This is a genomic window from Cupriavidus malaysiensis (genome assembly GCF_001854325.1).
Taxonomy (GTDB): Bacteria; Pseudomonadota; Gammaproteobacteria; order Burkholderiales; family Burkholderiaceae; genus Cupriavidus; species Cupriavidus malaysiensis.
This window is the reverse complement of record NZ_CP017754.1, coordinates 4008156-4063622: the sequence shown is the minus strand read 5'-3', so window position 1 is coordinate 4063622 and position 55467 is coordinate 4008156. Positions and strand designations below refer to the sequence as shown.

General features: G+C 68.5%; 52 protein-coding genes (2 of these 52 running past the window's edge). 24 read left to right on the top strand and 28 right to left on the bottom strand.

Annotation, left to right across the window (positions count from 1 at the left end):
- The 5 genes from BKK80_RS18390 to BKK80_RS18370 form a co-directional block, all read left to right on the top strand.
- Window positions 1–1022: the 3' portion of a sensor histidine kinase gene (locus BKK80_RS18390; RefSeq protein ID WP_071015529.1), read on the top strand. The gene continues 1042 nt to the left of window position 1, outside the view; 1022 of the gene's 2064 nt are visible here — the last part of the coding sequence; its start codon lies beyond the left edge, outside the window; the stop codon is at window positions 1020–1022.
- Between the two features lie 65 nt (window positions 1023–1087).
- Window positions 1088–2761, top strand: coding sequence for a sigma-54-dependent transcriptional regulator (locus BKK80_RS18385; RefSeq protein ID WP_071070416.1), 1674 nt, complete (start codon window positions 1088–1090; stop codon window positions 2759–2761).
- The gene (ampD, locus tag BKK80_RS18380; protein WP_071015525.1) at window positions 2754–3377 is read left to right on the top strand and encodes a 1,6-anhydro-N-acetylmuramyl-L-alanine amidase AmpD; all 624 of its coding nucleotides are present in this window, start codon (window positions 2754–2756) and stop codon (window positions 3375–3377) included. Before BKK80_RS18385 ends, ampD begins: the two co-directional genes overlap by 8 nt.
- A 452-nt stretch (window positions 3378–3829) precedes the next feature.
- Window positions 3830–6760, top strand: a complete 2931-nt coding sequence (locus tag BKK80_RS18375; RefSeq protein WP_071015523.1) for a ribonucleoside-diphosphate reductase subunit alpha — start codon at window positions 3830–3832, stop codon at window positions 6758–6760.
- A gap of 229 nt (window positions 6761–6989) precedes the next feature.
- Window positions 6990–7319: a DUF190 domain-containing protein gene (locus tag BKK80_RS18370; protein ID WP_071015521.1), complete on the top strand. Its 330-nt coding sequence runs from the start codon at window positions 6990–6992 to the stop codon at window positions 7317–7319.
- A gap of 56 nt (window positions 7320–7375) precedes the next feature.
- On the opposite strand, the gene BKK80_RS18365 is transcribed toward BKK80_RS18370, so the two are convergent.
- The gene (locus BKK80_RS18365; RefSeq protein ID WP_071015519.1) at window positions 7376–8002 is read right to left on the bottom strand and encodes a glutathione S-transferase family protein; all 627 of its coding nucleotides are present in this window, start codon (window positions 8000–8002) and stop codon (window positions 7376–7378) included.
- An 86-nt stretch (window positions 8003–8088) separates the two neighbouring features.
- Here BKK80_RS18365 and BKK80_RS18360 point away from each other — a divergent pair, with 86 nt between their 5' ends.
- Window positions 8089–8919 (top strand): AraC family transcriptional regulator, encoded by an 831-nt coding sequence (locus BKK80_RS18360; RefSeq protein ID WP_071015518.1) that lies wholly within the window; start codon window positions 8089–8091, stop codon window positions 8917–8919.
- 99 nt (window positions 8920–9018) lie between these two features.
- Here the strand turns inward: BKK80_RS18360 and BKK80_RS18355 are convergent, their stop codons facing one another.
- From BKK80_RS18355 to BKK80_RS18345, 3 genes are all read right to left on the bottom strand, one after another.
- Window positions 9019–10215: a ribonucleotide-diphosphate reductase subunit beta gene (locus tag BKK80_RS18355; protein WP_071015516.1), complete on the bottom strand. Its 1197-nt coding sequence runs from the start codon at window positions 10213–10215 to the stop codon at window positions 9019–9021.
- Window positions 10216–10683: 468 nt separating this feature from the next.
- The gene (locus BKK80_RS18350) at window positions 10684–11583 is read right to left on the bottom strand and encodes a recombination-associated protein RdgC (RefSeq protein WP_071015514.1); all 900 of its coding nucleotides are present in this window, start codon (window positions 11581–11583) and stop codon (window positions 10684–10686) included.
- A gap of 108 nt (window positions 11584–11691) precedes the next feature.
- The gene (locus BKK80_RS18345) at window positions 11692–12276 is read right to left on the bottom strand and encodes a BPSL1445 family SYLF domain-containing lipoprotein (RefSeq protein ID WP_071015512.1); all 585 of its coding nucleotides are present in this window, start codon (window positions 12274–12276) and stop codon (window positions 11692–11694) included.
- A gap of 428 nt (window positions 12277–12704) precedes the next feature.
- On the opposite strand from BKK80_RS18345, the gene BKK80_RS18340 reads away from it, so the two are divergent.
- Entirely contained in the window at window positions 12705–13112 is a 408-nt protein-coding gene (locus BKK80_RS18340; protein ID WP_071015510.1) for a hypothetical protein, read from the top strand.
- A 71-nt stretch (window positions 13113–13183) separates the two neighbouring features.
- Here the strand turns inward: BKK80_RS18340 and BKK80_RS18335 are convergent, their stop codons facing one another.
- Window positions 13184–14017 (bottom strand): aldo/keto reductase, encoded by an 834-nt coding sequence (locus BKK80_RS18335; RefSeq protein WP_071070414.1) that lies wholly within the window; start codon window positions 14015–14017, stop codon window positions 13184–13186.
- Window positions 14018–14118: 101 nt separating this feature from the next.
- Window positions 14119–14511 (bottom strand): tautomerase family protein, encoded by a 393-nt coding sequence (locus tag BKK80_RS18330; protein ID WP_071015506.1) that lies wholly within the window; start codon window positions 14509–14511, stop codon window positions 14119–14121.
- A gap of 133 nt (window positions 14512–14644) precedes the next feature.
- On the opposite strand from BKK80_RS18330, the gene BKK80_RS18325 reads away from it, so the two are divergent.
- Window positions 14645–15556, top strand: coding sequence for a LysR family transcriptional regulator (locus tag BKK80_RS18325; RefSeq protein ID WP_071070412.1), 912 nt, complete (start codon window positions 14645–14647; stop codon window positions 15554–15556).
- Window positions 15557–15614: 58 nt separating this feature from the next.
- Here the strand turns inward: BKK80_RS18325 and BKK80_RS18320 are convergent, their stop codons facing one another.
- The 4 genes from BKK80_RS18320 to BKK80_RS18305 form a co-directional block, all read right to left on the bottom strand.
- The gene (locus tag BKK80_RS18320; protein ID WP_071015502.1) at window positions 15615–16301 is read right to left on the bottom strand and encodes a Fe2+-dependent dioxygenase; all 687 of its coding nucleotides are present in this window, start codon (window positions 16299–16301) and stop codon (window positions 15615–15617) included.
- Between the two features lie 86 nt (window positions 16302–16387).
- Window positions 16388–18655: a TonB-dependent receptor gene (locus BKK80_RS18315; RefSeq protein WP_071070409.1), complete on the bottom strand. Its 2268-nt coding sequence runs from the start codon at window positions 18653–18655 to the stop codon at window positions 16388–16390.
- Between the two features lie 370 nt (window positions 18656–19025).
- Window positions 19026–20009, bottom strand: coding sequence for a Bug family tripartite tricarboxylate transporter substrate binding protein (locus tag BKK80_RS18310; RefSeq protein ID WP_071015498.1), 984 nt, complete (start codon window positions 20007–20009; stop codon window positions 19026–19028).
- 193 nt (window positions 20010–20202) lie between these two features.
- Entirely contained in the window at window positions 20203–20673 is a 471-nt protein-coding gene (locus BKK80_RS18305; protein ID WP_071070407.1) for a DUF2147 domain-containing protein, read from the bottom strand.
- Window positions 20674–20987: 314 nt separating this feature from the next.
- On the opposite strand from BKK80_RS18305, the gene BKK80_RS37475 reads away from it, so the two are divergent.
- Complete coding sequence (locus BKK80_RS37475) at window positions 20988–21293, top strand: hypothetical protein (protein ID WP_236903692.1); 306 nt, start codon at window positions 20988–20990, stop codon at window positions 21291–21293.
- Between the two features lie 1282 nt (window positions 21294–22575).
- Window positions 22576–23277, top strand: coding sequence for a histone H1-like repetitive region-containing protein (locus BKK80_RS18295; RefSeq protein WP_071070403.1), 702 nt, complete (start codon window positions 22576–22578; stop codon window positions 23275–23277).
- Window positions 23278–23561: 284 nt separating this feature from the next.
- Here BKK80_RS18295 and BKK80_RS18290 read toward each other — a convergent pair whose 3' ends face one another.
- The 10 genes from BKK80_RS18290 to BKK80_RS18245 all read right to left on the bottom strand — a co-directional run bounded on the left by BKK80_RS18290 (window position 23562) and on the right by BKK80_RS18245 (window position 32193).
- Window positions 23562–24029 carry an outer membrane lipoprotein gene (locus tag BKK80_RS18290; protein ID WP_071015493.1) on the bottom strand — a complete coding sequence of 156 codons (468 nt, stop codon included), beginning with the start codon at window positions 24027–24029 and terminating at the stop codon, window positions 23562–23564.
- A 20-nt stretch (window positions 24030–24049) separates the two neighbouring features.
- On the bottom strand, window positions 24050–24997 hold the full coding sequence (locus tag BKK80_RS18285) for a carbohydrate kinase family protein (protein ID WP_071015491.1): 948 nt from the start codon (window positions 24995–24997) through the stop codon (window positions 24050–24052).
- A 73-nt stretch (window positions 24998–25070) separates the two neighbouring features.
- On the bottom strand, window positions 25071–25571 hold the full coding sequence (tpx, locus tag BKK80_RS18280) for a thiol peroxidase (protein ID WP_071015488.1): 501 nt from the start codon (window positions 25569–25571) through the stop codon (window positions 25071–25073).
- Between the two features lie 69 nt (window positions 25572–25640).
- On the bottom strand, window positions 25641–26975 hold the full coding sequence (locus BKK80_RS18275) for a DUF3426 domain-containing protein (RefSeq protein WP_071070400.1): 1335 nt from the start codon (window positions 26973–26975) through the stop codon (window positions 25641–25643).
- A 10-nt stretch (window positions 26976–26985) separates the two neighbouring features.
- Window positions 26986–27879, bottom strand: a complete 894-nt coding sequence (prmA, locus tag BKK80_RS18270) for a 50S ribosomal protein L11 methyltransferase (RefSeq protein WP_071015483.1) — start codon at window positions 27877–27879, stop codon at window positions 26986–26988.
- Between the two features lie 191 nt (window positions 27880–28070).
- Window positions 28071–29438: an acetyl-CoA carboxylase biotin carboxylase subunit gene (accC, locus tag BKK80_RS18265; protein WP_071015481.1), complete on the bottom strand. Its 1368-nt coding sequence runs from the start codon at window positions 29436–29438 to the stop codon at window positions 28071–28073.
- 168 nt (window positions 29439–29606) lie between these two features.
- Window positions 29607–30062 carry an acetyl-CoA carboxylase biotin carboxyl carrier protein gene (gene accB, locus BKK80_RS18260; RefSeq protein WP_071015478.1) on the bottom strand — a complete coding sequence of 152 codons (456 nt, stop codon included), beginning with the start codon at window positions 30060–30062 and terminating at the stop codon, window positions 29607–29609.
- Between the two features lie 148 nt (window positions 30063–30210).
- Window positions 30211–30696: a type II 3-dehydroquinate dehydratase gene (aroQ, locus tag BKK80_RS18255; RefSeq protein ID WP_071037886.1), complete on the bottom strand. Its 486-nt coding sequence runs from the start codon at window positions 30694–30696 to the stop codon at window positions 30211–30213.
- Between the two features lie 206 nt (window positions 30697–30902).
- The gene (locus tag BKK80_RS18250; protein ID WP_071037887.1) at window positions 30903–31445 is read right to left on the bottom strand and encodes a TlpA family protein disulfide reductase; all 543 of its coding nucleotides are present in this window, start codon (window positions 31443–31445) and stop codon (window positions 30903–30905) included.
- A gap of 40 nt (window positions 31446–31485) precedes the next feature.
- Window positions 31486–32193, bottom strand: coding sequence for a UDP-N-acetylmuramate--alanine ligase (locus BKK80_RS18245; protein ID WP_071015470.1), 708 nt, complete (start codon window positions 32191–32193; stop codon window positions 31486–31488).
- 70 nt (window positions 32194–32263) lie between these two features.
- Between BKK80_RS18245 and mpl the strand changes: the two genes are divergently transcribed.
- The 8 genes from mpl to mtgA all read left to right on the top strand — a co-directional run bounded on the left by mpl (window position 32264) and on the right by mtgA (window position 40831).
- Window positions 32264–33730, top strand: coding sequence for a UDP-N-acetylmuramate:L-alanyl-gamma-D-glutamyl-meso-diaminopimelate ligase (gene mpl, locus BKK80_RS18240; protein ID WP_418235866.1), 1467 nt, complete (start codon window positions 32264–32266; stop codon window positions 33728–33730).
- A gap of 16 nt (window positions 33731–33746) precedes the next feature.
- Window positions 33747–34352: a YqiA/YcfP family alpha/beta fold hydrolase gene (locus BKK80_RS18235; protein ID WP_071070398.1), complete on the top strand. Its 606-nt coding sequence runs from the start codon at window positions 33747–33749 to the stop codon at window positions 34350–34352.
- A complete protein-coding gene (locus tag BKK80_RS18230) occupies window positions 34349–34954 on the top strand; it encodes a chorismate--pyruvate lyase family protein (RefSeq protein WP_071037891.1) in 606 nt (201 codons plus the stop codon). The genes BKK80_RS18235 and BKK80_RS18230 overlap by 4 nt, the downstream gene beginning before the upstream one ends.
- A 31-nt stretch (window positions 34955–34985) precedes the next feature.
- Window positions 34986–35726 carry a 3-oxoacyl-ACP reductase FabG gene (fabG, locus tag BKK80_RS18225; RefSeq protein ID WP_071070396.1) on the top strand — a complete coding sequence of 247 codons (741 nt, stop codon included), beginning with the start codon at window positions 34986–34988 and terminating at the stop codon, window positions 35724–35726.
- A 197-nt stretch (window positions 35727–35923) separates the two neighbouring features.
- Window positions 35924–38038, top strand: coding sequence for a ribonuclease catalytic domain-containing protein (locus BKK80_RS18220; protein WP_071070394.1), 2115 nt, complete (start codon window positions 35924–35926; stop codon window positions 38036–38038).
- A gap of 251 nt (window positions 38039–38289) precedes the next feature.
- Window positions 38290–39159, top strand: coding sequence for an energy transducer TonB (locus BKK80_RS18215; RefSeq protein WP_071070392.1), 870 nt, complete (start codon window positions 38290–38292; stop codon window positions 39157–39159).
- On the top strand, window positions 39159–40058 hold the full coding sequence (gene aroE / locus BKK80_RS18210; protein WP_071015453.1) for a shikimate dehydrogenase: 900 nt from the start codon (window positions 39159–39161) through the stop codon (window positions 40056–40058). Before BKK80_RS18215 ends, aroE begins: the two co-directional genes overlap by 1 nt.
- Window positions 40059–40129: 71 nt before the next feature.
- Entirely contained in the window at window positions 40130–40831 is a 702-nt protein-coding gene (gene mtgA / locus BKK80_RS18205) for a monofunctional biosynthetic peptidoglycan transglycosylase (RefSeq protein ID WP_071016585.1), read from the top strand.
- A gap of 21 nt (window positions 40832–40852) precedes the next feature.
- Here the strand turns inward: mtgA and corA are convergent, their stop codons facing one another.
- Together corA and BKK80_RS18195 are read right to left on the bottom strand one after the other, a co-directional pair.
- On the bottom strand, window positions 40853–41815 hold the full coding sequence (corA, locus tag BKK80_RS18200; RefSeq protein ID WP_071015451.1) for a magnesium/cobalt transporter CorA: 963 nt from the start codon (window positions 41813–41815) through the stop codon (window positions 40853–40855).
- A 439-nt stretch (window positions 41816–42254) separates the two neighbouring features.
- Complete coding sequence (locus BKK80_RS18195; protein WP_071070390.1) at window positions 42255–43139, bottom strand: DMT family transporter; 885 nt, start codon at window positions 43137–43139, stop codon at window positions 42255–42257.
- 191 nt (window positions 43140–43330) lie between these two features.
- Here BKK80_RS18195 and pyrF point away from each other — a divergent pair, with 191 nt between their 5' ends.
- Complete coding sequence (gene pyrF / locus BKK80_RS18190) at window positions 43331–44149, top strand: orotidine-5'-phosphate decarboxylase (protein WP_071070912.1); 819 nt, start codon at window positions 43331–43333, stop codon at window positions 44147–44149.
- Between the two features lie 27 nt (window positions 44150–44176).
- Here the strand turns inward: pyrF and BKK80_RS18185 are convergent, their stop codons facing one another.
- The 3 genes from BKK80_RS18185 to thiL all read right to left on the bottom strand — a co-directional run bounded on the left by BKK80_RS18185 (window position 44177) and on the right by thiL (window position 46443).
- Entirely contained in the window at window positions 44177–44674 is a 498-nt protein-coding gene (locus tag BKK80_RS18185) for a CinA family protein (protein WP_071015446.1), read from the bottom strand.
- Between the two features lie 91 nt (window positions 44675–44765).
- Window positions 44766–45332 carry a phosphatidylglycerophosphatase A family protein gene (locus tag BKK80_RS18180; protein WP_071037893.1) on the bottom strand — a complete coding sequence of 189 codons (567 nt, stop codon included), beginning with the start codon at window positions 45330–45332 and terminating at the stop codon, window positions 44766–44768.
- Between the two features lie 130 nt (window positions 45333–45462).
- Window positions 45463–46443, bottom strand: coding sequence for a thiamine-phosphate kinase (gene thiL, locus BKK80_RS18175; protein ID WP_071015441.1), 981 nt, complete (start codon window positions 46441–46443; stop codon window positions 45463–45465).
- Window positions 46444–46839: 396 nt separating this feature from the next.
- Between thiL and BKK80_RS18170 the strand changes: the two genes are divergently transcribed.
- From BKK80_RS18170 to BKK80_RS18160, 3 genes are all read left to right on the top strand, one after another.
- A complete protein-coding gene (locus BKK80_RS18170; protein WP_071015439.1) occupies window positions 46840–49164 on the top strand; it encodes an NADP-dependent malic enzyme in 2325 nt (774 codons plus the stop codon).
- 329 nt (window positions 49165–49493) lie between these two features.
- Window positions 49494–49874, top strand: a complete 381-nt coding sequence (locus BKK80_RS18165; RefSeq protein WP_071016581.1) for a guanyl-specific ribonuclease — start codon at window positions 49494–49496, stop codon at window positions 49872–49874.
- Window positions 49871–50491, top strand: coding sequence for a barstar family protein (locus BKK80_RS18160; RefSeq protein ID WP_071037894.1), 621 nt, complete (start codon window positions 49871–49873; stop codon window positions 50489–50491). The genes BKK80_RS18165 and BKK80_RS18160 overlap by 4 nt, the downstream gene beginning before the upstream one ends.
- A gap of 84 nt (window positions 50492–50575) precedes the next feature.
- On the opposite strand, the gene BKK80_RS18155 is transcribed toward BKK80_RS18160, so the two are convergent.
- Genes BKK80_RS18155 through BKK80_RS18145 form a run of 3 tightly spaced genes read right to left on the bottom strand, consistent with a single transcriptional unit; the run spans window position 50576 to window position 52371 of the window.
- Window positions 50576–51166, bottom strand: a complete 591-nt coding sequence (locus BKK80_RS18155; protein WP_071015434.1) for a YidB family protein — start codon at window positions 51164–51166, stop codon at window positions 50576–50578.
- A gap of 42 nt (window positions 51167–51208) precedes the next feature.
- Window positions 51209–51949, bottom strand: a complete 741-nt coding sequence (locus BKK80_RS18150; protein ID WP_071015431.1) for a 16S rRNA (uracil(1498)-N(3))-methyltransferase — start codon at window positions 51947–51949, stop codon at window positions 51209–51211.
- Window positions 51949–52371 carry a VOC family protein gene (locus BKK80_RS18145; protein ID WP_071016579.1) on the bottom strand — a complete coding sequence of 141 codons (423 nt, stop codon included), beginning with the start codon at window positions 52369–52371 and terminating at the stop codon, window positions 51949–51951. The genes BKK80_RS18150 and BKK80_RS18145 overlap by 1 nt, the downstream gene beginning before the upstream one ends.
- Window positions 52372–52816: 445 nt before the next feature.
- On the opposite strand from BKK80_RS18145, the gene tkt reads away from it, so the two are divergent.
- Together tkt and gap are read left to right on the top strand one after the other, a co-directional pair.
- Window positions 52817–54850 (top strand): transketolase, encoded by a 2034-nt coding sequence (tkt, locus tag BKK80_RS18140; RefSeq protein WP_083384145.1) that lies wholly within the window; start codon window positions 52817–52819, stop codon window positions 54848–54850.
- Between the two features lie 100 nt (window positions 54851–54950).
- A protein-coding gene (gene gap / locus BKK80_RS18135; RefSeq protein WP_071015427.1) for a type I glyceraldehyde-3-phosphate dehydrogenase crosses the window boundary here: on the top strand, window positions 54951–55467 show its 5' portion. It continues 482 nt past the right edge of the window; the window shows 517 of its 999 coding nt (coding positions 1–517); it begins with the start codon at window positions 54951–54953; its stop codon lies beyond the right edge, outside the window.

The following is a 55467-nucleotide window of genomic DNA, read 5'->3' as shown; positions in this document are numbered from 1 at the left end:
CGCACACCCTGGGCTCGGCATCGTCGATGCGCACGGCGGCCTGGAACGAGATGTCGCCCGAGGCGGCTGCGCGCCTGCGCCTGGCCATCGCGCAGAACGAGGCGATGTCCTGGAGTCCCGAGGACGAAGCCCTGCTGCGCAGCGAGATGCGCGACACCGTGCTGGTGCATATCGAGAGCTGGGAGCGCATCGCCGAGCAGGTCCAGCAGGAGAAGCTGGCCGCGATGGGACGGCTGGTGGCCAGCGTGGCGCATCAGATCCGCAATCCGCTGGCGGCGATCAGCCAGGCCAGCGAGCTGCTGGCGGACTCCGGACGGCGCGGCGCGCGGGCCGAGGGCGACGTCGACGCGCGCCTGCTGCGCATCATCAGCGACAACGTGCGGCGGCTCGACCAGGTGGTCTCGGACGTGCTGCAGATGTCGCGCCGCCCGCGTACCGAGCGCAGTGCCGTGGACCTGAACAAGGCGCTGCCGGAAATCGTGGCGCGCTGGCGCGCGGAGATGCGCTCGCGCTCGGCGCGCGCCGAGGCGGTGGCCGGCGCGGCGCCGCCTGCGGGCCCCGGCCATGAAGTCAATGCCAATGCCATCCGCCTGACGGTCGATGTGGCCAGGCCGGTCATCTTCGAGCCGTCGCAGCTGCAACAGGTGGTCGGCAACCTGCTCGACAACGCCTGGCGCTACTGCAGCCGCCGGCCCGGCGCGATCCGCCTGCTGGCGCATGCGCTGGACCAGCACCATGCCGAGCTGATCGTCTGGAACGATGGCAGCGAGGTCTCGCGCGAGCACCAGCGCAGCCTGTTCGAGCCCTTCTTCACCAGCAATGCCCAGGGTACCGGCCTGGGATTGTTCATGGCGCGCGAGCTGTGCGGCGCCAACGATGCCCAGGTGCGCTACGGCACCATTTCGCTGGAGGCGCTGCTCGAGCGCACGGGGATGCTGGCGCCGGCCGCGCGCGATACACTGCCGTCCAAGGCCTTCGTGCTGACCTTGCGCATCGACACGCCGGAGACCGGCGGCACCTGAGGCCGGCCGAGCCTCCCGTCCAGACCGACCACGCGACCCAGCGCCCACTCCACCGCACGCCGCCCATGCCGTTCCGACCTTCCGGCCCCGATCCCATCCTCGTCATCGACGACGAAGCCGATCTGCGCGAACTGCTCGACATCTCGATCCGCCGCATGGGCCATGACGTGGTGCTGGCCGGCTCGCTGGCCGAGGCGCGCGAAAAGCTGGCCCGCGGGCACTACAGCCTGGTGCTGACGGACATGCGGCTGGGCGACGGACTCGGCATCGAGATCGTGCGGCAGCTGTCGAGCGCGCCCGAGCGCGTGCCGGTGGCCGTGCTGACGGCCTACGGCAGCGCCGACAATGCGGTCGAGGCACTGAAGGCCGGTGCTTTCGACTACATCGCCAAGCCGGTCTCGCTGGAGCAGTTGCGCAACCTGATCCTGAACGCGCTCGGCCGGCAGCAGCGCGACGGCGCGGAGGTGTCGGCGGGCGATGCCGCCAACCGGGCCGCCGACCTGCTGCCGGGCCATTCGGCGGCCATGCAGGAGGTGCGGCGCGCGCTGGCCCGGCTGGCGCGCAGCATGGCGCCCATCGTGATCAGCGGCGAATCCGGCAGCGGCAAGGAGCGTGCCGCGCGCGCCATCCACGCCATCAGCGCGCGCGCGGCGCATCCGTTCGTGGCAGTCAACTGCGGGGCCATTCCGGAGACGCTGATGGAGTCGGAGTTCTTCGGCTACGTCAAGGGCGCCTTCACCGGGGCCGACAGCGAACGCGGCGGCTTCTTCCATGCCGCCAACGGCGGCACGCTGATGCTCGACGAGGTGGCCGACCTGCCGCTGGCGATGCAGGTCAAGCTGCTGCGTGCGCTGCAGGAGCGGCGTGTGCGCAAGATCGGCGCCAGCCGCGAGGATCTCGTCGACGTGCGGGTGGTCTGCGCCAGCCACAAGGACCTGGCCGCCATGGTGGCGGCGGGCCAGTTCCGCCAGGATCTCTACTACCGCCTCAACGTGCTGGAACTGCGCATGCCCACGCTGCGCGAGCGCGCGGAAGACGTGCCGGTGCTGGCGCGGGCCATTCTCGCCCACCTGGCCGGCCGCTACGGCGACCCGCGCGCCAAGCGGCTGTCGCCGGCGGCGCTCGAGCGGCTGTCGGCCTACCGCTTTCCCGGCAACGTGCGCGAATTGGAGAATCTGCTGGAGCGAGCCTACGCCTTCGCCGAGGGCGAGCACATCGACGTGGCCGATCTCGGGCCGCTGGAGGCAGGCACGGAGCGCCCCGGCCTGCTGGCGCCGCCCGCCGCGCCCGCGGCCTACTATGCGCCGTGGCCGGGCGGCGCGCTGTGGGCGCCGGTGGCAGCGCCCGCGCTGGCGCCCGTCGCCCTGCCCACCGGACTGCCGGCGGCACCGGAGCCGGTGCCGGTGCCGACCGCGTCCGCGTCGGTCGTGCTGGCCGACGATGCGATCGGCGCGATAGGCGCGCCCGTGGTCTTCCCGATCGACCTGCCGGCGCGGCTGGAGTCGCTGGAGCGCAGCCTGATCCTGCAGGCGCTGCAGCAGACCGGCTTCAACCGCACGGCGGCGGCGCCGCTGCTGGGCCTGAGCTTCCGCCAGCTGCGCTACCGCATCCAGCAACTCGGCATCCGCGGCGACGGGCGCGAGGAAGCGGGCGAGGCCCTCGATGCGGCGGACGGCATCGAGGGCACCGAGATATCGGGATGCACCGACCCGCTGGCCACAGGGAGGCACGATGGCTGAGCGGCGTTCCAGGTACCTGCGGCCCGCATTGCGTCCCGGCGCCGACGGCTGGGTGGCGGCGGCGCGCCGCGTGGACTCGCCGAATTTCGACGAGCGTCCCGCCGGCATGCCGGTCGGGCTGGTGGTGCTGCACAACATCAGCCTGCCGCCCGGGCAGTTCGGCAGCGGCGACATCGAGGCCTTCTTCCAGAACCGGCTCGACGCCACCCGCCATCCCTTCTTCGCCACCATCCACGACGTGCGCGTGTCGGCCCACTTCCTGGTTGCGCGCGATGGCGAGCTGATCCAGTTCGTCTCCTGCAATGCGCGCGCCTGGCATGCCGGCCTGTCCGATTTCTTCGGCCGGGAGCGTTGCAACGATTTCTCCATCGGCATCGAGATCGAGGGCTGCGACGACCTGCCGTTCACGGCCGCCCAGTACGACACGGTGGCCGCCCTGGTGCGGGAGTTGCTGGCAGCCTACCCCTCGGTGGGCGCGCTGGCCGGTCACAGCGACATCGCGCCCGGACGGAAGACCGATCCGGGCCCGCACTTCGACTGGGACCGGCTGGCCGGCGAGGCTGGCCTGGCGCCGGCGCTGCTGCCTTACCGCACGGTGAGGCCGGCTGGCAAGTGAATCCTGACGGTGCTTGTGGCTATCGGCTGCCGTCGGCCAATCGAAAAAATTTCTCTACAATATGCGCCCCCGCACCATGCGGCGCCCAAGCCTTGCGCTATGCGGCCTGGCGGCCATGCGGCAGCGCGCAAGGCCGGCACCGCTCGGCAAAAACTAAGTTGTCAAGACTGGTCAACGCGTGTCGTTTCACTATACTTAGTCCAGTTTTCTGATCCGGCCACTATATCTAGTGGTCGGGCAGCGTGCTCGCCTGGATGTGACTCAGGGGACGCAGCCGTCGCGATGCAGGCATCGCGCGGCCGGCGGCCCGGGACACCGGGCGTCCAGTCTTTCGAGTCCCCTGCAGATGTAGCAAGCCGCTTGCCGTTCCGGCCCCGTGCCGGCGGTGGGATTGTTCAGTGCGCATTTGCTGGGGACTCTGTCGTTTTCACCCCGGGAAACAGGAGTGCTTCATGCAGACGGCCCAGAACGAAATCACAGCCGGCGTGGCCAATCCCGCCGGCGCTGCAGCGCCCCAGCAGTCGACTGCCGCCGCTAACAGCGGCTACCAGGATCACAAGATCATCCGGCGCAACGGCGCCGTGGTGGCATTCGAGCCCAGCAAGATCACGGTGGCCATGACCAAGGCCTTCCTCGCCGTCAACGGCGGGCAGGGCGCCGCTTCCGCGCGCGTGCGCGAGCTGGTCGAGCAGCTGACGCAGGGCGTGGTGCGCGCGCTGCTGCGCAGCCGTCCGAACGGCGGTACCTTCCATATCGAGGATGTGCAGGACCACGTCGAGCTGGCGCTGATGCGCTCGGGCGAACACGAGGTGGCCCGTGCCTACGTGCTCTACCGCGAGAAGCGCACGCAGGAGCGCGCCCAGGCCAGCGCCCAGGCGGTGGCCCGCGTGCAGCAGGGCGGCGTGACGGTCAACGTCACCGACGGCGGCCAGAGCAGGCCGCTGGACCTGGCCGCGCTGCATGCGCTGATCGACAACGCCTGCAGCGGCCTCGGCCAGAGCGTCAGTGCCGAGCCGATCCTGCGGGAAACGCTGAAGAACCTGTATGACGGCGTGCCGATGAGCCAGGTCTACGACTCGGCCATCCTGGCCGCGCGTACCCTGATCGAGAAGGACCCGGACTACAGCCAGGTCACCGCCCGCATCCTGCTGCACACCATCCGCAAGGAAATCCTCGGCGCCGAGGTGACCCAGGCCGAGATGGCGACGCGCTACGCCGAGTACTTCCCGAAGTTCATCGCGCGCGGCATCCAGGCCGAACTGCTCGACGAGAAGCTGGCCACCTTCGACCTGGCCCGCCTGGGCGCGGCGCTCGACGCCTCGCGCGACTTCCAGTTCAACTACCTCGGCCTGCAGACGCTGTACGACCGCTACTTCCTGCACATCGATGAAGTGCGCATCGAGATGCCGCAGGCCTTCTTCATGCGCGTGGCCATGGGCCTGGCGCTGAACGAGGCCGACCGCGAGGCGCGTGCCATCGAGTTCTACCAGCTGCTGTCCTCGTTCGACTTCATGTCGTCGACGCCGACGCTGTTCAACTCGGGCACCCAGCGCTCGCAGCTGTCCTCGTGCTACCTGACCACCGTGTCGGACGACCTGGAAGGCATCTACGAGGCACTGAAGGAGAACGCGCTGCTGTCGAAGTTCGCCGGCGGCCTGGGCAACGACTGGACCAATGTGCGCGCGCTCGGCTCGCACATCAAGGGCACCAACGGCAAGTCGCAGGGCGTGGTGCCGTTCCTGAAGGTGGTCAACGACACCGCGGTGGCGGTCAACCAGGGCGGCAAGCGCAAGGGCGCGGTGTGCGCCTACCTGGAGACGTGGCACCTCGACATCGAGGAATTCCTCGAACTGCGCAAGAACACCGGCGACGACCGCCGCCGCACGCACGACATGAACACGGCGAACTGGATTCCCGACCTGTTCATGAAGCGCGTGATGGAGAACGCGGAATGGACGCTGTTCTCGCCGTCGACCTGCCCGGACCTGCACGACAAGGTCGGCAAGGCCTTCGAGCAGGCCTACCTGGGCTACGAGGCCAAGGCCGCCAGCGGCGAGCTGAAGCTGTTCAAGAAGATCCCGGCGGTGCAGCTGTGGCGCAAGATGCTGGGCATGCTGTTCGAGACCGGCCATCCGTGGATCACCTTCAAGGATCCCTGCAACATCCGCAGCCCGCAGCAGCACGTGGGCGTGGTGCACAGCTCCAACCTGTGCACCGAGATCACGCTGAACACCAATGAGAGCGAGATCGCGGTCTGCAACCTCGGCTCGGTCAACCTGGTGGCGCACCTGAAGCAGCAGGCCGACGGCAGCTACGTGCTCGACCACGCCAAGCTGCAGAAGACCATCCGCACCGCGATGCGCATGCTCGACAACGTGATCGACATCAACTACTACGCGGTGGACAAGGCGCGCAATTCCAACCTGCGCCATCGTCCGGTCGGCATGGGCATCATGGGCTTCCAGGACTGCCTGCACGTGCTGCGCTTGCCCTATGCCAGCGACGCCGCGGTGCAGTTCGCCGACACCTCGATGGAAGCGGTGTGCTACTACGCGTACCAGGCCTCGACCGAACTGGCCGAAGAGCGCGGCCGCTACAGCAGCTACGACGGCTCGCTGTGGGATCGCGGCATCCTGCCGCAGGACTCGCTCAAGCTGCTGGGCGAGGAGCGCGGCGGCTACCTCGACGTGGACCTGTCCTCGACCATGGACTGGGACAGCCTGCGCGCGCGCATCAAGCAGCACGGCATGCGCAACTCGAACTGCATCGCGATCGCGCCGACGGCCACCATCTCGAACATCATCGGCGTGTCGGCCTGTATCGAGCCGACCTTCCAGAACCTGTACGTCAAGTCGAACCTGTCGGGCGAGTTCACCGTGGTCAACGACTACCTGGTGCGCGACCTGAAGGCACGCGGCCTGTGGGACGAGGTGATGGTCGCCGACCTGAAGTACTTCGACGGCTCGCTGGCCCGCATCGACCGCATCCCGCAGGACCTGCGCGATATCTATGCGACGGCCTTCGAGGTGGAGCCGAGCTGGCTGGTGGAAGCGGCCAGCCGTCGCCAGAAGTGGATCGACCAGGCCCAGTCGCTGAACATCTACATGGCTGGCGCATCGGGCAAGAAGCTGGACGACACCTACAAGCATGCCTGGCTGCGCGGCCTGAAGACCACCTACTACCTGCGCACCATGGCGGCCACCCACGTGGAGAAGTCCACGGTGACGCGCGGCTCGCTGAACGCCGTGTCGTCGGGCAGCGACGGCGGCTCCGCGCTGGACGCCGCCGCGGCGTCGGCTCCGGCCATGCCGGAGGCCGAGGGCGCGGTATGCACGATGCGTCCGGGCGACCCCGGCTTCGAGGAATGCGAGGCTTGCCAGTAAGGCGGTAGGGCAGGGCACGGGCCCGCCGCAGCCGGACGGCTGCGGCGGTGCTCCCAGCCAGCACGGGCCGGTGCCGGGGTTTCCCGGCACCGGCCCGTTTCCATTGGTGCGCCGGGTTTCGGGTTGCCGGCGGCCCCGCCGTCGGCCGGCCGGGGGTCGCCTAGACTGGAACAGGAGCCGCGCCGGGCACGCGCCTGCGTCGTGCCGCGCGGCGGCATGGGGGCATATCGTGGAAGGCTATCAGATCACCCTGTACACGGTCGAAAGCCGGCGGCACCGCGGCAAGCAGCTTTCCCACTGGCTGATGGAGGTGATGCGCGACCTCAAGCTGCAGGGCGCGACGCACCTGGTGGCGGCCGAGGGCATCGGACACCATCACCGGCTGCACAGCTGGCACTTCGTCGAACTGACCGACCGGCCGGAGCAGATCACGTTGATCGCGACCGCGGCGGAGGCCGATGCCCTGTTCGCGCGGCTTGCCGAGGAGCCGGTGGAGATCTTCTATACGCGTTCTCCGGTGGAGTTCGGCCTCGCAGGCGGCGGGGCGCGCGCGCATTGAGCCGGGCGTCGCCGGGGTGGCAGGCGCGTCCCAGGGCTGGTACGGGGCCGCCCTGCTCAGGCTTTCGCGGCCAGCTCCGCATCCAGCGCTTGCGCCCGCTGCACGGCCGGCCGCGCCTGGAAGCGCTCCAGGTAGGCGCCAACCGCCGGCGAGCGCGGCATCAGCTTGAAAGCGCAGATCCTGCCGAGCGCGCTGCCCCACAACACGTCCGCCGCAGTGAAGCGTTCGCCGAGCAGCCAGGGACCTGGCTGCAATTGCTGTTCGATCGCGCCGACCACGGCCTCATAGCTGCCGTAGGGCGACATGCTGGCCGGGCCCGCTTCGCGCTGCATCGCGCGATCGACCATGGCCGGTTCGAAACAGGAGCCGTAGAACACCATCCAGCGCAGGTAGGCGCCGCGCAGCGGATCCCCCGGCGCGGGCGACAGGCCCCGCTCCGCGTAGAGTTCGGCGAGGTACAGGAAGATCGCGGCCTGCTCGGTGACGATGCTGTCGCCGTGGCGCAGCGCGGGCACCTTGCCCATCGGGTTGAGCGCCAGGTAGGCCGGTTCGCGTTGCTGCATGGCCTTCAGGTCGAGTACCTGCAGCGTGTGCTCGGCCTGGAGTTCCTCGATCAGGATGCGCGCGCCGGCCGAGCGGCTGTTAGGGGCGTGGAACAGCGTAATATGACGATTCGTAGACATCGCGGACTCCGCAGGAACGAGGTGAGGGAAGAACTCCGGATTGTTTTTATAGGCGTGCGCGTCCTTCCGGTCTTGGAAAAATGCGCATGAGCACGCCGCTGCGGCCCGTGACCGAACGGCCCAAGGGCGTTGTCGCGCCAACGTCGGCCAGCCGAAAATTCCGCCTGGCGCGCTACCAGCCGCCGGCCGGCCTGGCAGCCTTTCTCGACCATGCCTGGCTGGTGGAGTGGGATCTGCGCGGCCAGCCTGCCTACACGCAGCGAACCTTGCCCTATCCCTGCGTCAATCTCGTGTTCGACGCCGGCCGCACTGCGCTCTTCGGCGTGGTGCGCGGCGCCTTCGACTACACCTTGGCTGGCCGGGGCCGCGCGCTGGGCCTGCGATTCCGTCCCGGCGCCTTCCGCGCCGTGCTGGGCCGGCCCGTGCACACCGTCACCGACCGCGTGCTGCCGTTGCCGGCGGTATTCGCCGGTCTCGATGACGAGGCGGCTGCCGGCTTCGAGCGCGCGGTGCTCGAAGCCGGAGACGATGCCGCCATGGTCGCTGCCGCGGCGGACTTCCTGCAGCCCCGCCTGCCGCCGCCGGATGCGCGCGTGGAGAGCCTGCAGGCCATCCTGGCGCAGGCCGCCGGGGATGGGCTGCTGACCCGGGTGGAAGCGCTGGCGGAGCGGGCCGGCATGAGCGTGCGGGCCCTGCAGCAGTGCTTTGCCGACTATCTGGGCGTGAGCCCGAAGTGGGTGGTCCGGCGCTACCGGCTGCATGAAGCCGCCGACCGGCTGGCGGGCGGCGAAGCGGTCGACCTGGCACAACTGGCGCAGAGTCTCGGCTACTACGACCAGGCGCACTTCACGCGCGATTTTCAGCGTCTGGTGGGCCAGCCGCCGCACGCCTATCGCCGCCAGGAGGCGGGAGCCTGAACGGCGGCAGCGGCCGGTGCGGGCACAAGAAAAAAGGCGACGCCAACGGCGTCGCCTCGTTCGGGCTTCCGGTCCGGCGCGGCGCCGGACCCGTGCCGATCAGTCCCAGGACAGCGCGCCGCCGGTCTGGTACTCGATCACGCGCGTTTCGAAGAAGTTGCGCTCCTTCTTCAGGTCGATCATCTCGCTCATCCAGGGGAACGGGTTCTCCTCGTTCGGGAAGAGCGCTTCGAGGCCGATCTGCTGGCAGCGGCGGTTGCAGATGAAGCGCAGGTAGCCCTTGAACATCGGCGCGTTCAGGCCCAGCACGCCGCGCGGCATGGTGTCCTCGGCGTAGCGGTATTCCAGGTCGACGGCCTTCTTGAACAGCTCGGTGATCTCGGCCTTGAACTCGGCGGTCCACAGGTGCGGATTCTCGAGCTTGATCTGGTTGATCAGGTCGATGCCGAAGTTGCAGTGCAGCGATTCGTCGCGCAGGATGTACTGGTACTGCTCGGCGGCGCCGGTCATCTTGTTCTGGCGGCCCATCGCCAGGATCTGCGTGAAGCCCACGTAGAAGAACAGGCCTTCCATGATGCAGGCGAACACGATCAGCGACTTCAGCAGCTTCTGGTCGTTCTCGGGCGTGCCGGTCTTGAAGGACGGGTCGGTCAGCGTGTCGATGAAGGGGATCAGGAACTCGTCCTTGTCGCGGATCGACGCCACCTCGTGATAGGCGTTGAAGACCTCGGCCTCGTCCAGGCCCAGCGACTCCACGATGTACTGGTAGGCGTGGGTGTGGATGGCCTCCTCGAAGGCCTGGCGCAGCAGGTACTGGCGGCATTCCGGCGCGGTGATCTGGCGGTAGGTGCCCAGCACGATGTTGTTGGCGGCCAGCGAGTCGGCGGTGACGAAGAAGCCCAGGTTGCGCTTGATGATGCGGCGCTCGTCCTCGGTCAGGCCGTTGGGGTCCTTCCACAGCGCGATGTCGCGCGACATGTTGATTTCCTGCGGCATCCAGTGGTTGGCGCAGCCGGCCAGGTACTTTTCCCAGGCCCACTTGTACTTGAAGGGCACCAGCTGGTTGACGTCGGTGGAACCGTTGATGACGCGCTTGTCGGCGGCATTGACGCGGCGCTTGCTCTGCGCGGCGGCGGCGTTCGGGTTGTCGCCCAGGATGCCACCCGGCTGCGTGGCGGCCGGCGGCAGCGTGCCGAGCTGGTCGGCGCTAGACGGCGCCGCTTGCAGCGCGGGTTGCGGGGCAGGCTGCGGGGCAGCCTGCGGGGTGGCTTGAACGTCATCGTCCCAGCTCAGCATGGCGATTCTCTCCGTGGATGCTTTTCGGTTGCGGACGGTGTCGCGCGCCTTGGCGCGGCCGTCGCTGCGGTTATCCGCCGGCCTGTGCCAGCGGTGCGGTCCGTGCAGCGTGCTAGCCGCTACGGCCTGTGTCGGTGTCACTTCGGCGAGGGTCGTGGCAGGCGCTCGGATGGGACCACGGCATGGCTTGTCGCATTGCTGCTCCCTCGTGAAGTGGATGCCGGGATTCTAGCATCGGGGTCCGGTACGGAAAAGGAAAAAAGCGGAAATAAACACTATCCGTAGTCTGGTCTGGATGTTCTGCCACTATCCCTAGTGTCGATGGTGGTGGCTATGGGCCGCCTGCCGGCTGCCGCCGGGCCGCCTGGGCAAAGGGCTGGCGGCCCGCGCAGCAACCGCGTGGAGCGCGGGCCGGGGTACTACCCGTAGTAGTACCCCCGGGGCAGGTGCCCCGGCGCGCGTCAGACTTCAGGCGCTGCGCTCGCCGCCCAGTGCCCCGACCAGGTCGCCCAGCAGGCCGGACAGTTCGCCGGCCATCAGCGTGAAGTCGGCGTCGAAACGCTCGTCCTCGTCCTGGGCGCCGCTGTCGGCCTGTTCCTTGATGATGTCCAGCGGTGCCACGCGCTTGACCGCCAGCGACTCGGTCAGCACGAAGGAAACGCGGTCGTTCCAGGTCATCGCCAGGCGCGTGCAGCGCTTGCCGGCGGCGATATGGCGGCGCAGGTCTTCCGGGTCGAGCGGATGGCGCACGTAGCGCACCGTGGCCTTGCTCTCGTTGCTCGATTGCAGCTCGATTTCCTGGTCCACCGAGAAGCCGGCGGGCGCGGTGTCGGTCGCCAGCCAGTCGGTCATGGCGGCCACCGGCGACTGGTTGACCTGCAGGGTCTGCATGGCCAGGCCGTCGATGGCCTTGAACAGCAGCCCGCGCACTTCGTCCGCCTTGGCCGGCGCGGCGGCGTCGATGGCCAGCCAGCCGTTGACGGGATCGATCCACACGCGCGTGTCGCGCCGGATGCTGAAGGCACGCGGCAGCAGTTCCTCGGTGACCTGGTCCTTGAGCTCGCGCAACTGTTTGCGGCCAGGCTTGAAGCCTTGCTGTTCCTCGATCTCGGCGGCGCGCGCCTTGGTCACCTGGTTGACGACGGTGGCGGGCAGCAGCTTCTTCTCGGCGCGCATGGTCAGCAGCATCTGCTTGCCCACCTGGTGCACGAGGGCACCGTTCTCGCGCGGCGATGCCCAGCCCTGCGTCTGCATCTCCAGGCTGGTGCCCGGATAGAAGGCATGCTTCGACAGGCAGGCTTCGACGTCATCCGCGCTGAGGGACCAAGGCGCGCTCAGGCGGTGCAACTGCAGGTTCTTGAACCACATAGAGAATTCGGCCAAAGGGACGAATTCTATCCGTTCGCGCGGCGGGCGCGGCAATGTGCTTGCCGCGCCGCGCGAACGTCCCGCGCATGGGACCGGAGGGAGGCCCGGCTACAGGTCCATCTTGGAGATCTTGCTGCCTTCGAGGTTCAGGCCAGCCATCAGGCCGGCGTTGGTGACGACGAAGCCCACCACCGGCTGCTGCGCGGTGTTGGTGTCGAGCACGCCGTTGGCGCCGACCTTGGCCAGCGCGACCGTGGCGTCGACGCCGGCGGTCCAGCCCTGGCTGGCGACGAACTTGTCGAGCGCCTCCTGGGTCATGAACATCAGGATGATGGCCTTGGACTGCGCGCCGATCTGCCAGCCCACCGAGCCTGCCACGATGTTGTAGTAGCCGCGCGTGCTGCCGCCCACGCGCAAGGCACCGTCGCCGTACTGGCCGCCGACGATGAAGCCGGCGGAAACCGCGTTGGGGAAGACCAGGATGCCGCGCGAGCGTGCCGCCAGTTCGCGCGAGCCGCTCACGCTGCCATACAGCTTGTCGAGCGAGCCGTCGACGGCGGCATTGATCTCGCGGCGCTTGGCCACCTTGTCCGTGGACGCGCTGTTCGAGGTGGTGGTGCAGGCGCCGAGCAGCATGCCGGATGCCGCCACCGCCAGTCCGGTGCCGATTGCCAGAAACGATCTCCGTTGCATTGTCATTCTCCTGTTGATGGAACCACAATCCACGCCGCGCCGCCGCCAGCGCACCGGCGCGCTCCCCGCTGATTCCTGCATGTCTTCGGCACGCTGCCGGCCCCGGGCCTGCCTGCGTCCCGAAGCGATGGCGAGAGCCTGGGCCGCCACACAGCGCGACGGGTTCCAGTATCCAGCATTTCGCGCGGCCCGGTTCCCGCGGTGGCGGCTGGGTTTGATCCAGGACACGGGGCGGCCGCCGCGGTGGCCGGATCTGCCCTTCGCAGTCTACAAAGCCGTGCGCCGGCGCGCTGTAGGACAGTGTCTGGAATTGGCCGCGGATGCGTCCTACGCCCGTGGGGTGGCGCCAGCCGCGCTGCGGCGCGGGCCTGATCGGTAAGACTTTGTACCGTCAGGGAACCCTGCCCCGGTGCACCGGTCGATGGAGCATGAAACTCGCTCCCATACTCCTCGCCGCCGGCTTGCTGGCGACCGCCTGCGCGTCGCGCCCGCCGGTCGATGGGCAGGCTCCACAGTCTGCCAATGAGTCCGCCAATGCGCATTGGCAGGCGTTGCGCGGTGACTACACCGACTGTGCCCGGCGGCAGGCGGATGCCGAACTCCCGCGCAGCGGCACGGCCCAGGCACTGGCCGACGATGCGCTGAAGGCCTGCCGCGCCCAGCTGGAGGCAGTCCGCGTCGCCTTCCGCGATTACCTGGATGCACAGATGGTGTCTTCGCACGGCCGCGATTCGGCACGCCAGGCCGCCAACCAGGTCGGCCGCGATACCGAAGCCAAGACGCGTGCCTATCTGGTGCGCTATATCGAGAGCGAGCGGTCCCGTACCGCGCGCTGAAGAGCCCTGAGGAGCCCTGTGCCCGCCGGGCTGGTCCATGTATTCAAGACCCAACACCCAAGGCCAGGCCTCTAAATCATGGCGAGCGCGGACGGGCCGGCGGGCGGCACGAACAAGGTATCGAGTTCGGCCAGTTGGGCCGCGTCCAGCCGGAGCGCCAGCGCGCCGGCGTTGTCGCGCACCCGCGCGCGATTGGCCGATTTCGGGATGGCGATCACGCCCGGGCGTGCCAGCAGCCATGCCAGTGCCGCCTGCGCGGGGGTGATCCCGTGCCGCGTCGCGAATCCCGCCAGCGACGGGCGGCGCAGCAGCCGGGCCTGCTCCAGCGGGGAATAGGCCATCAGCGGCACCTGATGCTCGCGCAGCCAGGGCAGCAGGTCCCATTCGATGCCGCGTCGACCCAGGTTGTACAGCAACTGGTTGGCGGCGACGTCCCGTCCGCCCGGGACTGTCCATAGTTCCTGCATATCGTCCAGGTCCAGGTTGCTGACGCCGAAGTGGCGGATCTTGCCGGCCGCGCGCAGCGCCAGGAAGGCTTCCATGGTCTCGGCCAGCGGTACCTGGCCGCGCCAGTGCAGTAGGTAGAGATCGATGCGGTCGGTGCCCAGGCGCCGCAGGCTGCGTTCGCAGGCGGCCACCGCCTCGCGCCGGCCGGCGTGGTGCGGGTAGACCTTGCTGACCAGGAAGACACCGTCCCGGCGTCCGGCGACGGCCTCGCCGACCAGTTGCTCGGAGCGGCCCTCGCCGTACATCTCGGCGGTGTCGATCAGGGTCATGCCCAGGTCCAGGCCGAGGCGCAGTGCCGCGAGCTCTTCGGTGCGTGCGCCGGGGTCTTCGCCCATGTTCCAGGTGCCCATGCCGAGCGCGGGCACCGCCTCCCCTCCGGGCAGGATGACTGTCTGCATACGGATTTCCTGTCAGGTCGGTGCAGCGCGTGCGCGCCCACCGCGCCCACGCCGCACATTCCCACATGGTAGTCGGATGCGAGATCGCGCGCCGCGCCGGGTCAGCCGTGCTGGTGGCGGTATTCCTGCGTGAGCCCGCCGTAGCCGTAGGCCGCGGCGCGCGCGTCGATGACGTGGATGTAGGAGCAGGGATGGACCTTGCCGATCAACTCGGACAGGGCCGCGAACGCCTTGCGCAGGAACTCGGCCTTCTCGGCCTTGGTGTTGGTCTCGTCGGTCACGCTGATGTCGAGATGGAAGGCGTTACGGTCCTGCTCCGCCAGAGAGCGGCCGCCGATGATCCAGTCGGCGTGCGCGACGTAGCGGACCGTGATGGCGATCACCTCGGGCTTCTTGCCGAGTACGCGCTGGGTGAGATCGGCCACTGTGGCTGCGCTGCGGCGCGTGAGCGTGGCGTCCGGCGTGCCCGAGATCTGCAGGTCGATGTGCGGCATGGTGATGGCTCCGGTGGCGTGCCCGCTGGCGGGCAGTGGGTTGGGATGGGTTCATTCTAGGGAGGCCATATCCATCGGAAAAGCGGGAAGATGCGATAACATCTATCGGAGAATCTGGATCATGGGGGCTGCAATGCGTGGGTTCGATCTCGACCAGTTGCGTACCTTCGTCACGGTCGCGGAGGCAGGCAGCCTGTCGGCTGCCGCACCGAGGCTGTACCTTTCGCAGTCCTCGGTGAGCGAGCAGCTGCGCAAGCTGGAAGCGCGCGCCGGCGTGCCGCTGCTGACGCGCGGCAAGCAGGGCGCAGTCCCCACGCCGGCGGGCCGGCGCCTGCTCGAGCATGCACGGCGTATCCTCGCCCTCAGCGAGATGGCGCTGCAGGACCTGCGCGGGCAGGGGCTGGAAGGCGAGCTGCGCCTGGCGGTCACCGACTACTTCCGGCCCGGCGAGATCGCGGCCATGCTGCGCGGCCTGCGCGAGCGCTACCCGCAGTTGCGGCTGCACGTGACGGTGATGAAAAGCGCGATGATCGAAGCCGAGGTGGATGGCGGCAGCTTCGACATCGGCTTGTCGATGCGGCTGGCACCGGCGGCGCAAGGGCGCGCCCGCCCGCGCGATGGCAGCCGTCGCACGGGCAAGACCGGGGCGGGCACGGTGCTGCGGCGCGAGACCCTGGCCTGGGTCGCGGCGCCAGGCGATAGCGAGGCATTGGGCGTGCCCTTGCCGCTGGTGCTGCTGCCGGACACCTGCTCCCTGCACCAGTATGTGGTGCAGTTGTTGCGGCGGCGCCGGCTCGAGTATGTGGTGATGCACTCGGCTTCCGGTGTCGCCGGCCTGCAACTGGCGCTGGCGGCCGGCCTCGGCCTGTCCTGCCTCAATGCCTCGGCGATCGGACCGGGCATCGCCACGCTGGATGCGCGCACGCAGGCGCGTCTGCGCCTGCCGCCCTTGCCGCCGGCGGAGTTCTTTCTGCTGCCGGCACGCGCGGGCGAGGCGCCACTGGTCGGGCAGGTGCGCGCGGCGCTGGCGGAACAGCTCGGCTAGACGCCGGCGCAGGCCGGTACGCCGTGGCGCTGACGCTTAGGCCTTGACCGGGTCTCGCTCAGGTCTCGCTCCACTGGCGCAGCAGGTTGTGGTAGCAGCCCACCAGGGTGCGGCGGGCGACCGCATCGGCATCGCTGGCATTGAGCCGTTGGATGGCATTGTCGAGGTCGAACAGCAGGCTGCGCTGCATGTCGTCGCGCACCAGGCTCTGGATCCAGAAGAAGCTCGCCACGCGCACACCGCGTGTGACCGGCGTGACTTGGTGCAGGCTCGTGGCCGGGTAGACCACCAGGTCGCCGGCATCGAGCTTGACGCTGTGCATGCCGTAGGTGTCCTCCACCTGCAATTCGCCACCGTCGTAGCTGGCCGCGTCGGACAGGAACAGCGTGGCGGAAATATCGGTGCGCAGCTTGCGGCCGTCGTGCGGGTGGATGCGCACGCCGCCGTCCACGTGCGGGCCGAAGGTCATGCCCTCGCCGTAGCGGTTGAACATCGGCGGGTAGACGATATTCGGCAGCGTGGCGCTGATGAACAAGGGGTGCCGCTCGAGCACGCCGAGGATCAGGCGCTGGCAGTCCTGCGCCACTTCCGTGCGCTCGTCGATCTGCTGGTTGGATTTGACCGGCGCGCCGGAGTAGCCTGCCGAGACGCGGCCATCGACCCAGGCCGCGCCGGCCTGGTCGAGCCGGCCGCGCAGCGCCGCCAGCTGTTCGGCGTCGAGCACTTTGGGAATGCGGAGCAACATGCGGATTCTCGCGGGTTCTGCTGCGTTCCGGCCTCGAGGGCCGGGCAGGCGCCGGACGGGCCGTGGCGGCCCGCCGCGGCGCTTGCTTACATGCGGTAGACGAAGGACAGCATGGCGGTGCGGCCGGTGCCTGGCACCGCGCGCCCGCCGTCCGACGGGATCAGCGCATCGTAATACTTCTTGTCGAACACATTGAACAGGTTCAGGCGCACGTCGTACTTCGGCTGGTGATACGCCACCATGGCGTCCCAGCGCACGTAGCCGCCCACCTGCACGGTATCGGTATTGTTGGCGAAGCGCTGCGACATATAGTATGCGCCGCCGCCGACCTCCCAGTCGGGCAGCACGCGGTAACTGCTCCACACCGTCGCCGTGTGCTTGGGCGTGTTGGCCGGCACCATGCCCTGGGTACCCGCGCCGATGCCATTGGTGATCTGAGCGTCGAGATAGGTGTAGCCGGCGAACACCTGCCACTTGCTGGTGATGCGGCCGGTGGCCCCGGCGCGGAAGCCACGCACGCGGATCGTGCCGGTCAGCGCGTAGGTGGTGGAGTCGATCTGCGTGCGCGCATTGTCCTTGGTGATCTGGAACAGTGCCGAGTTGAGCGACAGGTCGCCGCCCATCAGGTCCCACTTGCCGCCGACCTCGTAGGCCTTGTTCTTCTCGGGATCGAGGTTCTGCTGGCCGACGGTCGCGGTCAGTTGCTCCAGCGACGGGTTGAACGAAGTGCCGTAGGAGACATAGTAGGACTGTGCCTCGGTCGGTTGCCAGATGCCGCCCAGGCGCACGCTGGTGAAGTTGACCGTCTGCTGGGCGTTGGCCAGCGCCGTGCTGAAGTAAGGCGCGCCCGCGCTGTTGCCGGAGTTGATCGAGTTGGTGACGCTGGCGATGAAGCGGTCGTAGCGCAGGCCGGCCACCGCCTTCCAGTGCTTGTTGAACTCGATCGAGTCGTTGACGTAGGCCGCGATGGTGTTGGACGAGCCGCCCTGCAGGTTGCCGGGCGTGCTGGCCACGCTGGACGGCGAGGCCGAGTAGCCCGGACTGGCCAGCGGCTCGCAGGCGGCGTAGCCGGTGGTGGCGGCGGTGGTGCCGTTGACCAGCGGCACGCCGTTGCAACTGCCGTCGCGGTAGTAGTTCTGGTTGTTGTAGCCGTCGTGGCCGAACTCGGTGCCGAGCAGCAGCGTGTGCTTGACCGGTCCGGTGTCGAAGTTGGCGGTCAGCTCGGTCTGGTTGAAGATCGAGTAGTCGCGGATCTTGCGGTCGTGGCTCTGCAGGCGCACGAACAGCCGGTCCAGCGGCAGGGAACTGCTGGTCAGTGCAGTGAAGCCGCGCGTGCCGACCGTGCCGACCGCATTGGGCGCGGTCTCGCGGGCATCCGTCTCCACATAGTTGAACTGCGTCTGGTTGCGCAGCTTCAGGTTGGGCGAGATCTTGTGGGTGATGCCGGCGCTGAGCGAGGCGATGTCCTGGTTGGTGCGGTCATCGGTATAGCCGTAGAAGGCGTTGCGATTGACGTTGACCGGATGTCCGTTCAGGTTCGGCAGGCCGTAGTCCGGCATGTCGTGATTGTGCTGCAGCAGTGCCGACAGCGTGATCTCGGTCGAGGTGCCGATGCCTGCGCGCCAGGACGGGGCGATGCCGAAGTCCTGCACGGTCATCTCGTCGCGCGTGCTGGGTTTGCCGTTCTGCGCCATGGCCGAGATGCGGAAGGCCGAGGTGTCCGAGGTCGGCGTGTTGTAGTCGGCGGTGGCGCGCACCAGGCCGTTGGTGGTGACCGAGCCGCTGACTTCGGTGGCGGCCTTCAGCGAGGGCTTCTTGCTGACCTGGTTGATCACGCCGCCGGTGGAGCCGCGGCCGAACAGCATCGAGGAGGGGCCCATCAGCACTTCCACTTCTTCCAGCGCGAAGGTGTCGCGATAGTACTGGCCGCGGTCGCGGAAGCCGTCCAGGTAGATGTCGGTGCGGGCGGTGAAGCCGTTCAGGTTGATGTTGTTGCCGATCTGGCCGCCTTCTGCGGCACCGATGGTGATGCCGGGCACGTTGCGCAGGGCGTCGGCCAGCGAGCTCGCGCCCTGTGCCTGCATCAGCGCCTGGTTCACCACCGTGACCGACTGCGGCACGTCGTGCAGGTCCTCGGGCAGCTTGGAGATGCTGTTGTGGACGGCGTTGTAGTCGTCGCGGCTGCCGCTGCCCTGCACGACCACTTCCTTCAGCGTGCCACCGGCTGCGGCGGGCGCCTGCTGGGCCTGCGCCGCTTGGGGCGGCCGTGTGGATGGGTCCTGCTGGGCGTGAACGGCGACGGGGGCGGCGAAGAGGGCGAGCAGCGCGGTGGCGATCGGTGTGCGGCGGTTCATGTCGGTGGTCTCGTCTGCCCGGCCATGAACGAGACCGACGGGATCATCGCGATCCCGCGGCGCTCACGGATCCGGGCTGCGGGCGGAAACGGCGGAGTATGCAAAAGCGGCGAAGCGCAATATAAATGCGAATGATTTTCGTTGCAATTTGCGTTGCGGTGACGAGACAGACAATATAATCCGTGCTTGAATGTATCTATATATGGTCATTTGACGTCAATATCGATACAAAAATGGGAGCGCAGCTTTTGGAAGTGGCCCATGAGTTGCTCCCATGCCGCACCAGGCCCGGGCTGGCAAAGAAAAGGCCCGCTCGGGAGCGGGCCTCGTGCAGACAAGGGCCACATATTGTGGCCGCTTCGGGTGCGGATTAATCGGCGCTCATGTTCGCATTCTTGGCAATGCGGCCGAGGCGCTCGCGTTCGGATTTGATGAACGCCACGAAGCTCTCCACCGAGCCGCCCGCCGGCTCGATACCGTTCGGCAGCAGGCGCTCCCGCGTTTCCTGCGTCTGCATGGCTGCAGTCATCTCGGCATTCAGCTTCTTGACGATGGCCGGATCGGTCCCCTTGGGCGCGAAGATGCCGGCCCAGTGTCCGATGCGGACCTCGGGCATGCCCTGCTCGGCGGTGGTCGGGATATTGGGCGCGGCGCTCATGCGCTTGTCCCAGGTTGCGCCGAGCGCCTTCAGCTTGCCGGCCTTGATCTGCGGGAGTACCACCACGCTGGCTTCGGACGTCGCCGCGACCTGGCCGCCGATCACTGCGGTGATGCTCTCCGAACCGCTCTTGTAAGGCACCGGCGTCAGCGCCGCGCCCTTCTCCTTGAGCATCTCCTCGACGAAGTGGGGCGTGCTGCCGCTGCCGGCGGTGGCGAAGTTGACGCCGCCGGGCTGCTTCTTCGAGTAGGCCACCAGCTCCTTCAGGTTGTTGGCCGGCAGCGACGGTGCGGCGACGATGACCGACGGGCTCACGGCGATCAGCGACACCGGCACCAGGTCATCCGAGGCATACGGCATCTTGCTGCGGATCAACTCGTTGGTCACGGTGCCGACCGCGCCGACCAGGAAGGTGTAGCCGTCCGGCTTGCTCTTGGCGACATAGTCGGCGCCGACGATGCCGCCGGCGCCCGGACGGTTCTCGATGATCACGGTCTGGCCGAGGCGTTTGCTGACCGCGTCCGCCGCCGCGCGTGCGACCAGGTCGTTGGCGCCACCGGGTGTGAACGGCACGACGAACTTCACGACGTGCGCCGGCCAGGCATCGCTGGCGTGGGCGGTGGTGCCCGGCACGAAGGCGGCGGCGAAGATGGGGGTGGCGAGGGCCAGGGCACGGCCGGTGGCGGAAAGGCGCATCAGGGTCTCCTTGGACTGTTCTGGGATGACCGCGCGCGAGGATTGCCGGAGGGGCAGGAAGCGGCTCGCGCGCGGGACCGAGGGATCTTACCCAGCGAAGCTGTCAATCCGCTGAATGCCCGGACGGCCAGGCCGGACCGGCCGGCGCTGCCGATGCGGCGGCGTGCGGGCGCATCGGCGGGCCGCGCCCCGTTCAGCGTTCGCGCACCCAGGTCTGGGTGCGGCCGAGCAGGCTGATGCCGATGAAGCCGCGCACGTTCAGCTTGTTGCCATTGTCGGCGAGCGACATCTTGCTCTTGTAGACCTTGCCGTTCTCCGGGTCGAGGATCTCGCCGCCGCTCCATTCGTTGTCTCCGGACTTGCGCAGGCCGGTCAGGATCGTCATGCCGATGATGGGCTGGTCCTTGCGCGCGTCGGTGCACTTGTCGCACACCTTCGACTTCACCTCGTCCTCGACGAAGCTCTTGATCACCTTGCCGCTGTAGACGCCTTCCTTCTCGCTGATCTCCACCAGCCCACGCGGCTTGCCGGTGCTGTCGTCGATGGTCTTCCAGATCCCGGCCGGGTTGGACTGCGCAAAGGCGGCGGCGCTGCCGAGCAGCGCTGCGACGAACATCGCGGCGCGAATGCCGCGGGTGATGCCATGGGAAGGGTGATGACGCATCGGGATCTCCTGTTCTGGTTGCATGGCCGGCGCGCGGCCCGGCGCCGCGTTCCATCGGGCCTCGCCTGCCTGGCAAGGCGCGCGGGAAGGGGCGCGCTCGCCAATCTACTGGCGGGGGCGCAGGACTGCAATCTGGGCCGCCGTATGCAAACGCACTGCCCGGTCTTCACCCGCTGGCCCGGAACGGCCGTGCGGCGCGGCTTCCGGGCTTCTCGTGGTGCAGCAAAGCCGAGCCGGTTGCGCACTGGAGGCATCCCTCTAAGCGAGGGGCCGCTGTTGCGCCGGTGCGTCCCCGCCCGCGTCGGAGCTCACCCGTGGCGGCTTCGCGCGCGTCGCATGGCTTCGCCCAGATGCGAGTTGACTGCCGGCCGGGGCATCGGTACCGCACGGGCGGCGGCACCCACGGCACGACGCGAGCTTGGCAAGAGAGCGAGGAGAGGAGGGAGAGGAGGGAGAGGAGGGAGAGGAGGGAGAGGAGGGAGAGGAGGGAGAGGAGGGAGAGGAGGGAGAGGAGGGAGAGGAGGGAGAGGAGGGAGAGGAGGGGGCGGGCTGCCGTGTCTCTTGTCAGGCGAAACCCGGAGTCCGCGCACGGCATCTGCGCGCCACGCCCGTCGCCGTGATCCGCGTCGCGCCATCGCAGCGAAGCGATGGCATGCGCATCGACTCGTCGCGGTTCCGGTACATCGCGACTGCGTTGCCCGCTCTGTCGCCTGCTCTGTCGCTTGCCCTTGTCGCGGGGTCGCAGCTTGCCAATCGTCTCGCGCTCGATCGGCAGCGAGCGCGAGCATGCTCGCGCGGTCGTGTCTGTCTCGTTCGACGAGGTGCAAACCGTTGCGTGGATGCATCACTCTCATCGACGCGCGTCGCTTGCTCGCGCCAGGTCCGGCATCAGGCCGGCGTGCTCCGCCTCGTGGCATCGCGCACGGGACGAAAGCCGTGCGCTGTGTGTGCCGACACACGCGGTGTGCGCGCTGCGACGACGTGCGAGAACGGTGCCGCAGGCATCGACGCGAGCGCGTCGAGCGAATTCCATCGCCAGCCGCAAAGCCTTTATTCATACGGGTTTCCGGCGCACAGGCCAAGTCGGGGGAGCGCTCTTCCGCAGGCGCGCGCGCGATGCGCGATGACGTCGTGAGCGGTGTGGCTTTGCCTCTCGATGCACGTCGAGCAGGAGGCTGCATCGACGTGCTCCGGCATCGGCGAGCGCGTGGTTGCGATGCGGATTTCCATCGGCACTTCGTCTCGCTTGCGTGCCTCGATGCGTGCGTCGTATCGAAGCGAAGGCGAGATAGATTGCCTGGTCTTCGCGTGCAAGTTTTTTTGCACTTTTTTCTTAACATCATCGAGCAAACGAATTATGATTCGCCTTGACAAGAGTCTCACTTCATTGCAAGGAAGCAAGACGCAGGATTGAATGACATAGGCGATGCGTCTTGATGATGCAGCGATGCAGGTAGCAGAGGAGCACGAGAACATTGACGCAGACCGGGCCGGGAAGGCTTATCAAAATGCGTGCAGTCTCCTGTGACCCGGAAACGGGTTGGGTCAGCTACCCCCGAATGAATGCCGTCTGCCGTGCGCGAGGCCAAGCCCGCACGACAGGCACGCCGACCGATATCTCCTCATTCCCCGCCGGGCGCCGACTCGAAGAGCGGCGCAGGCAAATCGAATCTTCCAGGACGCGGCATGCGTCGGAAGTCCGGGTGCGGGCTTCCTGTTGCCGCAATCGTGCCGGATGGGCCGGCACGCCTGACACCGAATTCATAAGCGTGCGGCTGCGGTCCGGCAGCGCGCCGATGAATCGCTCGCTCGACTGGGGCTGCCGCAAGGCGGCGGGCCTCGGGTCGGTCGGGTCGCCAATCTAGGTCATTCGATATTCACTAGCTAGTGAAGGAGTTATCCATGGCAACGACTGCTAAGAAGAAACCGGCGGCCAAGAAGGCCGCTGCCAAGCCCGCCGCCAAGAAGGCCGCTGCACCGGCCAAGAAGGCCGCTGTGAAGAAGGTTGCCGCCAAGAAGGCAGCACCGGCCAAGAAGGCTGCAGTGAAGAAGGTCGCGGCGAAGAAGGTTGTCGCCAAGAAGGCTGCTGCGCCGGCCAAGAAGGCCGCTGTGAAGAAGGTTGCCGCCAAGAAGGCAGCACCGGCCAAGAAGGCTGCAGTGAAGAAGGTCGCGGCGAAGAAGGTTGTCGCCAAGAAGGCCGCTGCACCGGCCAAGAAGGCCGCAGTGAAGAAGGTTGCTGCCAAGAAGGCTGCACCGGCCAAGAAGGCTGCCGTCGCGAAGAAGGCGGCTGCACCGGCCAAGAAGGCCGCCGCACCGAAGAAGGCCGCTGCGCCGAAGAAGGCTGCTGCACCGAAGGCCGCTGCGCCGAAGAAGGCTGCTGCACCGAAGGCCGCTGCAGCGAAGAAGGCTGCCGCTCCGAAGAAGGCCGCTGCCCCCAAGCCTGCTGCGCCGAAGAAGGCTGCCGCCCCGAAGAAGGCTGCTGCCAAGAAGGCTGCCGCCCCGGCTGCTCCTGCCGCTGCTCCCGCAGTGGCTCCCGCTGCCGCTGCCAAGACGACCCTGAACCCGGCCGCGGCCTGGCCGTTTCCGACGGGCAACCGTCCGTAAGCGCGCCTTGCCGGCGTCCGTTTACGGTCACCGGAGGCCGCCTGGCACGCATCGCGTGCCATCATGACCGGATACTGCGTATCCGGTCAGCAAGACCAGCGTCTTGCCAGCCCGCCGAAGGCTTGCGCCCGGCGGGCTTTTCCTTTTGGGGCGGCGCTTGCGCTTCGTCCTGTGCGCTGCCGGCCTCGTGTGGGCTGCCGGGCCTCGCTATCCCGTCATGAAAAAGGGCGCCGTGCCCCTTGCGGGACACGGCGCCCTGGTCTGCGCTGCGGCAGGGCTTCGGTTCAGTGCGTGATGCGTGTCACGCCGCCGGAGGACAGCAGCCGCACGCGCTCGCCCGGGCGGAACGTCTCGTCCGCATCCTGCGTGATCGCGCGCAGGTCGCCGTTCTCCAGCCGCACGGTGATCTCCAGGCCGCGGCGCTGGTTGATCTTGTTCTCGGTGGCGCTGCCGGCGATTCCGCCCAGCACTGCGCCGAGGATGCCCGCTGCCACCGAGCCGTTGCCGCTGCCGATCAGGCTGCCGGCCGCCACGCCGCCGATGGCACCGCCGGCGATGGTGCCGGCCCCCGTCTGGTTACCCTGGATCAGAACCTCGCGTACCGATTCGACCACGCCGTAGCGTACCGTCTGCTCGCGCTGAGCCTGGCCGGGGGTGTAGACGCTGTTCGAGTTCGACTGTGCGGCACAGCCGGCCAGCAGGGTGGCGGCTGCGAGGACGGCGGCGCCGCCGATACGGAGCTTCTGGTTCATGGTATGTCCCGAAAAGAAGACTACGCGTAGTGGAATCCGAAGGCCGCCTGGAAACGGTCACGGATTTCGTCACGCGATGGCTTGTGGTTCTGTGGTCCCTGATGCGCGATCTTGAGCGAGCCCATCAGGCTGGCGAGGCGCCCCGTGGTTTCCCAGTCGAGGCCGTGTTCGATGCCGTACAGCAGGCCGCCGCGGAACGCGTCGCCGCAGCCGGTGGGGTCGACCACACGTTCTGCCGGCACGGCGGGGATCGCATACTTGCGCCCGTCGGCATGGATGCTGGCACCGTGCTCGCCGTGCGTGACGATGAACGCGCGCACCTGGGCGGCGACATCCTCGTGGCTCCAGCCGGTGCGGGAGAGCAGGACCTGCGCCTCGTAGTCATTGACCGTCACGTAACTGGCGAGTTCAACGAACTGGCGCAGGTCGTCGCCGTTGAACAGCGGCATGGCCTGGCCCAGGTCGAAGATGAAAGGCACGTCCGCTTCGGCGAACTGGCGGGCATGGTGCAGCATGCCCTCGCGGCTGTCCGGCGCGACGATCCCCAGCGCCGGCCGCGTGTCGCCCTGCATCGCTTCCTGCACGCTGGACAGTTGCGACTGGCTCATCGCACCCGGGTGGAAGGCCGTGATCTGGTTGTTGTCCAGGTCGGTCGTGATCATTGCCTGGGCCGTGAAGGTGTCGGGCAACGTGCGGATATAGGTGGTGGGGATGCCCAGCTGGCGCAGGTACTGCAGATAGGGCTCGGCGTCGGCGCCCACCGTGGCCATCACCAGTGGATCGCCGCCCAGCAGCTTGAGCGTGTAGGCGATGTTGCCCGCGCAGCCTCCGAACTCACGACGCATGCCCGGGACCAGGAAGGATACGTTGAGCATGTGGATCTGGTCCGGAAGGATGTGTTCGCGGAACCGTCCTTCGAAGGTCATGATGGTGTCGTAGGCAACGGAGCCGCAAATCAGGCTGGCCATGCTTTCTCCAGGGAATGCGTTGAGGTGTGGCGGGGCAGGCCCGGCACGCGCAGGCGCGCCGGGCGGATGAGGATTACAGCAGGGCGGCGAGCGCGGCGTCGTAGCTCGGCTCGGTCTTGATCTCGGGCACCAGCTGGCTGTACTTGACGACGTTGTTCTCGTCCAGCACCACGACCGCGCGCGCGGTCAGGCCGGCCAGCGGGCCGGTCTGGATGTCGACGCCGTAGCTGGACTTGAACTCGGCACCGCGCATCAGCGAAAGGGGCACCACGTGGTCGAGGCCTTCGGTGGTGCAGAAGCGGCCCATGGCGAAGGGCAGGTCGGCCGAGATGGTCAGCACCACGGTGTTGGCGAGCTTGCCGGCGGCTTCATTGAAGCGGCGCGCGGAAGCCTGGCACACGGGCGTGTCGAGGCTGGGCACGATGTTCAGGATCTTGCGCTTGCCGGCGAAGTCTTCCAGCTTGACGTCCTTCAGGTCCTTGCCGACCAGCGAGAAGGAAGCGGCATGGTCGCCGGGCTGGGGAAACTTGCCGCCGACTTCGATCGGGTTACCGCCGAGGGTCACGTTGCTCATGTTTGGCTCCTGTGTGGATGCGCGGGCCCGCCTGCGCGCGCAGGGCGGCGTGCGGCGGGTCTGCAGAATTCAGGGATAGAAAAGCAGCACGCGGTAGTTGGCCGCCGCCTGCTGCGAACGGAATCGTACCCGAACCGACAGCTCGGTGCCGGCCCGCATGCCGTACTGGGCGAAGGCGCGTTGTGCCGGGGAGAGATATTCGGCGGGCTGCAGCACGCGCCGCAGCAGGAGCTGGTCCTGCAGGTCCGTCATCACCAGTTCGATGGCGGGCAGAGCGGTGGTGGCGCGTCCCTGGTTGCGCAGGGTGACGCTGAGCACATAGGTATCGCCGCCTTCTTCCTGCTTCTGCAGCTGCGAGCTGTCGATGCGCAGGGCATCGAGGTCGCGCCAGGGCGCCACCGTGCAGCCCAGCGGCGCACAGGCCCATTCCAGCGCTGGACGCAGCGCCGGGAAGCGGCCGGCGAGCTGCGAGCGGGCCAGGTAGGTGGCCTGCGCGGCGGCGCCGATGGCGAGTACCACCACGCCGGCCAGCAGCCAGGCACGCCGACCTGCTCCACGCGCGCGCGGTGTTTCGTGTGCGCGCGCATGGCGCAGGAAATCCGGGGCGTACGCAGCGGCGGGCGCTTCGTCCTGCCGCGCGGCCCAGCGCCGCGTGGCGTGCTCGCTGGCGATCGCGGTGGGGGTGCCGGCGAAGGCATCCGGGATGCCTTCGTTCGGCTGCCGGGCGTTGTCTTCCGGAGGAGCCGCCATCGTGACGCCGGGCTTCCCGGGCGCTCCGGCGGAGACGTCTTCCGCCGCAGCCTCGGCAGCAGGCGGCGCTTCCGCTGGTGGAGCGTCCCGCGGCGTCGTGCCGGTGCCAGGCTCATCGAGCCCGGCTGCATCGATTGCGGGCCAGGTGGGGGCAGGCGCCTGCGCGGAGGCAGCGGGCGCCTGCTGGCGAGGTGTTCCTTCCGCCGTGGCGGCTTGCCCGGGCGAACCAACGGGGGCGCCGGCATGCCGCGCTTCCGGCGGTGGCACCGATGATTGCGCGGGCTCGGCTTCAGCGGTGGTGGAGCCGGGTGAGCCCATCATCATGGTCGGCGCGTCCAGCGCCGGCACATCATAGCCGGGGTCATAGCCCGGGTCGAACGGTGGTGCGCGGTACGGCTCTGCCGCAGCACCCTGGCTGGTATCGTCGGCAGGACCCGCGGGGGCCGCCGGTGCCGTGGCGGTCTGTGCCGCGTCGCGCACACCTTGCGCCGGCGCGGTCGGGGCGGGAATCTCGATCAGGTGCTGGCGGGCATCGAAGACCGTATCGCAGCGGCCGCAGCGCACCAGTCCCTGCCGCAGCCGCAACTGGTCCGCCACCAGCCGGAAGGCCGTGCGGCATGCGGGGCAGCGCGTGACGAGCTTGACGGCGGCCATCGTCGGGATGTCAGGTGCGGGTACCGTGCAGACAGACCCAGCCTTCCTCGCTGCGCCAGACGCTCAGCGCGATCCAGCGCGCATAGGCTGCCGCGACCTCGTCGGCCTGCCGTTCGAGCACGCCCGACAGCACCAGGCGGCCGCCAGGGCGCACGCGCGCGCTGAGCATGGCTGCCATCAGCTTGAGCGGGTTGGAAAGGATATTGGCCACCACCAGGTCGTGGGTGGCTTCGGAGACGGTTTCCGGCAGCGCGAAGGTGGCTTCGACACGGTTGCGCTCGGCGTTGTAGCGCGAGGCCTCGACCGCATTGGGGTCGATGTCGATGCCGAGGGTGTTGCCTGCGCCCAGCTTCTTGGCGACGATGGCCAGGATGCCGGAGCCGCAGCCGTAGTCGAGCACGGTCTCGCCCGGCCGCAGATTCTGCTCCAGCCACTGCATGCACAGGCGCGTGGTCGGATGGCTGCCGGTGCCGAAGGCCAGGCCGGGATCCAGCTCCAGCACCACGGCATCGGGTTCCGGGGCGTCATGCCAGGACGGTACCACCCAGATGCGCTCGCCGATGCGGATCGGCTCGAACTGCGATTGCGTCAGGCGCACCCAGTCCTGGTCCTCGACGCTGCGCAGCAGGTAGGAGGGGACGGGCGTGACGCCAAGCGCATTGGCGGCCGCTGCCACGACCAGGGCGGGATCCGCGCCGTCGTCGAACAGCGCGACCACGCGCGAGCGGTTCCAGGCCAGGCGCGTGGGCTCCAGCCCCGGCTCGCCGAACAGCGGTTGCTCGTCGGGCGTGTCGGCATCGGCATCTTCTACCGAGACCGACAGCGCACCCAGATCGAACAGCGCGTCGGACCAGGCTTCCGCCTGTTCTTCGGCGATCTCGATCACACATTCCTGGAATGCCACGGATGATCCTTCTTCAAACCGGTGAGCGGCGCGCGGCGTGGCGCCTGTGTCGGATGGCGGCCCGGGCACTGCCGGGCCGGCCGTAGCCGCCAGTATGACATGGCGGCGGGAGGGAGGGCCGGGGAAACGACCGGCCCGGCCAGCTGACGCTTCAGGACATCGGGACGTCTGCGCGTCAGTGCGCCAGCATGTCAGGACTTGTCGCCCTTGGCGACTTCCTTCTGCTGCAGGCGGTGCTCCAGGTAGTGGATGCTGGTGCCGCCCTCGACGAAGTTGGCGTCGAGCATCAGTTCGCGATGCAGCGGCACGTTGGTCAGGATGCCATCCACCACCATTTCCGACAGCGCGATACGCATGCGGGCGATGGCCTGCTCGCGGGTGGCGCCGTAGGTGATGATCTTGCCGATCATCGAGTCGTAGTTGGGCGGCACGAAGTAGCCGTCGTAGGCGTGCGAGTCGACGCGCACACCGGGGCCGCCCGGCATGTGCCAGGCGGTGATGCGGCCCGGCGAAGGCGTGAACTTGAACGGGTCCTCGGCATTGACGCGGCACTCGATCGCGTGGCCGCGCAGTTGCACGTCCTTCTGGCGGAAGCGCAGCTTCTCGCCGAAGGCGATGCGGATCTGCTCCTGCACGATGTCGATGCCGGTGATCATCTCGGTGACCGGGTGCTCGACCTGCACGCGCGTGTTCATCTCGATGAAGTAGAACTCGTTGTTCTCGTACAGGAACTCGAAGGTACCGGCGCCGCGGTAGCCGATCTTCTTGCAGGCTTCGGCGCAGCGGTCGCCGATGCGCTCGATCAGGCGGCGCGGAATGTGAGGCGCGGGCGCTTCCTCGATCACCTTCTGGTGGCGGCGCTGCATCGAGCAGTCACGCTCGCCCAGCCAGATGGCCTGCCGGTGCTGGTCTGCGAGGATCTGGATCTCCACGTGGCGCGGGTTCTCCAGGAACTTCTCCATGTAGACCTCGGGATTGCCGAAGGCCCGGCCGGCTTCCTCACGCGTCATGTTGACGGCATTGATCAGCGCGGCCTCGGTGTGCACGACGCGCATGCCGCGGCCGCCGCCGCCGCCGGCGGCCTTGATGATCACCGGATAGCCGACGCGGCGGGCGGTGGCCATGACTTCCTTCGGATCATCGGGCAGTGCGCCTTCGGAGCCCGGCACGCAGGGCACGCCGGACTTGATCATGGCCTGCTTGGCCGAGACCTTGTCGCCCATCAGGCGGATGCTGTCGGCGGTCGGGCCGATGAAGACGAAGCCGGATTTCTCCACGCGCTCGGCGAAGTCGGCGTTCTCCGACAGGAAGCCGTAGCCGGGGTGGATGGCCTGGGCGTCGGTGACCTCGGCGGCCGAGATGATGGCCGGCATGTTCAGGTAGGACTGCGGCGACGGCGCAGGGCCGATACAGACGGCTTCGTCGGCCAGCTTGACGTACTTGGCCTCCTTGTCGGCTTCGGAGTAGACCACGACGGTCTTGATGCCGAGTTCGCGGCAGGCGCGCTGGATGCGAAGGGCGATTTCGCCGCGGTTCGCGATCAGGATTTTTTCAAACATGGTATCTCTCTGCGAGAACTGGGCGGCGAAGCCGCATGGCACGGCGGACCGCCAGGCCGGCGGCCCTGGCAGGGGCCCGCTGCCGGCTCGGCACGACCGCGTGTCGGAGCCCCGTTTGCGGGGCCGGGCAATGCGCGCGGAGCGGATGCCCGGACATGCCGGCCAGGATCAGCCGATGACGAACAGGGGCTGGCCGTACTCGACCGCCTGGCCGTTCTCGACCAGGACTTCCTTGATGACGCCGGCCTTGTCGGCCTCGATTTCGTTGAGCAGCTTCATCGCTTCGATGATGCAGACGGTCTGGCCTTCCTTGACCGTGTCGCCGACATTGATGAAGGGTGCGGCGCCGGGCGACGGCGCGCGATAGAAGGTACCCACCATCGGCGAGGTGATGATGTGGCCGGCCGGCAACTGGGGAGCGCCCGGCTCGACCGGGGCTGCCACGGCGGGGGCCACCGGTGCGGCGGCGATCGCCTGCATCTGGGGCAGGATTTGCGGCGCGGCCACGATTTGCGGCGGGGCCTTGACGATGCGTACCTTGCCTTCGCCTTCGGTCACTTCCAGTTCGGAGATGCCGGATTCGGCCACCAGGTCGATCAGCGTCTTCAGCTTGCGCAGGTCCATCTTCTTTTCCTCCAATCGGTTGTCCGGCCGCCGCCAGGCATGGCGGCGACGGAAAAAATTGTTTGCGGCCGTTTCCGACCTCGCCGCGCACGGCGGCACCAGGCGCTCGGGGCGCCATCTTTCGTCTATTGCTGCGAACAGCGGGTGTTCAGGTTCCCGGGGGCGCTTCCTGCCATAGCGCGTAGTCCAGCGCCAGCAGGTAGCCTTGCCAGCCAAGTCCGCAGATCACGCCGACCGCCAGGTCGGAGAAATAGGAGTGATGGCGGAAGCTTTCACGGCGATGCACATTGGACAGGTGCACCTCCACGAAGGGAATGGCGACACCGGCCAGCGCATCCCGGATCGCTACGCTGGTATGCGTGTAGGCAGCCGGGTTGATGATGATGAAGTCTACGCCCTCGCCGCGCGCCGCATGGATGCGGTCGACCAGCGCGCCTTCGTGGTTCGACTGGAAGCTGCTCAGCGCCAGGCCACCCTGCGTGGCACGCTGTGCCAGCGCGGCGTCGATATCGGCCAGGGTCGTGTGCCCGTAGGTCTCCGGTTCCCGGGTTCCCAGCAGGTTCAGGTTCGGTCCGTGCAGGACCAGGACCTTGCGGTAGCCAGCTGAGCGTCGGTTGGAGCGGGTAGCGGTCACGGCAGCTCGACCATTTCAACGAAATTGCGCGGAGGTTACCGTAGCTTAGAGGGATTTGTCTAGCGCGCGATACAAGGCCTCGGGTAATTCCGAGGGTTGTCCCCTATCGAATGGTGCTGAATGCGACGCTTTTTGGCATCTTTGTGAAAATTGCGAAAAGATCGGCCCGGTTTCGATAAAAATCGGTGCAATTGTGCGAGATTCGCTCATGTCTTGGGCAGGGCGGCCCGCAACTCGTCGGCCGTCACCCGGCCCAGCTTGCGGAACTGCACGGCACCATCGGGCGAGATGATCACCGTATAAGGGAGGCCGCCGGCGCTATTGCCGAAGTTGCGCACCAGTTCGGTGCCGGTGAAGCCGGCCACGGCCAGCGGATAGTCGACCGGCACCTTCTTCAGGAACTGCTGGATATTGCTGGGCGAATCGATGCCGATGCCGACGAATTCGACCGGCTTGCCAGCGTATTCGCGGTGCAGGGCGGTCAGTTCGGGCATTTCCTCCACGCACGGTCCGCACCAGGGCGCCCAGAAGTTGACCACCAGGGTCTTGCCGCGCAGCGCCGCCAGGTCGAGGCTGGCGCCGTTCGGATCCGGCAGCTTGGCCTGGAAGAAGGTTTCCACGGCATGGTCGGCGGCCGGCTTGGGAGAAAACACATGGCGGCCGGCCAGGATGCCGGCCACCGTGGCCAGCAGGATGGCCGGCAGCCAGATCCACAGGCGCGAGCGCCGCGGGGCGGGGGTCAGGGTCATGTCTTGCAGCTAGGTGGTTGGAGCGCCCGCGGCGGGCGCGTCAATCCCGGGGCGCCGTGGCGGCCTGGCCGGAGTCGGCAGCCGTGGCCAGCAGGGCGCGCACGGCGTTCAGGTCGGCCCGGGCGATCCGGCCGCTGGCATCGGCGCGCACGGCGCCGCGCTCATCGTCCGCATCATACAGTGCTATATGGATGCCGACCGGCGTGCCGAGCTCCGCGCGCACCTCGGCCGACAGCTCGCGCGTCTCGCGGCTCGCCGGCCACTGGCCGCGCCACAGGAAGCTGAGAGTCTCGACCTCGCCGCGGCCGGCGAAATGGCGGGTCTCGCTGGTCTCGAAGTCGACGCCTGCGTTGAGCAGGTGCAGCGCGACATCCTTCGGGCTGTCGCAGAAGCACTGCAGGTAGACGTCGGAGTGCTCGGTGGCCGTGCCGTTGAGGGCGGCCCCGACCAGGTAGGGGCGGAAGCCCGCCAGCTCGGCCATGGCCAGCACGGCCAGGCGGCGCAGCAGCGCCAGGATGCGCGGTTGGCTGTCGCTGTGGAAGAGCGCCTGGTAGGCGCGCACTTCCTCTTCCACCATATCGTTGTCGGGCAGCCACTCGCCGGCCACGCGTACGTCGCCCAGCAGCTGCCGCACGGCCTTGCGCTTGGCGGTGGCGTAGTCGGCGCCGTCCTCCGCGATCATGCGGGCGGCGGCCTGGGCGATCTCTTCGCGCAGGTGGGCGGGGTCGGAGGGAAGGCGTCTTGGCATGCCTCGATGATACCGGAGCCGGCCGCGGCGGCCGTGCTGTCATGGGGGCGGTCCATCGGGATCGATCCGGATGCCGCAGTGCAGCGAAGCGCGCAGGCGCTCGGGTACAATGGCTGACCGTCCGGCGCCTGCGCCGGCCCAAGCGATACCGGATTCCATGCATATCCACATCCTCGGCATCTGCGGCACCTTCATGGGTGGCCTGGCCGTGCTGGCCAGGCAGGCCGGCCACCGCGTGACCGGCTGCGACGCCAACGTCTACCCGCCCATGAGCACGCAACTGCAGGCCCAGGGCATCGAACTGATCGAAGGCTTCGACCCGGCGCAGATCGCCCTCCAGCCGGACCTGTTCGTGATCGGCAACGTGGTCTCGCGAGGCAATCCGCTGATGGAAGCGATCCTCGACCGCAACCTGCCCTATATATCTGGGCCCCAATGGTTGGGCGAGCATGTGCTGGCCGGGCGCTGGGTACTGGCCGTGGCCGGCACGCACGGCAAGACCACCACCACCTCGATGCTGGCCTGGATCCTGGAGGATGCCGGCTACCAGCCCGGCTTCCTGGTCGGCGGCGTGCCGCAGAACTTCGGTATCTCGGCGCGCCTGACCGATTCCGACTTCTTCGTCATCGAGGCCGATGAGTACGACACGGCCTTCTTCGACAAGCGCAGCAAGTTCGTCCACTACCGGCCGCGCACCGCCATCCTGAACAACCTGGAATACGATCACGCCGACATCTTCCCCGATCTGGCCGCGATCGAGACTCAGTTCCACCACCTCGTGCGCACCGTGCCGGGGCAGGGCCGGCTGGTGGTCAACGGCATGGAGGACAGCCTCGCGCGCGTGCTCGAGCGCGGATGCTGGAGCGAGGTCGAGACCTTCGGCACGGGCAACTGGACCGAGCGCGACGCCGCGGCCGCGCACGCGCATGGCGAAGCCTTCGACGTGCTGCTCGACGAGTCCGTGCAGGGCCGCGTGGCGTGGTCCCTGCAAGGCATGCACAACCGCATGAACGCGCTGGCCGCGATCGCCGCCGCGCGCCACGTGGGGGTGCCGCCGGCGCAGGCGATCGCTTCGCTGGCCCGCTTCGCCAACGTCAAGCGGCGCATGGAAGTGCGCGGCGAAGCCGCCGGCGTGACCGTCTACGACGACTTCGCCCACCATCCCACCGCCATCCAGACCACCATCGACGGCCTGCGCAAGCGGGTGGGCCAGGCGCGCATCCTGGCCGTGCTGGAGCCGCGCTCCAACACCATGAAGCTGGGCGTGATGAAGGCGCAGCTGCCGGCCAGCCTGGCCGGCGCCGACCTGGTGTTCGGCTATGGCGCGCCGGGCGGCAAGGATGCGCTGGGCTGGGACCTGGCCGGGGCGCTGGCGCCGCTGGGCGCCCGCGCGAGCGCCTTCGACGATCTCGATGCCCTGGTGGCGGCGGTCAGCGCCGCCACCCGTCCGGGCGACCATGTGCTGGTGATGAGCAACGGCGGCTTCGGCGGTGTCCACCAGAAGCTGCTGGACGCCCTCGCCCTGCGGGCCGCCTGATCCAGCCGCCGGCGCCATGCTGCTCTACCTGCACGGCTTCCGTTCCTCGCCGCAATCGTTCAAGGCGCAGCTGATCCAGCAGCGCATGCGCGAGTGGGGCGTGGCGCGCTACTACGCCTGCCCGCAACTCGACGTCTCGCCCGCGCGCGCGATCGCGCAGGCCGAGACGGCCATCGCCGCAGCGCGTGGCGGCGACCCCGGCCAGCCGCTCACCATCGTCGGTTCGTCGCTGGGCGGCTTCTATGCGCGCTGGTTGGGCGAGCGCCATGGCTGCCGCACGGTGCTGCTCAATCCCGCCGTCCATCCTTGGACCGACCTGGAGGCCTACCTGGGCGCGCAGCCGCTGTGGCACGGCGGCGGCGAGGTCCTGGTCGAGCGCCGCCATCTGCAGGAGCTGCTCGACCTGCGCGTCGACGCCATCAGCCAGCCCGAGCGCTACCTGCTGCTGGCCGCCACCGGCGACGAAGTGCTGGACTACCGCGACATGCTGGCCGCCTTCCCCGGTGCGCGTACGCGCCTGATCCAGGGCAGCGACCACGGCATCAGCGAGTTCGCCGACTATCTCGACGAGGTGCTGGAGTTCTGCGGCTACGGGCCCGGCGGCGTCCGGCCCGGCGCATGAGCACCCCGCACCTGCGCCGCTGCGGCTGGAGCACGGTGCTGCCGGCCGACGAGGCCATTCCCGCCAATCTGCGGCGCTGGGTCTGCGGCGGTGGCTCGCTGACCGCGCGCCTGGTGGCCGCCAGCCATGAATTCCGCGTGCGCCGGCTGGCGCAGCGCATGGCGCTGCCGCTGGCCGACGAATGGCGGGCGCTGGGCGCGGTACGACCGCTGCCGGTGCTCGAGCGCGACGTGGTGCTGGTGTGCGACGATGCGCCGGCCGTGTTCGCACATACCGTGGTGCAGGCCCGCCATGCGCCGCGCGACTGGCCTTTCCTGCGTGGCCTGGGCGAGCGTCCGTTGGGCGGCGCGCTGTTCACCGATCCGCGCGTGCTGCGCGAGCCCTTCCAGTTCGCCCGGCTGCTGCCCCACCATCCGCTGTGGCGGCGCCTGCGCCAGGCGTTGCCGGCGCTCGCGGCCGGCACCATGCTGCCCGCGCGCCGCTCCGTGTTCCGGCGCGGCGGCGGCGTCATGCTCGTCACCGAGGTCTTCCTGCCGGACCTGCTGCGGCGAGCGGCTCCCGGGGATCGCGGCACCAGACTGCGGCCCCTCCCTCCATCCTGACCATACCAGCCAAGAGAAAGAGAAGACACCCATGAAACTGCAGGGACGTGTAGCGATCATCACCGGCGCGGCGGCCGGCATCGGTTTTGCCACGGCGCAGCGCTTTGCCGCCGAGGGCGCCATCGTCATCCTGTGCGACGTGCAAGAGGCGCGTGTGCGCGAGGCGGCTGCCAGCCTGGCCGCCACCGGTGCCACGGTGGACGCCTTCAAGGTGGACGTGACACGGCGCGACGAGGTCGATGCCATGGTCGCCGCCACGCTGGCCAAGCATAGCCGCATCGACGTCCTCGTCAACAACGCCGGCATTACCAAGGATGCGCGCCTGGCCAAGATGAGCGAGGCCCAGTTCGACGCCGTCATCGACGTCAACCTGAAGGGCGTCTTCAACTGCTCGCAGGCGGTGGCGTCGATCATGGCCGAGCAGGGCCGCGGAGTGATTCTCAATGCATCCAGCGTGGTCGGCCTGTATGGCAACTTCGGCCAGACCAACTATGCCGCCAGCAAGTTCGGCGTAATCGGCTTCACCAAGACCTGGGCGCGCGAACTGGGCCCGAAGGGCGTGCGGGTCAATGCGGTGTGCCCGGGCTTCGTCGCCACCGAGATCCTGCAGACCGTGCCGCAGAAGGTGCTCGACGGCATGCAGGAGTCGTGCTGGCTGCGCCGCCTGGCACAGCCGGCCGAGATCGCCAGCGTCTATGCCTTCCTCGCCAGCGACGACGCCAGCTACATCAACGGCACCGCGATCGAGGCCAGCGGCGGCATGTCGCTCTGAGCGCCACTGCGGGCGCGCCTTGCCCGGGGCGGCAATCCTGCCCCGGCCGACGCCCCGCGCCGGTGCGGTATCATCGCGTCTCTGACCGGGCGGCGCGCCGACCGGCCCCATTCCCTCCCGCAGGACCGGCTTCGCGGGTGCCGCCCAGTTGCGGCGCCAGCGGCGGAGCGCCCGGCATTTCAGAAAGACCCGTATCCATGCAGTTGCTGTTCGAAGAAGGCGGCGAGATCCGCGCCGGCACCGTACTGAGCCAGCAGGGCGAGGCCTACCAGGTGGAGCTGCCTGCCGGCAAGCGCACCAAGGTCAAGTCCCGCGATGTGCTGCTGCAGTTCGCCCAGCCGTCGGCCGCCGAACTGATGCGCCAGACCGAGGCGCTGGTGGCCGAGACCGACCTCGATTTCCTGTGGGAATGCGCACCGGAAGAGGAATTCGGCTTCGCCGAGCTGGCGGCCGAGTACTACGGGGCGGAGGCCGGTCCGGTGCAGCAGGCCGCGCTGGCCATGGCGCTGCACGGCAGTCCCGTCTATTTCCGCCGCAAGGGCCGCGGCCGCTACCTGCGCGCCCCGGAAGACCAGCTCAAGGCGGCGCTGGCGGCGCTCGAGCGCAAGCGCCAGCAGGCACTGGTGCAGGCCGAGTACGAGGCGCAGCTGAAGGCGCGCCAGTTGCCGGAGGCCTTCCGCGGCAAGGTGATGGGCCTGCTGTTCAAGCCGGACAAGAACAGCCTGGAATACAAGGCGATGGACGCCGCCTGCACCGCGCTGGGCATGACGCCGATGCGCCTGATGCTGGAATGCGGCGGCGTGGAGAGCGCGCGTGCGCTGCACGAGGCCAAGTTCCTGGCGGAATGCTTCCCCAAGGGCATCGGCTTTCCCGCCGTCGACGTGTCCGAGCCGCCGGCCGACCTGCCGGTGGCCGACGTGCAGGCCTTCTCGATCGACGACGTCACCACCACCGAGATCGACGACGCGCTGTCGGTGGTCACGCTGCCGGACGGCAAGCTGCGCGTGGGCATCCACATCGCCGCGCCAGGCCTGGGCATCCGCCGGGGCGACGCGCTCGACGCGATCGCGCGCCAGCGCCTGTCCACGGTCTATTTCCCCGGTGACAAGATCACCATGCTGCCGGACGCGGTGGTCGAGCGCTACACGCTGCAGGAAGGCCGGCAGTGCCCGGCCCTGTCGCTGTACGTGACCGTCGATCCGAGCCTGCCGATGATCCTGGGCAGCGAGACGCGCGCCGAACTGGTGCCGATCGCGGCCAATCTGCGCCACAACCTGCTCGAAGACGTGGTGACCGAACAGGCGCTGGCCGAGGGTTCCGGCGACTATCCCTTCCGTGACGAACTGGCCAAGCTGTGGCAGTTCGCCGGCTACCTGTACGACGAGCGCCAGAAGGCACGCCTGGCCAGCGGCCTGCGCCCGGAGGTGCACAACCGCGCCGACTACAGCTTCTATATCGACCAGCTCGAAGGTGGCGGCGAACGCGTGCGCATCGAGCAGCGCCGGCGCGGCTCGCCCCTGGACAAGATCGTGGCCGAGTTGATGATCCTGGCCAACAGCACCTGGGGCAAGCTGCTGGCCGACCACGGCGTGCCGGGCATCTACCGCACGCAGAAGGCCTGGGGCATGCATCGCACCCGCATGCAGACCTATCCGGCGCCGCACGAGGGCCTGGGTGTGGCCCAGTACGCCTGGAGCACCTCGCCGCTGCGCCGCTATGTCGACCTGGTCAACCAGTGGCAGATCATCGCGGTGGCACAGCACGGCGGTGTCGCCAAGCTGGTGGCGCCGTTCAAGCCCAAGGATGCCGACCTGCTGGCCGCCGTGGCGGACTTCGAAGGGACCTACGCCGCCTACGCCGACCACCAGTCGACCATGGAGCGCTACTGGTGCCTGCGCTGGCTGGAGCAGGAGAAGCGCCAGCGCATGATGGCTTCGGTGCTGAAGGATGGCGCGGTCCGCTTCGCCGACATCCCGCTGGTGGCGCGCGTACCCGAGTTGATGCAGGCGGCGCGCGGTACTCAGGTGATGCTGGAGATCGCTTCCACCGACGAACTGTCGCTCGAGGTGTCGTGCCGTGTGCAGGAGGTCTTCGCCGGCGATGTCGACCTGACCGACGAGATGCTGGAGCTCGACGAGGAGGCCTCGGAAGTGTCGGCCGAGGCGGCTGCCGAAGCCGCGGCCGAGGACGCAGCAGAACAGGCGGCAGAGCAGGTGGCGGAGCCGTCTGCGCAATCGTCGGCGGATGCCGACGGGGCTCCGGCCGGCGAGGCGTCGGGCGCGCGCGACACCGGCGCCGGCAGCGGCGCCTGAGGCATGGCAAAGGTCCGGCACTCCCTTACAATGCCGGACGGATCGAAGCGCATGGCGCGTGATGTCGGCGCCACCGCATGCAGGGCACCGGATGGCCGCCCTGCATCGCTGCCCCGTCTTCGCTCCCGTTTCCGCGGCTGTTCCTTGCCGCCGTATCCACTGCGTCTTCGCCTCGTTTCCGCACCGCTGCCTCGCCTGCCATCGTGAAAGCCGTCCTCGCTCCCCGCCAGTGGTGGAACGCCAGCAGCGCGATGACGCGCGCGCTGGCCATCTCGCTGGCCGCGCACGCGCTGCTGCTGACCGTGCGCGTGGCGGCGCCGGACGCATTCGAGATCAAGCGTGCCGATGCCGCGCTGGACGTGGTGCTGGTCAACGCCAAGTCGGCCGAGCGGCCGCACAAGCCCACCGTGCTGGCGCAGGCCAACCTCGATGGCGGCGGCGAGCACGAGACCCAGCGCGCCACCACGCCGCTGCCGTCGCAGACCGAGGCGCGCGACGGCGACCTGCTGCGGCAGATGCAGCGGCGCGTGACGCAGCTCGAAGACGAACAGCGGCGCCTGATGACGCAGTCGCGCCAGCCCGCGCCCGCGCTGCGCAGCCAGCCGCTGAAGCCGGGCGACAATCCGGCCGACGATACCCTGCGCGGCCAGGACGAGCGCACCTCGCTGGACGAGATGGCCAAGCTCGAGGCCGAGATCGGCCGCAACCTCGACCACTACGCCAAGCGGCCCAAGCGCTTCCAGCTGACCGCCACCAGCGCGCAGGAGGTCGATTACGCGCAATACTATGACCGGCTGCGCCACAGGATCGAGGCGCGCGGTACTGCAGACTTTCCCCAGCGCAACGGCAAGCCGCTGTACGGGCAGCTGATCCTGGTGATCAACGTCAACCGGGCCGGCCGGCTCGGTTACAACCGCGACGGCTACAATGTCGAGGCGGTCGACGTGGTCAAGAGTTCGGGCGATCCGGCGCTGGACCGCCAGGCCGTGGCCATCGTGCGCGCCGCCGCGCCGTTCGGCGCCTTCACGCCGCAGATGCAGGCGCGCCAGGACATCCTGGAAGTCATTTCCACCTTCAAGTTTTCGCGCAGCGGGCTGGAAACCCGGCTGCAGGCACGCTGATGACAAGCTCCCCGCAAGATCCGGCCGCATCCGGCCAGACCCCCGATCGCTATGTGGTGATCGGCAACCCCGTCGCGCACAGCCGCTCGCCCGCCATCCATGCCGCCTTTGCCCGGCAGACCGGCGAGGCGATCGCCTACGACCGGCTCGAAGCCCCGCTGGACGGCTTCGCCGCGACCGTGCGCGATTTTCTCGCCCAGGGCGGCCACGGCTTCAATGTGACCGTGCCCTTCAAGCTCGAGGCCTACGACCTGGCCGACCGCCTGACGGAGCGCGCCGAAGCCGCCGGCGCGGTCAACACCATGTGGCAGGAAGACGGCCTGCTGCATGGCGACAACACCGACGGCGTGGGCCTGGTGCGCGATATCCAGGACAACCTCGACGTGCTGCTCGAAGGCCGGCGCGTGCTGCTGCTGGGCGCCGGCGGCGCGGCCATGGGCGCCATGCTGCCGCTGATCGAGTGCCGGCCGTCGCGCATCGTGGTGGCCAACCGTACCGCGGCGCGGGCCAGCGACATGCTGGAAGAATTCGTCGAGGCGGCGGACCAGTACGGCGTCGAGCTGTGGGGCGGCGGCCTGGATGCGCTGGAAGCGCTGGCCGAGGACGAGGGTTGCGAGATCGTCATCAACGCCTCGTCCAGCAGCCTGCACGGCGAGGTGCCGCCGGTGCCCGAGTGGATGCTGGGCGAGGGCGTGCTGGCCTACGACATGATGTACGGCGCCGAACCCACGGTCTTCCTGCGCTTTGCCGAGCGCTGCGGGGCACGTGTCAGCGACGGCCTGGGCATGCTGGTCGAGCAGGCCGCCGAGGCCTTCTACAACTGGCGCGGCGTGCGCCCGCGCACCGCGCCGGTGCTGGCCGAGCTGCGCGCGGCGCTGCGCGCCGAAGCCGGCCGCTGAGCGGACCGGAGCCTGCCGTGGCCTTGCGCCGCGCCCGCCCGCCGGCCGCCGGCCGGCACCCCATGCATCCGCTGCGCTGGCTGGCTTACCTGGCCGGCTGCCTGCTGGCCGGCGTGCTGGTCATGCAGCTCTATTTCTTCTGCCAGATCGCGGCCTGGCAGGTTCTCAATCCGTCGAGCACCAGCTTCATGCGCGCCGAGCGCTGGCGGCTCTGCGGCGCCAGGCTGTGGGGCTGTGGCATCGAGCGCCGCTGGGTGTCCTACGACGATATCTCGCGCAACCTCAAGCGCGCGGTGATCGCCAGCGAGGACGCCGACTTCGTCAACCATCCCGGCTACGAGCTCGACGCCATGCTCAATGCCTGGGAGCGCAACAAGCAGCGCGGCCACATCGTGCGCGGCGGCTCCACCATCACCCAGCAACTGGCCAAGAACCTGTTCCTGTCGCCGGAGCAGCACTACCTGCGCAAGGGCCAGGAACTGGCCATCGCCTGGATGCTCGAGTTCTGGCTCGACAAGCAGCGCATCTTCGAGATCTACCTGAACTCGGTGGAGTGGGGCGAGGGAGTGTTCGGCGCCGAGGCCGCGGCCCAGCACTACTTCAAGACCAGCGCGGCGCGGCTGAGCGTGGGCCAGGCCGCCCGGCTGGCGGCGGCGCTGCCGGCGCCCAAGTGCTTCGACAAGACGCAATACTGCGCCAATGTGCGCGTCAACTTCAAGGCCAAGGCCGGCATCATCGCGCGCCGCATGGGCGCCGCCACGCTGCCGGACTGAGCGCCGCGCCGGGCGTGCCGTTCAGCTCAGCCAGCCCTTGCGGCGGAAATACACCAGCGGCACCGCGGCGGACACGGCCATCAGGGCGATGGCCCAGGGATAGCCGAGCGACCAGTCGATCTCCGGCATGATCTTGAAGTTCATGCCATAGATGCTGGCGATCAGGGTGGGCGGCATCAGCGCCACCGACACCACCGAGAACAGCTTGATGATCTTGTTCTGGTTGATATTGATGAAGCCGACGGTGGCATCCAGCAGGAAGTTGATCTTGTCGAACAGGAAGGCCGTGTGGTTCTCGATGGAGTCGATGTCGCGCAGGATCTGGCGCGCCTCGTCCTGCTGCTCGGCCGACAGCAGCTGGCTGCGCATCAGGAAGGAGACGGCGCGGCGGGTGTCCATCACGTTGCGGCGGATGCGCCCGTTCAGGTCTTCCTCGCGCGCAATGGTTTCCAGCACGTCGGCGGCGGCGGCATCGGTCACGTTCTCCGCCAGCACGCGCCGGCTGGCCTCTTCCAGCCGCTCGTAGACCTCCTCGATCGAGTCGGCCGAGTACTCGGCGTCGGTCGCGTACAGGTCCATCAGCACGTCCTTGGCATTGCGCACCGAGCCCGGGCGCATGCGGGCGCGCAGGCGCACCAGGCGGAACACCGGCAGGTCCTCGTCATGGATGGAGAAGAGGACGTCGCGCGTCAGCACGAAGGCCACGCGCACGTTGTGCGAGGCATCTTCCTCGTCGAGCAGGAAGTCGGTACGGATATGCAGGTGGCCGTCCTCGCCTTCGAAGTAGCGTGCCGAGGCTTCCAGGTCGCCGAGATCCTCGAGCTCGGGCAGGGCCACGCCGTAGGCTTCCTTGATCCAGGCGAGTTCCTCGTCGTCCGGATTGACGACATCGATCCAGATGGGCTTGTGCTGCAGCAGTTCGTTGCGGTCGTCGACCTGCTCCTGTGCGAGCCGGCCTTTCTGCAGGACGAACAGATTGATCATCCCTGGGGTTCCTCGTTGCGTTCGGCCAAGACAGGCGCGAGCAGATTCGGCTGGCAAGCGTGATCGCGCTGTGCATGCCGGCGGCGCCGGCATCGCGCAAGGCGATGGCGTTTGCCGGTCAGGCCGGCGGTCGGGGGGAGGTGAGGTCCCGGGGCGGCGTCGCACCTGTGCGAGGCCTGCCGGGGACGGATGCCGCTCGCCCGCAGCGTGCTGCGGGCCAAGGGCGACCGGGCGGAGCGCGCGCTCCGGCGACGGTCGTTACGCAGCCCGCAGTGACATGGCATCCGTGCCTGCCGCGGCCTTGCCACGACGGCTCGAACACCCGATGCTACTGCCCACGTAATCTCTCCGGGATTATGGATGGGCGCGAGTGTAGCCCAACGCATGGGGGCTTGTTAAGTGAAATCTTGGTGCGTAGGCGGTGGCGTCGGAGCCGGCTTCAGCGACGCGTGCCGAGCAGCGGCACCAGCAGTACCGAGGCCAGCGCGGCCAGCATCAGCGCCACGGCGGCGTAGTCCTGCCAGTGCGGCTGCTCGCCCAGCATCCACATGCCGGAGAAGACGCCGACCACGGGGATGAACATCACCGACAGGCTGGACACGGCGGGCGGCAGCGAGCGCGCCAGCGAAAACCAGACGAGGTGGCAATAGGCGAACACGACCACCGCGTTGTAGGCGATGGCGGCCCATTCGACGGCATCGGGCAGGCGCCAGCCGCTCTCGAGCAGCAGGGTGCCGGCGAGCAGGAAGGGCAGGGTGCAGACCAGCATCCAGAAGGTCAGCACGCCGACCGGCAGCGCCAGGGTGCTGCGCTTCATCAGTTGGGTGCCGTAGCCCCAGCCGGCCGCGGCGAGCAGCATCAGCAGGGTGCCGGCCGGGCTGCCCGTCAGCGTGGCCAGCTCGCCCGACAGCAGCAGGGCGATGCCCGACAGCGCGCAGGCAATGCCGGCCCAGGCCGGGGCGGCCAGGCGCTCGCGGAACAGCAGGAGGCCCCACAGCACCGCCCAGATCGGCATGGTGTAGCCGAGGATGGCGGCGCGCCCGGACGACAGCAGCTTGACCGCGCAGATCGCGAACAGGTGCCAGATCACCATATTGGGCAGGGCCAGGCGCAGCACCGGGCCCCAGTCCCGCCGCGGCAGCCGCAGGGACTCCCCGCGCAGCCGCAGGGCCAGGCCCAGTGCCACCACGCCGCCGGCCATGCACAGCAGGCGGAAGGCCAGCGGCGGGAAATGCGCCACGCCCAGTTTCATGACCGGCCAGTTGACGCCCCAGGCGACGGTGAGCAGGACGAGCAGGACGAGGCCGCGGCGGTCGAGGGTCATGAGCGCAAAGGGGGGATGCGCAGCAGGCCGGCGCGCGCTACGCTTTGTATGCGAGGAGACGCGAAACGATAGCACGCAGCGGGTAAAATCCCGCCATGAGCATCGATGCCGCAGGAACGGGCGCGCCCCGGCGCCGCCCAGCGGCCAACCGGCCGGTGCAGCCGCCGGCCAACCAGGACACCGAGCATTCCATGACCTTCACCGAGCAGCTCGCCGCAGCGTGGCGGCGCAATGATTCCCTGCTGTGCGTCGGCCTCGATCCGGATCCGGGCAAGCTGCCGCTTTCCCTGACCGGCACCGGTGGCGCCATCTTCGCCTTCTGCCGCGAGATCGTCGACGCCACGGCCGACCTGGTCTGTGCCTTCAAGCCGCAGATCGCCTACTTCCATTCCCAGCGCGCCGAGGACCAGCTCGAGCAGCTGATCCACTATATCCATGACGCCCACCCCGGCATCCCGGTGGTCCTCGATGCCAAGCGCGGCGACATTGGCTCCACCGCCGAACACTACGCCAGCGAGGCCTTCGAGCGCTACCAGGCTGATGCGGTCACGGTCAGTCCCTACATGGGCTTCGATTCGATGCAGCCCTACCTGGCCTACCCGGAGCGCGGCGTGATCGTGCTGTGCCGCACCTCCAATGCCGGCGGCTCCGACGTGCAGTTCCTGCAGGTGGACGGCAAGCCGGTCTACCAGATCGTGGCCGAGTCCGCGCGCGAGCGTTGGAATACCAATGGTCAGATGGGCCTGGTGGTAGGCGCAACCTTCCCCAACGAGATCGCCAAGGTGCGTGAGATCGTGGGCGATATGCCGCTGCTGATTCCGGGCATCGGCGCCCAGGGCGGCGATATCGAGGCCACCGTCAAGGCGGGCCGCACCGCCGACGGTACCGGCATGATGATCAATTCTTCGCGCGCCATCCTGTATGCCAGCCGCGAGAAGGACTTCGCCAGCGCCGCGCGTACGGTCGCGCAGCAGACGCGCGATACCATCAACCGCTACCGCCACGGCTGAGGGCCGCGCCGGCCCGGCCGGCGCGGCTCAGGCCTCGCTGCGCACCAGCTCGATCAGGCCGCGCAGCGCGTGCTCGGCGGCCTGGCGGCGTACCTGGGCCCGGTCGCCGCGCAAGCGCTGGGTTTCCACGATGGTGGTGACGCGGTTGCTCCAGCCGAAGCAGACCATGCCCACCGGCTTTTCCGGCGTGCCGCCGTTCGGCCCGGCCACGCCGGTGATCGACAGGGCCACCTGGGCACGGCTGTTGAGCAGCGCCCCGTCCACCATCGCCCGCGCGACTTCCTCGCTGACCGCGCCGTGTTCGCGGATCAGCTTGGCCGGCACGCCCAGCATGGTCGTCTTGGCCTCGTTCGAGTAGGTGACGAAGCCGCGCTCAAACCAGCCCGACGAGCCGGAGATGTCTGTGACGGCCGCCGCCACCAGGCCGCCGGTGCAGGACTCGGCGGTGGCGAGCATCAGCGAGCGATCGGCGAGGACGGTTCCTGCCTGGATGGCGAGTTGTTCGAGCAGGCGGCTGACGGGCATGGTCGGAAGACGGGAAGGCGTTGAGTAGCGTAGAGAGGCGTTGGCTGGGCTTGGCGGCCGGTAGCAAGGGGGCGTCGCGCGTGTGGATCCTCTAGATCGAGCGCCAGATGGCGAACACCAGCAGCGTATAGAAGGCAGCCAGCACGTCATCGAACATGACGCCGAAGGCGCCGCGCAGGCCGGGACCCTTGAGGCTGCGGTCGTAGTGGCCGATCGGGGCGGGTTTGGCGATGTCGAACAGGCGGAACCACAGGAAGGCGGCGAACTGGCCCCAGAAGCTGGTCGGCGTGACGAAGGCCAGCACCAGCCAGATGGCGACGATCTCGTCCCAGACCATGCTGCCGTGGTCGTGCACGCCCATGTCCCGGGCCGTGCGGTTGCAGGCCCACAGGCCCAGCACGAAGCCGCCGGCAATCAGCCACAGCCAGGTGAAGGGCTGGACCCACATCGAAATGACGACGTAGGACAGCCATCCGTACAGCGTGCCCACGGTGCCCGGGCTGACCGGGGACAGTCCCGAACCGAAGCCCATCGCGATCAGGTGGGCGGGGTGGGACAGCATGAAGCGGGCGGTCGGACGCATCACTTTGGCGGTCTGGCCGGCGTCGAGGGTCATGGCAGGATCGCGGGGCGCGGGTCCTGACGGATTGGCGGACATCAAGGCTTGGCTCGTCTGGTTCTTGTCTTATGGTGTCTTGCGGCAGCTGGCGCCGCCACCGGCGGCACGTCCCGCATCATGGCACGGCGGCCGTCCGCGTGCCAGTTGGCCGGGCGCCGCATGCCGGGCTTCAGCCCGGCGCGAAATGATCGAAGCTCCTGCCCGCATAAGCGATCGGGCTGCCCCAGCGGTTGACCAGGCGCAGTCCGGGCTCGGCGGTGATCGAGCCGGCGCGCGCCAGGGGCAGCTCGAGGCGCCTGCCGATGGCGCGCACCGCGTCGCGCGCGCCGGCCGGGGCGGTGAAGCAGAGCTCGTAGTCGTCGCCGCCGGCCAGCAGGCATTCGAGCTGCAGGTCGGCCGGCTGCTGCGCCAGTACCGTGGAACGTGGCAGTGCATCGACATCGACCAGGGCGCCCACTTGCGAGCGCTCGAGGATGTGGCCGAGGTCACCCAGCAATCCGTCGGAAATATCGAGTGCGGCATGGGCGACACCGCGCAGCGCCAGGCCGAGCGCGACACGCGGCGTGGGCCGTTCCATGCGCTCGCGCACCTGCGTGAACTCCGGCTCGGGCAGCAGCCATTCGCCGCGGCAGTCGCCCAGGGCCAGGCGCGCGTCGCCGAGCGTGCCGGACACCCAGATGTCGTCGCCGGCGCGGGCAGCGTCGCGGCGCAGCGCTGCCTGGGGCGGTACGTCGCCGAACACGGTCAGGCACAGGTTGAGCGGCCCGCGCGTGGTGTCGCCGCCGATCAGCTCGCAGCCGTGGGCGTCGGCCAGGGCCAGCATGCCGCGCGCCAGCCCGGCCAGCCAGTCGGGGTCGGCCTCGGGCAGCGCCAGCGCCAGGGTGAAGGCGCGCGGCTCGGCGCCCATGGCGGCGAGGTCGGACAGGTTGACCGCCAGCGCCTTGTGGCCCAGGGCCTCAGGCGACACGTCGGGGAAGAAATGCCGCCCGCTGACCAGCATGTCCGTACTGATCGCGAGCAGATGGCCCGGCCGTGCCTCGAGCAGGGCGCAGTCGTCGCCGACGCCCAGTGCCGCCTTCTGCGCGGGGCGGGTGAAATAGCGTCGGATCAGCTCGAATTCGGAGAGCGGGGCGCTGGCGGCGTCGGACATGGTGGATCTGGACCGGTGGTGGGGAGGCGGCCGGCGAGAGGGGCGCGCCGCAACGGAAATCGCAGCGCGACAGCCGCAAAAGGACTAAAAAGGACTATCGTCGGCAGGCAGCCATGCTGCGCGCCAGGGGCGCCGGCGGCGCCTGGCGCATGCCACATGGCAGGTGGCCAGATTGTACCGAATCGCAATGGCGACTCGTGGGAAATGCTGATTGTGAAATAATATTTCACAATATAAAATTCCCGCTCCGATTCAAGCGAAGCGGGCGCCCTGGCAGACCATGCGCAGCGGCGGCCGGCGGCCCGGTGGCAGGCACGGGCAGGAGGCGCGGGCGGGTGGAGCCGGCCCGTCGCCTCGTCCTCACCATCCAGGCTCCGCTGACCGGAAGACGCGCCGATGACCAGTTCCCAGCAGCCCACGTCCCAAGACGAGCTCAAGCAGCAGCAACGCGAGGCGCTGCGCAAAGCCGCGCTCGAGTACCACGAGTTTCCCACCCCGGGCAAGATCTCGGTCACGCCGACCAAGCCGCTATCCAACCAGCGCGACCTGGCGCTGGCCTATTCGCCCGGCGTGGCCGCCGCCTGCGAGGAGATCGTCGCCGATCCCGCCAATTCCTTCCGCTACACCGCGCGCGGCAACCTGGTCGGCGTGGTGACCAACGGTACCGCCGTGCTGGGCCTGGGCGATATCGGCCCGACCGCCTCCAAGCCGGTGATGGAAGGCAAGGCCGGGCTGTTCAAGAAGTTCGCCGGCATCGACGTCTTCGACATCGAGATCGACGAGAAGGACCCTGAAAAGCTGGTCGACATCATCGCCTCGCTGGAGCCGACCTTCGGCGGCATCAACCTGGAAGACATCAAGGCGCCGGAGTGCTTCTACGTGGAGCGTACGCTGCGCGAGCGCATGAAGATCCCCGTCTTCCACGACGACCAGCACGGCACTGCCATCGTGGTCGGCGCCGCGGTGATCAACGGCCTGAAGGTGGTCGGCAAGGACATCGCCAAGGTCAAGCTGGTGGCCTCCGGCGCCGGCGCGGCGGCGCTGGCCTGCCTGGACCTGCTGGTCGACCTGGGCCTGCCGGTCGAGAACATCTGGGTGACAGATCTGGCCGGCGTGGTCTACGCGGGCCGTACCGAGCTGATGGACCCCGAGAAGGCCCGCTTTGCGCAGAAGACCGACAAGCGCAAGCTGGGCGAGGTCATCGACGGGGCCGACATCTTCCTGGGCCTGTCGGCGGCCGGCGTGCTCAAGCAGGACATGGTGCAGCGCATGGCCGACAAGCCGCTGGTGCTGGCACTGGCCAACCCCAATCCGGAAATCATGCCGGAACTGGTCAAGGAGGTGCGTCCCGACGCGGTGATCGCCACCGGCCGCACCGACTATCCGAACCAGGTCAACAACGTCCTGTGTTTCCCCTTCATCTTCCGCGGCGCACTCGATTGCGGCGCCACCACTATCACGCGCGAGATGGAAATCGCGGTCGCGCACGCGGTGGCCGACCTGGCGCGCCAGGAGCAGAGCGACATCGTCGCTTCGGCCTACGGCATCCAGGACCTGTCGTTCGGGCCGGAATACCTGATCCCCAAGCCCTTCGATCCGCGCCTGATCGTCAAGATCGCGCCGGCGGTGGCCGAGGCGGCCATGCAGTCCGGCGTCGCCCGGCGCCCGATCGAGGACATGGATGCCTACCGCCAGCAACTGCAGCAGTTCGTCTACCACTCCGGTACGCTGATGAAGCCGATCTACGCGGCGGCGCGCAAGCTGGAAGCGGAGAAGAAACGCATCGTCTTCGCCGAGGGCGAGGAGGAGCGCGTGCTGCGCGCGGTGCAGGTGATCGTCGATGAGCGGCTGGCCAACCCGATCCTGGTCGGCCGTCCCGCCGTGCTGGCCCATCGCATCGAGCGCTTCGGCCTGCGCCTGCGCGAGGGAATCGACTTCACCGTCGTCAATCCCGAGAACGATCCGCGTTTCCGCGAGTATTCCGAGTCCTACTACCGGATGATGGCGCGCCAGGGCGTCACGCCCCAGTACGCCAAGCTGGAGATGCGCCGCCGTACCACGCTGATCGGCGCCATGCTGATCAAGAATGGCGAGGCCGACGGCATGGTGTGCGGCACCGTCAGCAGCACCGCCGCCCACCTGCGCTACATCGACCAGGTGCTCGGCTGCTCCAATACGGTCTATGCCGCGATGAACGGACTGGTGCTGCCGGGGCGCCAGATCTTCCTGGTCGACACGCACGTCAACATCGATCCGAGCGCCAGTGAACTGGCCGAGATCACGCTGATGGCGGCCGATGAGCTGAAACGCTTCGGCATCGTGCCCAAGGTGGCGCTGCTGTCGCATTCCAACTTCGGCACCTCCGAGGCCCCGTCCGCGCAGAAGATGCGGCAGACGCTGGCGATCCTGCGCGAGCGCGCGCCGGACCTGGAGGTCGATGGCGAGATGCACGGCGATTGCGCGCTCGACGAGAAGCTGCGCAATACGCTGGTGCCGGACGGCGTGCTGAAGGATGAGGCCAACCTGCTGGTCTGCCCGAACATCGACTCGGCCAATATCGCCTACAACCTGCTGAAGGTGGCGGCGGGCAACAATGTGGCGATCGGCCCCATCCTGCTTGGTGTCAAGGCGCCGGCCCACATCCTGACGCCGTCGGCGACGGTGCGCCGCATCGTCAACATGACGGCCCTGGTGGTGGCCGATGCCGCGGCCAAGCGCTAGGTCGCGCTGACTTTTCCGAAGCCGGGCCCGCCCGGCTTTTTTTGTTTCTGCGCTTGGGAGGTTAGTATGCGCACACCTTCATTTAACATCTTGATACGATTGAACAATTCCTGCCGCATCTGGCGCAGGGATTGATTATTTGGACGCATGCGCGTAACCTTACGCCTTCGATGCATACGCATCGTGATGCGCGTCTCGATGTTGCTGCAAGCTCGGCCAGGGCGAGCGGTCTGTCCCCGATGTCCGGGCCTCAGGCAGGTTGCCGGTTCAACCAAGACTACCAAGTGGGTTCCCAGAATTCTCTGACGCAGCGCGCGACACCGCAGTCCCTGGCGAAACGGGCGGCATGCCTCGCGGGCAGCCTGGCCCTGGCCGCCTGCCTGCTGGTCCAGCCGGTGCTGGCGCGACAGCAGCCGGACACGGCGGTGGGAACCATCGCCGCGCAGGAACTGCCCAAGGAAGCACAGCGTACCCTGGAGCGGATCGAGGCCGGTGGACCGTTCCCGTATGACAAGGACGGCTCCCGCTTCGGTAACTACGAGCGTGTCCTGCCGGCGCAGCCGCGTGGCTATTACCGCGAGTACACGGTCAAGAGCGGCGGGCGCAACCGGGGTGCCAAACGCATCGTCTGCGGCGGCGACCAGCGTGCCGCCAACGATTGCTACTACACGGAAGACCACTACAACAGCTTCAAACGGATAAGCAAATGATGACTGACATTTTCGGATTGGGCGACGCCCTTGCCGCCCGCGAAGAGCGCGGCGCCGGAGATGGCTGGCAGCGGGCGCAGAACCAGGCCCGAAATCTTTACGACAACGTGCTGGCGATGCCGCGTCCCGAGCTCTCGCACAACCTCCCCCCTGCTGCCCCGGCAGCGCCCGCCTCCGCGGGCGCCGTGGCCGGCGCCGAGGGCGCCAACGAGGATGCCATGAACCTGTTCAAGACGGTGCGTCCGAACATCGTCCAGTCGATCCGAGCCTTCCGCGTGCCCGAACTCGCCAGGGCGGCGGCGGACCTGGGCCAGCATTTCCTCTATGCCAACTGCGCGCACTGCGCGAGCAAGGCGGAAGTGCTGGAGACGATCGCCACCGCCTTCCTGTTCCCCAAGCATTTCGGCAAGAACTTCGATGCGCTGGCCGACTGCCTGACCGACATGATCTACAAGGCAGGCCAGCAGCCCGGCTTCGTGATCGTGCTGGAGGGCTTGCCGGTGGCGCAGAAGTTCGACAAGGAAGCACGCGAGGTCCTGCTCGACGTGTTCCGCGACGCGGCCGAATTCTGGGGCGAGCGCAAGGTCCAGTTCCGCGTCTTCTATTCCTTCGCCTGATCTTTGCCTGAACCGGCGCAAGCCGGAAGGAAGAACGGCCCGCATCTGCGGGCCGTTTTCATGCATGCGGGCGGCGAGCCGCCGTCAGGCCGCCGGGGGTACCTGGCCGTTCGGCGTCAGCTTGTCGATCAGTTCCGGCAGGCCTTCGCTGAGATGAGCGGCGACATCGTCCGTCGACATGCCGGTGGCCTGTGCCAGCGAGGCGAGTGCGCCGGTGTGGCCCAGCGCGCTGCTCAGGTCGGAAGCGCTGACGGGCTGGTTGGCGCCGGTGCCGATCCAGGACGCCACCTGCTGGCCGAGGCCGGCCTGCGCGAGCACCTGCTGCAACACGCCGATGCCGCCCGCTGCCGCGCTTTCGCTCGGTGCGCCGCCGGCCTGGCCGCCGAGCAGCCCGCCCAGCAGTGAGCCGAGATCCCCCAGGCCGCCCGCGCCAGCGCCGCCAGCCGCGGCACCGTTGCCGCCGGTCAGGCCACCCAGCAGGCCCCCCAGGCTGCCGAGCAGGCCCCCGCCCTGGCTTTCCGCCTGGCCGGCCTGCGCCTCGCCGGCGCCCTGGTGGCGCGCGGCCAGCATCGCCAGCAAGCCCAGCGCCAGCATCAGCTTGGGATTGCCGCCGCCGGCCTGCGCCGCGTCACGTTGCCCCAGCACTCCGCCCAGCACGCTATCGAGTAGTCCCATGATCGACTCCTTCCACTGAGAGCGACGGCCCGCCTGCGGCCGTCAGAATCCGCCAAGCACGGCGTTCAAGGCGGCCAGGCAGGCGAGCCCGGCCGTTTCGGTGCGCAGGATGCGCGGCCCGAGTGACACGCCGGTGAATCCGGCGCGCAGGGCGGCATCCTCTTCTTCCGGGCTGAGCCCGCCTTCCGGGCCGATCAGCAACGTCAGCCCGTCGGCCAGCCAGGTCTCGCGTCGCTGTGCGGCCAGCGTCACCAGCGGCTGGCTGGCGCGCGGCGTCAGCAGCAGGCGCTCGCCGGTGCCGGCCCGGGCCAGCCAGGCCTCGAACGGCACGATCGGGGCAACGGCCGGCACGCGGTTGCGTCCACACTGCTCGCACGCCGCCTCGACCAGGGCCTGCCAGTGCGCGCGCCGCTTGTCGGCGCGCTCGCCGGCCAGGCGCACCACGCTGCGGGCTGCCTGCAGCGGCTGCACGGCTGCTACGCCGAGTTCGACCGCCTTTTCGATCAACCAGTCCATCTTGTCGCCGCCTGCCAGGCCCTGCGCCAGCGTCACGCGCAGCGGGGGCTCGGCCTCGTCGTGCGTCTGTGCGCCGACGCGCGCAACTGCCTGGCGCTTGCCCAGGTCCAGCAGTACGGCCGCGTAGCTGCCGCCGCGGCCGTCGAACAGGGTGATGGGGTCGCCCGGGTTGAGGCGCAGCACCTGGACGTGGCGCACCACGGATTCCGGCAAGGCGAGGTCGGCGCCGGCCGCCAGCGGCTCGGCGACGAAGAAGCGGGGCGGCATCAGGCGGCACCCGCTTTGGCGAGCGGCTTGCCGAAGCCCCAGCGATAGCCGTCGGGGTCGACCACCATGCAGTAGCGGTCGCCCCAGAACTGGTCGGCCGGCGCCATCAGGCTGGTGGCGCCGGCCGCCACCGCGCGCGCGTGCATGGCATCGACGTCGTCGCAGTAGACATAGAAGGTCTGCGGGCATTCCACGCCCAGCGAGCGGGGCGAGCGGGCCGTGCTGCCCCAGGCGCCTTCCGGCGCGAACATCAGCACCAGTTCGTCCTGGTAGCGCATTTCCGCATGGATCGGCACCCCGTTCTCGTCGACCACGTCGCCGGCGGCGAAACCGAAGGCGCGGGAGTAGAAGTCCAGGGCGGCGCGGGCATTGGCCACGGTCAGGTAGGGGGTGAGCCAGGGCGTGTTGGCCGGTCGGGTCATGAGCATCTCCGTGGTCGTTTCCGTGCAGCGGAAACCGGGCGCGGACGCCGGAACGGGGCGGGCGTCTTGCGCGGTGCGAGTGGGCATCTTACGCGCTGGCGTCGCCGCTGTCGAAGCAGGCCCGCGGGCGGCGGCGCGGCGCGGCGTGGCGCGGCGTGGCGCGGCCATCGGCAGTGGGGCCATCCGTGCGGATGTCCGGGACCTGCTGCGCTCGGCATATCCGCCCAGGCGGGAGACGCGGTTGAAACGTGCCCTTTGCGGTATTTCCGCCTGGCGGTGCGGCGAGCACGCCGCTGCCGGCCGCGTGGCGCCGCCCGGCGCGCCGGCAAGGCCCGGCGCCGGCCATTCCATCCAGGGTGTGCCGCAGGCGGGAACGCTCCCGGCAGGCCCGGAAATGCCTCGGCCTTCTGGTAAAATCGCGCTTTTCCCGCCAGGTTCCCGTCGCATGTCTGCCCTCGCACATCCCGCCACAAGTCCCTACGCTTCTCAGCCCGCCAAGCTGATGGCCAGCGCAATCCGCGTGCTCGCCATGGACGCCGTCCAGCAGGCCAATTCCGGCCATCCCGGCATGCCGATGGGGATGGCAGACATCGCCGTAGCGCTGTGGGCGCGCCATCTGAAGCACAACCCGACGAATCCGAAGTGGGCCGACCGCGACCGTTTCGTGCTGTCGAACGGACATGGCTCGATGCTGCTGTATGCGCTGCTGCACCTGACCGGCTACGACCTGCCGGTCGCGGAACTGAAGAACTTCCGCCAGCTGCACAGCAAGACCCCCGGCCATCCGGAGTATGCGATCACCCCGGGCGTGGAAACCACTACCGGCCCGCTGGGCCAGGGCATCACCAATGCGGTGGGCATGGCGCTGGCCGAACGTCTGCTGGGCGAGGAGTTCAACCGCCCGGGCTTCGACATCGTCAACCACCATACCTTCGTCTTCCTTGGCGATGGCTGCCTGATGGAAGGCATCAGCCACGAGGCTTGCTCGCTGGCGGGTACTCTGAAGCTGAACAAGCTGATCGCGCTGTGGGACGACAACGGCATCTCGATCGACGGCGACGTCGTGCACTGGTTCGCCGACGACACGCCGAAGCGCTTCGAGGCCTATGGCTGGAACGTGATCCGCGCCGTCGACGGCCATGACACCGACGCGGTGGACGCCGCCATCGCCCAGGCCAAGGCCAGCGACCGGCCGACCCTGATCTGCTGCCGCACCGTGATCGGCAAGGGCGCGCCCAATAAGGAAGGCGGCCACGACGTGCACGGCGCGCCGCTGGGCGGCGCCGAGATCCAGGCTACGCGCGAGGCGCTGGGCTGGGCCCACGAGCCGTTCGAACTGCCCGCCGAGGTCTATTCGGCCTGGGACGCCAAGGCCAACGGCCAGGCGCTGGAGAAGGCCTGGAACGCCCTGTTCGCGGCCTATGCCGAGCGCTTCCCCTACGAGGCCGGCGAGTTCCAGCGCCGCATGCGCGGCGAGCTGCCCGGTGCCTTCGAGGCGGCCGTGGAAGCCTTCATCGCCAAGTGCGAGGACAAGGCCGAGACCATTGCCAGCCGCAAGGCCAGCCAGAACACCATCGAGGCCTTCGGCCCGGTGCTGCCCGAGTTCCTCGGCGGCTCTGCCGACCTGACCGGCTCGAACCTGACCAACTGGAGCGGCAGCAAGGCCGTGCGCGCCGACGCCTGGGGCAACCACATCAACTACGGTGTGCGCGAGTTCGGCATGAGCGCGATCATGAACGGCATCACGCTGCATGGCGGCTACATCCCCTACGGCGGCACCTTCCTGACCTTCTCGGACTACAGCCGCAACGCGCTGCGCATGGCGGCGCTGATGCGCATCCGCACACTGTTCGTATTCACCCACGATTCCATCGGCCTGGGCGAGGACGGTCCGACGCACCAGTCGGTCGAGCACGTCGCCAGCCTGCGCCTGATCCCCAATATGGATGTCTGGCGTCCGGCCGACACCACCGAGACCGCGGTGGCCTGGGCTCACGCGGTGCGCCGCGAGGACGGCCCGAGCTGCCTGATCTTCAGCCGCCAGAACCTGCCGTTCCAGCGCCGCGACGACGCCACCCGCGCCCAGATCGCGCGCGGCGGCTACGTGCTGCGCGACAGCGTGAACCCGAAGAGCAAGCGGCCCGACGCCGTGATCCTGGCCACGGGTTCGGAAGTCGCGCTGGCGGTCGCCGCCGCCGATCAGCTGGCCATCGACGGCGTGCACGTGCGCGTGGTGTCGGTGCCGGCCACCACGGTGTTCGACAAGCAGGACGCCGCCTACAAGGCTTCGGTGCTGCCCGCGGGCGTGCCGCGCGTGGCCGTGGAGGCGGGCGTGAGCGATTTCTGGTGGAAGTATCAGGTGCAGGCCGTGGTCGGCATCGACACCTTCGGCGAGTCCGCGCCGGCCGGCGTGCTGTTCAAGCACTTCGGTTTCACGGCGGAAAACGTGGCCGACACGGTGCGCGCCACGCTCGCGTAATCAGCGGCCGCAGAGCCTCCGGGGCGGCCGCTGCGCCGCCCGCCGGGCAGGCGCGGCGGCCACGTCGCATTCATCGATCAGGTATTTCAGGAGAGTGACAATGACCATCAAGATCGGCATCAACGGCTTCGGCCGTATCGGGCGCATGGTGTTCCGTGCCGCCGTCGCCAACTTCAACGACATCGAAGTCGTCGGCATCAATGACCTGCTGGAACCCGACTACCTGGCGTACATGCTGAAGTACGACTCGGTGCACGGCCGCTTCGACGGCGAGGTGTCGGTCGAGGGCAACACCCTGGTCGTCAATGGCAAGAAGATCCGCCTGACCGCGGTCAAGGATCCGGCCGAACTGAAGTGGGACGAGATCGGCGCCGACGTGGTGGTCGAATCCACCGGCATCTTCCTGACCAAGGAAGGCGCGCAGAAGCACATCGATGCGGGCGCCAAGAAGGTGATCATGTCGGCACCGTCGAAGGACGACACCCCGATGTTCGTCTTCGGCGTCAACGACAAGACCTACAAGGGCGAGGCGATCATCTCGAACGCCTCCTGCACCACCAACTGCCTGGCGCCGGTCGCCAAGGTGCTGAACGACAAGTGGGGCATCAAGCGTGGCC

What these genes read in the sequence shown, in the direction of transcription:
- BKK80_RS18170 (WP_071015439.1), top strand. Translation starts at nt 46,840, where the DNA reads ATGACCAGTTCCCAGCAGCCCACGTCCCAAGACGAGCTCAAGCAGCAG.
- tkt (WP_083384145.1), top strand. Translation starts at nt 52,817, where the DNA reads ATGTCTGCCCTCGCACATCCCGCCACAAGTCCCTACGCTTCTCAGCCC.
- BKK80_RS18180 (WP_071037893.1), bottom strand. Translation starts at nt 45,332, where the DNA reads ATGTCCGCCAATCCGTCAGGACCCGCGCCCCGCGATCCTGCCATGACC.
- thiL (WP_071015441.1), bottom strand. Translation starts at nt 46,443, where the DNA reads ATGTCCGACGCCGCCAGCGCCCCGCTCTCCGAATTCGAGCTGATCCGA.
- BKK80_RS18295 (WP_071070403.1), top strand. Translation starts at nt 22,576, where the DNA reads ATGGCAACGACTGCTAAGAAGAAACCGGCGGCCAAGAAGGCCGCTGCC.
- pyrF (WP_071070912.1), top strand. Translation starts at nt 43,331, where the DNA reads ATGACCTTCACCGAGCAGCTCGCCGCAGCGTGGCGGCGCAATGATTCC.
- BKK80_RS18285 (WP_071015491.1), bottom strand. Translation starts at nt 24,997, where the DNA reads ATGGCCAGCCTGATTTGCGGCTCCGTTGCCTACGACACCATCATGACC.
- BKK80_RS18230 (WP_071037891.1), top strand. Translation starts at nt 34,349, where the DNA reads ATGAGCACCCCGCACCTGCGCCGCTGCGGCTGGAGCACGGTGCTGCCG.
- BKK80_RS18155 (WP_071015434.1), bottom strand. Translation starts at nt 51,166, where the DNA reads ATGGGACTACTCGATAGCGTGCTGGGCGGAGTGCTGGGGCAACGTGAC.
- BKK80_RS18330 (WP_071015506.1), bottom strand. Translation starts at nt 14,511, where the DNA reads ATGCCGCACATCGACCTGCAGATCTCGGGCACGCCGGACGCCACGCTC.
- BKK80_RS18315 (WP_071070409.1), bottom strand. Translation starts at nt 18,655, where the DNA reads ATGAACCGCCGCACACCGATCGCCACCGCGCTGCTCGCCCTCTTCGCC.
- aroE (WP_071015453.1), top strand. Translation starts at nt 39,159, where the DNA reads ATGACAAGCTCCCCGCAAGATCCGGCCGCATCCGGCCAGACCCCCGAT.
- BKK80_RS18275 (WP_071070400.1), bottom strand. Translation starts at nt 26,975, where the DNA reads ATGGCCGCCGTCAAGCTCGTCACGCGCTGCCCCGCATGCCGCACGGCC.
- corA (WP_071015451.1), bottom strand. Translation starts at nt 41,815, where the DNA reads ATGATCAATCTGTTCGTCCTGCAGAAAGGCCGGCTCGCACAGGAGCAG.
- BKK80_RS18220 (WP_071070394.1), top strand. Translation starts at nt 35,924, where the DNA reads ATGCAGTTGCTGTTCGAAGAAGGCGGCGAGATCCGCGCCGGCACCGTA.
- BKK80_RS18365 (WP_071015519.1), bottom strand. Translation starts at nt 8,002, where the DNA reads ATGTCTACGAATCGTCATATTACGCTGTTCCACGCCCCTAACAGCCGC.
- BKK80_RS18385 (WP_071070416.1), top strand. Translation starts at nt 1,088, where the DNA reads ATGCCGTTCCGACCTTCCGGCCCCGATCCCATCCTCGTCATCGACGAC.
- ampD (WP_071015525.1), top strand. Translation starts at nt 2,754, where the DNA reads ATGGCTGAGCGGCGTTCCAGGTACCTGCGGCCCGCATTGCGTCCCGGC.
- BKK80_RS18150 (WP_071015431.1), bottom strand. Translation starts at nt 51,949, where the DNA reads ATGCCGCCCCGCTTCTTCGTCGCCGAGCCGCTGGCGGCCGGCGCCGAC.
- BKK80_RS18310 (WP_071015498.1), bottom strand. Translation starts at nt 20,009, where the DNA reads ATGCGCCTTTCCGCCACCGGCCGTGCCCTGGCCCTCGCCACCCCCATC.
- tpx (WP_071015488.1), bottom strand. Translation starts at nt 25,571, where the DNA reads ATGAGCAACGTGACCCTCGGCGGTAACCCGATCGAAGTCGGCGGCAAG.
- BKK80_RS18160 (WP_071037894.1), top strand. Translation starts at nt 49,871, where the DNA reads ATGATGACTGACATTTTCGGATTGGGCGACGCCCTTGCCGCCCGCGAA.
- BKK80_RS18350 (WP_071015514.1), bottom strand. Translation starts at nt 11,583, where the DNA reads ATGTGGTTCAAGAACCTGCAGTTGCACCGCCTGAGCGCGCCTTGGTCC.
- BKK80_RS18235 (WP_071070398.1), top strand. Translation starts at nt 33,747, where the DNA reads ATGCTGCTCTACCTGCACGGCTTCCGTTCCTCGCCGCAATCGTTCAAG.
- BKK80_RS18215 (WP_071070392.1), top strand. Translation starts at nt 38,290, where the DNA reads ATGACGCGCGCGCTGGCCATCTCGCTGGCCGCGCACGCGCTGCTGCTG.
- fabG (WP_071070396.1), top strand. Translation starts at nt 34,986, where the DNA reads ATGAAACTGCAGGGACGTGTAGCGATCATCACCGGCGCGGCGGCCGGC.
- BKK80_RS18375 (WP_071015523.1), top strand. Translation starts at nt 3,830, where the DNA reads ATGCAGACGGCCCAGAACGAAATCACAGCCGGCGTGGCCAATCCCGCC.
- BKK80_RS18360 (WP_071015518.1), top strand. Translation starts at nt 8,089, where the DNA reads ATGAGCACGCCGCTGCGGCCCGTGACCGAACGGCCCAAGGGCGTTGTC.
- BKK80_RS18355 (WP_071015516.1), bottom strand. Translation starts at nt 10,215, where the DNA reads ATGCTGAGCTGGGACGATGACGTTCAAGCCACCCCGCAGGCTGCCCCG.
- mpl (WP_418235866.1), top strand. Translation starts at nt 32,264, where the DNA reads ATGCCGCAGTGCAGCGAAGCGCGCAGGCGCTCGGGTACAATGGCTGAC.
- BKK80_RS18325 (WP_071070412.1), top strand. Translation starts at nt 14,645, where the DNA reads ATGCGTGGGTTCGATCTCGACCAGTTGCGTACCTTCGTCACGGTCGCG.
- BKK80_RS18320 (WP_071015502.1), bottom strand. Translation starts at nt 16,301, where the DNA reads ATGTTGCTCCGCATTCCCAAAGTGCTCGACGCCGAACAGCTGGCGGCG.
- BKK80_RS18345 (WP_071015512.1), bottom strand. Translation starts at nt 12,276, where the DNA reads ATGCAACGGAGATCGTTTCTGGCAATCGGCACCGGACTGGCGGTGGCG.
- accB (WP_071015478.1), bottom strand. Translation starts at nt 30,062, where the DNA reads ATGGACCTGCGCAAGCTGAAGACGCTGATCGACCTGGTGGCCGAATCC.
- BKK80_RS18340 (WP_071015510.1), top strand. Translation starts at nt 12,705, where the DNA reads ATGAAACTCGCTCCCATACTCCTCGCCGCCGGCTTGCTGGCGACCGCC.
- BKK80_RS18145 (WP_071016579.1), bottom strand. Translation starts at nt 52,371, where the DNA reads ATGACCCGACCGGCCAACACGCCCTGGCTCACCCCCTACCTGACCGTG.
- BKK80_RS18195 (WP_071070390.1), bottom strand. Translation starts at nt 43,139, where the DNA reads ATGACCCTCGACCGCCGCGGCCTCGTCCTGCTCGTCCTGCTCACCGTC.
- BKK80_RS18245 (WP_071015470.1), bottom strand. Translation starts at nt 32,193, where the DNA reads ATGCCAAGACGCCTTCCCTCCGACCCCGCCCACCTGCGCGAAGAGATC.
- BKK80_RS18290 (WP_071015493.1), bottom strand. Translation starts at nt 24,029, where the DNA reads ATGAACCAGAAGCTCCGTATCGGCGGCGCCGCCGTCCTCGCAGCCGCC.
- BKK80_RS18335 (WP_071070414.1), bottom strand. Translation starts at nt 14,017, where the DNA reads ATGCAGACAGTCATCCTGCCCGGAGGGGAGGCGGTGCCCGCGCTCGGC.
- BKK80_RS18305 (WP_071070407.1), bottom strand. Translation starts at nt 20,673, where the DNA reads ATGCGTCATCACCCTTCCCATGGCATCACCCGCGGCATTCGCGCCGCG.
- accC (WP_071015481.1), bottom strand. Translation starts at nt 29,438, where the DNA reads ATGTTTGAAAAAATCCTGATCGCGAACCGCGGCGAAATCGCCCTTCGC.
- BKK80_RS18250 (WP_071037887.1), bottom strand. Translation starts at nt 31,445, where the DNA reads ATGACCCTGACCCCCGCCCCGCGGCGCTCGCGCCTGTGGATCTGGCTG.
- BKK80_RS18185 (WP_071015446.1), bottom strand. Translation starts at nt 44,674, where the DNA reads ATGCCCGTCAGCCGCCTGCTCGAACAACTCGCCATCCAGGCAGGAACC.